At 45.4% G+C, this 57,671-nt stretch carries 42 protein-coding genes (2 of these 42 cut by a window edge); 17 read left to right on the top strand and 25 right to left on the bottom strand.

Annotation, left to right across the window (positions count from 1 at the left end):
- From aceE to lpdA, 3 genes are all read left to right on the top strand, one after another.
- On the top strand, positions 1-104 hold the 3' portion of the coding sequence (gene aceE / locus AB4583_RS09460) for a pyruvate dehydrogenase (acetyl-transferring), homodimeric type (RefSeq protein ID WP_017059442.1). 2,560 nt of this gene lie to the left of the window's left edge; only the last 104 of its 2,664 coding nucleotides appear in the window; its start codon lies off the left edge, out of view; the stop codon is at positions 102-104.
- 26 nt (positions 105-130) lie between these two features.
- Positions 131-2,059 carry a pyruvate dehydrogenase complex dihydrolipoyllysine-residue acetyltransferase gene (gene aceF / locus AB4583_RS09455; protein WP_372117130.1) on the top strand — a complete coding sequence of 643 codons (1,929 nt, stop codon included), beginning with the start codon at positions 131-133 and terminating at the stop codon, positions 2,057-2,059.
- Between the two features lie 242 nt (positions 2,060-2,301).
- A complete protein-coding gene (lpdA, locus tag AB4583_RS09450) occupies positions 2,302-3,732 on the top strand; it encodes a dihydrolipoyl dehydrogenase (RefSeq protein WP_017059440.1) in 1,431 nt (476 codons plus the stop codon).
- Between the two features lie 203 nt (positions 3,733-3,935).
- On the opposite strand, the gene AB4583_RS09445 is transcribed toward lpdA, so the two are convergent.
- Positions 3,936-4,541, bottom strand: a complete 606-nt coding sequence (locus AB4583_RS09445; protein ID WP_019824386.1) for a LuxR/HapR/OpaR family quorum-sensing transcriptional regulator — start codon at positions 4,539-4,541, stop codon at positions 3,936-3,938.
- Positions 4,542-4,877: 336 nt separating this feature from the next.
- On the opposite strand from AB4583_RS09445, the gene hpt reads away from it, so the two are divergent.
- Positions 4,878-5,408 (top strand): hypoxanthine phosphoribosyltransferase, encoded by a 531-nt coding sequence (hpt, locus tag AB4583_RS09440; protein WP_372117127.1) that lies wholly within the window; start codon positions 4,878-4,880, stop codon positions 5,406-5,408.
- A gap of 74 nt (positions 5,409-5,482) precedes the next feature.
- Here hpt and can read toward each other — a convergent pair whose 3' ends face one another.
- Positions 5,483-6,151, bottom strand: a complete 669-nt coding sequence (can, locus tag AB4583_RS09435; protein WP_017063246.1) for a carbonate dehydratase — start codon at positions 6,149-6,151, stop codon at positions 5,483-5,485.
- Between the two features lie 286 nt (positions 6,152-6,437).
- Here can and AB4583_RS09430 point away from each other — a divergent pair, with 286 nt between their 5' ends.
- From AB4583_RS09430 to AB4583_RS09420, 3 genes are all read left to right on the top strand, one after another.
- Positions 6,438-8,069, top strand: a complete 1,632-nt coding sequence (locus AB4583_RS09430; RefSeq protein WP_017063247.1) for a SulP family inorganic anion transporter — start codon at positions 6,438-6,440, stop codon at positions 8,067-8,069.
- A gap of 336 nt (positions 8,070-8,405) precedes the next feature.
- Entirely contained in the window at positions 8,406-9,323 is a 918-nt protein-coding gene (locus tag AB4583_RS09425) for an ABC transporter ATP-binding protein (RefSeq protein ID WP_017059435.1), read from the top strand.
- A gap of 1 nt (position 9,324) precedes the next feature.
- Positions 9,325-10,095, top strand: a complete 771-nt coding sequence (locus AB4583_RS09420) for an ABC transporter permease (RefSeq protein ID WP_010435987.1) — start codon at positions 9,325-9,327, stop codon at positions 10,093-10,095.
- A gap of 86 nt (positions 10,096-10,181) precedes the next feature.
- Here the strand turns inward: AB4583_RS09420 and panC are convergent, their stop codons facing one another.
- From panC to sfsA, 7 genes are all read right to left on the bottom strand, one after another.
- A complete protein-coding gene (panC, locus tag AB4583_RS09415; protein ID WP_017059434.1) occupies positions 10,182-11,072 on the bottom strand; it encodes a pantoate--beta-alanine ligase in 891 nt (296 codons plus the stop codon).
- Between the two features lie 8 nt (positions 11,073-11,080).
- Positions 11,081-11,875 carry a 3-methyl-2-oxobutanoate hydroxymethyltransferase gene (panB, locus tag AB4583_RS09410; protein ID WP_017059433.1) on the bottom strand — a complete coding sequence of 265 codons (795 nt, stop codon included), beginning with the start codon at positions 11,873-11,875 and terminating at the stop codon, positions 11,081-11,083.
- Positions 11,876-11,897: 22 nt separating this feature from the next.
- Positions 11,898-12,383 carry a 2-amino-4-hydroxy-6-hydroxymethyldihydropteridine diphosphokinase gene (gene folK, locus AB4583_RS09405; protein WP_004735459.1) on the bottom strand — a complete coding sequence of 162 codons (486 nt, stop codon included), beginning with the start codon at positions 12,381-12,383 and terminating at the stop codon, positions 11,898-11,900.
- Complete coding sequence (gene pcnB / locus AB4583_RS09400; RefSeq protein ID WP_017059432.1) at positions 12,380-13,735, bottom strand: polynucleotide adenylyltransferase PcnB; 1,356 nt, start codon at positions 13,733-13,735, stop codon at positions 12,380-12,382. Before pcnB ends, folK begins: the two co-directional genes overlap by 4 nt.
- Positions 13,736-13,918: 183 nt before the next feature.
- Positions 13,919-14,794: a tRNA glutamyl-Q(34) synthetase GluQRS gene (gene gluQRS / locus AB4583_RS09395; RefSeq protein ID WP_017068882.1), complete on the bottom strand. Its 876-nt coding sequence runs from the start codon at positions 14,792-14,794 to the stop codon at positions 13,919-13,921.
- A gap of 218 nt (positions 14,795-15,012) precedes the next feature.
- A complete protein-coding gene (gene dksA / locus AB4583_RS09390; protein ID WP_372117125.1) occupies positions 15,013-15,459 on the bottom strand; it encodes an RNA polymerase-binding protein DksA in 447 nt (148 codons plus the stop codon).
- A 135-nt stretch (positions 15,460-15,594) separates the two neighbouring features.
- Complete coding sequence (gene sfsA, locus AB4583_RS09385) at positions 15,595-16,320, bottom strand: DNA/RNA nuclease SfsA (protein WP_102394608.1); 726 nt, start codon at positions 16,318-16,320, stop codon at positions 15,595-15,597.
- A gap of 34 nt (positions 16,321-16,354) precedes the next feature.
- Here sfsA and hrpB point away from each other — a divergent pair, with 34 nt between their 5' ends.
- The 4 genes from hrpB to acnB all read left to right on the top strand — a co-directional run bounded on the left by hrpB (position 16,355) and on the right by acnB (position 26,482).
- The gene (gene hrpB / locus AB4583_RS09380) at positions 16,355-18,853 is read left to right on the top strand and encodes an ATP-dependent helicase HrpB (RefSeq protein ID WP_372117122.1); all 2,499 of its coding nucleotides are present in this window, start codon (positions 16,355-16,357) and stop codon (positions 18,851-18,853) included.
- A complete protein-coding gene (gene mrcB, locus AB4583_RS09375) occupies positions 18,850-21,249 on the top strand; it encodes a penicillin-binding protein 1B (RefSeq protein ID WP_372117121.1) in 2,400 nt (799 codons plus the stop codon). Before hrpB ends, mrcB begins: the two co-directional genes overlap by 4 nt.
- A gap of 38 nt (positions 21,250-21,287) precedes the next feature.
- Positions 21,288-23,621 carry a patatin-like phospholipase family protein gene (locus AB4583_RS09370; protein ID WP_372117119.1) on the top strand — a complete coding sequence of 778 codons (2,334 nt, stop codon included), beginning with the start codon at positions 21,288-21,290 and terminating at the stop codon, positions 23,619-23,621.
- A 272-nt stretch (positions 23,622-23,893) separates the two neighbouring features.
- Positions 23,894-26,482 (top strand): bifunctional aconitate hydratase 2/2-methylisocitrate dehydratase, encoded by a 2,589-nt coding sequence (acnB, locus tag AB4583_RS09365; protein ID WP_017072021.1) that lies wholly within the window; start codon positions 23,894-23,896, stop codon positions 26,480-26,482.
- 101 nt (positions 26,483-26,583) lie between these two features.
- On the opposite strand, the gene AB4583_RS09360 is transcribed toward acnB, so the two are convergent.
- The 3 genes from AB4583_RS09360 to AB4583_RS09350 form a co-directional block, all read right to left on the bottom strand.
- Positions 26,584-27,717, bottom strand: coding sequence for a glycerate kinase (locus AB4583_RS09360; RefSeq protein WP_017059424.1), 1,134 nt, complete (start codon positions 27,715-27,717; stop codon positions 26,584-26,586).
- 16 nt (positions 27,718-27,733) lie between these two features.
- The gene (locus AB4583_RS09355; protein WP_017059423.1) at positions 27,734-28,999 is read right to left on the bottom strand and encodes a GntP family permease; all 1,266 of its coding nucleotides are present in this window, start codon (positions 28,997-28,999) and stop codon (positions 27,734-27,736) included.
- A gap of 127 nt (positions 29,000-29,126) precedes the next feature.
- Entirely contained in the window at positions 29,127-30,281 is a 1,155-nt protein-coding gene (locus tag AB4583_RS09350; RefSeq protein WP_372117118.1) for a sugar diacid recognition domain-containing protein, read from the bottom strand.
- A gap of 131 nt (positions 30,282-30,412) precedes the next feature.
- On the opposite strand from AB4583_RS09350, the gene AB4583_RS09345 reads away from it, so the two are divergent.
- The 6 genes from AB4583_RS09345 (at position 30,413) to AB4583_RS09320 (ending at position 36,822) form a co-directional block, all read left to right on the top strand.
- Positions 30,413-30,781 carry a YacL family protein gene (locus tag AB4583_RS09345; RefSeq protein WP_372117116.1) on the top strand — a complete coding sequence of 123 codons (369 nt, stop codon included), beginning with the start codon at positions 30,413-30,415 and terminating at the stop codon, positions 30,779-30,781.
- 238 nt (positions 30,782-31,019) lie between these two features.
- The gene (gene glnK / locus AB4583_RS09340; protein WP_004738200.1) at positions 31,020-31,358 is read left to right on the top strand and encodes a P-II family nitrogen regulator; all 339 of its coding nucleotides are present in this window, start codon (positions 31,020-31,022) and stop codon (positions 31,356-31,358) included.
- A gap of 27 nt (positions 31,359-31,385) precedes the next feature.
- A complete protein-coding gene (locus tag AB4583_RS09335; protein ID WP_017059420.1) occupies positions 31,386-32,615 on the top strand; it encodes an ammonium transporter in 1,230 nt (409 codons plus the stop codon).
- Between the two features lie 295 nt (positions 32,616-32,910).
- Positions 32,911-33,924, top strand: a complete 1,014-nt coding sequence (locus AB4583_RS09330; protein WP_017068889.1) for a Fe(3+) ABC transporter substrate-binding protein — start codon at positions 32,911-32,913, stop codon at positions 33,922-33,924.
- Between the two features lie 244 nt (positions 33,925-34,168).
- Positions 34,169-35,794: an iron ABC transporter permease gene (locus AB4583_RS09325; RefSeq protein WP_017068890.1), complete on the top strand. Its 1,626-nt coding sequence runs from the start codon at positions 34,169-34,171 to the stop codon at positions 35,792-35,794.
- On the top strand, positions 35,794-36,822 hold the full coding sequence (locus AB4583_RS09320) for an ABC transporter ATP-binding protein (RefSeq protein WP_017068891.1): 1,029 nt from the start codon (positions 35,794-35,796) through the stop codon (positions 36,820-36,822). The genes AB4583_RS09325 and AB4583_RS09320 overlap by 1 nt, the downstream gene beginning before the upstream one ends.
- 173 nt (positions 36,823-36,995) lie before the next feature.
- On the opposite strand, the gene AB4583_RS09315 is transcribed toward AB4583_RS09320, so the two are convergent.
- The 13 genes from AB4583_RS09315 to AB4583_RS09255 all read right to left on the bottom strand — a co-directional run.
- Entirely contained in the window at positions 36,996-38,408 is a 1,413-nt protein-coding gene (locus tag AB4583_RS09315; RefSeq protein ID WP_017068892.1) for a phosphoglucomutase/phosphomannomutase family protein, read from the bottom strand.
- 74 nt (positions 38,409-38,482) lie between these two features.
- Positions 38,483-40,888 carry a GH36-type glycosyl hydrolase domain-containing protein gene (locus tag AB4583_RS09310; RefSeq protein ID WP_372050859.1) on the bottom strand — a complete coding sequence of 802 codons (2,406 nt, stop codon included), beginning with the start codon at positions 40,886-40,888 and terminating at the stop codon, positions 38,483-38,485.
- A gap of 128 nt (positions 40,889-41,016) precedes the next feature.
- On the bottom strand, positions 41,017-42,951 hold the full coding sequence (locus AB4583_RS09305) for a beta-N-acetylhexosaminidase (protein WP_372117113.1): 1,935 nt from the start codon (positions 42,949-42,951) through the stop codon (positions 41,017-41,019).
- A gap of 12 nt (positions 42,952-42,963) precedes the next feature.
- Entirely contained in the window at positions 42,964-43,848 is an 885-nt protein-coding gene (locus tag AB4583_RS09300; protein WP_372111964.1) for a BadF/BadG/BcrA/BcrD ATPase family protein, read from the bottom strand.
- Between the two features lie 2 nt (positions 43,849-43,850).
- Positions 43,851-45,572 (bottom strand): glycoside hydrolase family 9 protein, encoded by a 1,722-nt coding sequence (locus tag AB4583_RS09295; RefSeq protein ID WP_372117110.1) that lies wholly within the window; start codon positions 45,570-45,572, stop codon positions 43,851-43,853.
- 98 nt (positions 45,573-45,670) lie between these two features.
- Positions 45,671-46,666 carry an ABC transporter ATP-binding protein gene (locus AB4583_RS09290; protein WP_060982642.1) on the bottom strand — a complete coding sequence of 332 codons (996 nt, stop codon included), beginning with the start codon at positions 46,664-46,666 and terminating at the stop codon, positions 45,671-45,673.
- 87 nt (positions 46,667-46,753) lie between these two features.
- Positions 46,754-47,737: an ABC transporter ATP-binding protein gene (locus AB4583_RS09285; protein ID WP_372117108.1), complete on the bottom strand. Its 984-nt coding sequence runs from the start codon at positions 47,735-47,737 to the stop codon at positions 46,754-46,756.
- 2 nt (positions 47,738-47,739) lie between these two features.
- On the bottom strand, positions 47,740-48,765 hold the full coding sequence (locus AB4583_RS09280; RefSeq protein WP_017056648.1) for an ABC transporter permease: 1,026 nt from the start codon (positions 48,763-48,765) through the stop codon (positions 47,740-47,742).
- Between the two features lie 2 nt (positions 48,766-48,767).
- Entirely contained in the window at positions 48,768-49,754 is a 987-nt protein-coding gene (locus AB4583_RS09275) for an ABC transporter permease (protein ID WP_017059409.1), read from the bottom strand.
- 169 nt (positions 49,755-49,923) lie between these two features.
- On the bottom strand, positions 49,924-51,606 hold the full coding sequence (locus AB4583_RS09270; RefSeq protein WP_372117106.1) for an ABC transporter substrate-binding protein: 1,683 nt from the start codon (positions 51,604-51,606) through the stop codon (positions 49,924-49,926).
- 710 nt (positions 51,607-52,316) lie between these two features.
- Positions 52,317-55,706 (bottom strand): response regulator, encoded by a 3,390-nt coding sequence (locus tag AB4583_RS09265; RefSeq protein ID WP_017063266.1) that lies wholly within the window; start codon positions 55,704-55,706, stop codon positions 52,317-52,319.
- Positions 55,707-55,922: 216 nt separating this feature from the next.
- Positions 55,923-56,945, bottom strand: coding sequence for a 16S rRNA (guanine(1207)-N(2))-methyltransferase RsmC (rsmC, locus tag AB4583_RS09260; protein WP_372117105.1), 1,023 nt, complete (start codon positions 56,943-56,945; stop codon positions 55,923-55,925).
- A gap of 110 nt (positions 56,946-57,055) precedes the next feature.
- Positions 57,056-57,671: the 3' portion of an AI-2E family transporter gene (locus AB4583_RS09255; protein ID WP_372117103.1), read on the bottom strand. Its footprint extends 470 nt past the window's final position; 616 of the gene's 1,086 nt are visible here — the last part of the coding sequence; its start codon lies beyond the right edge, outside the window; the stop codon is at positions 57,056-57,058.

Here is a 57,671-nt window from a genome sequence, read left to right as displayed (position 1 = left end):
TAACTGAACTGGCTAAACGTGGTGACATCGAGAAATCAGTAGTTGTTGAAGCAATTGCTAAGTTCGATATCGACACTGAAAAAACTAACCCGCAATACGCATAAGACTGGCATTAAGGTAGGTAAATACAATGACAATCGAAATTAATGTACCAGACATCGGTGCTGACGAGGTTGAAGTAACTGAGATTCTTGTAAACGTTGGTGACAAGGTTGAAGAAGAGCAGTCACTGATCACTGTTGAAGGCGACAAAGCTTCAATGGAAGTTCCAGCGTCTCAAGCGGGTATCGTTAAAGAAATCAAAGTAGCTGAAGGCGATTCAGTTTCTACTGGTTCTCTTATCATGATCTTTGAAGAGGCAGGCTCTCCTGCGGAAGGTGCTGCTGCAGCACCGGCTGCGCCAGCAGTTGAAGCGGCGGCACCAGTTGCTGCAGCTCCTGCAGCGGCGGCTGAGCTTAAAGAAGTTCACGTACCAGACATCGGCGGTGATGAAGTTGAAGTAACTGAAATCATGGTTGCTATCGGTGACGCAGTAGAAGAAGAGCAATCTCTTCTTACTGTTGAAGGCGATAAGGCTTCTATGGAAGTTCCTGCACCATTCGCTGGTATCGTTAAAGAAATCAAGATCGCTTCTGGTGATTCAGTTTCTACTGGTTCTCTAGTAATGGTATTCGAAGTGGCTGGTTCAGCACCTGCAGCAGCTCCGGCTCCTGCGGCGGCAGCACCAGTTGCAGCGGCTCCAGCAGCATCTGGAGCGCCGGCCGCAGCTGAGAAAGAAGTAAACGTTCCTGATATCGGTGGTGACGAAGTAGAAGTTACTGAAATCATGGTAGCGGTTGGCGATACAGTAGAAGAAGAGCAATCTCTAATTACTGTTGAAGGCGACAAAGCTTCAATGGAAGTTCCTGCACCATTCGCTGGTACAGTAAAAGAGATCAAGATTGCAGCTGGCGACAAAGTGTCAACTGGCTCTCTAATCATGACTTTCGTCGTGGCCGGCACTCCGGTTGAAGGCGCAGCTCCTGCTCCTGTTGCAGCACCTGCACAAGCAGCAGCTCCAGCGGCGGCACCTGCTCCTAAAGCAGAAGCACCTGCAGCAGCAGCTGGCGACTTCCAAGAGAACGGTGACTACGCGCACGCTTCTCCAGTAGTTCGTCGTCTAGCTCGTGAATTTGGCGTTAACCTTTCTAAGGTTAAAGGTACTGGTCGTAAGAGCCGTATCCTTAAAGAAGACGTTCAGTCTTACGTTAAAGATGCACTTAAGCGTCTTGAGTCTGGTGCAGCTGCATCTGGCAAAGGCGGCGACGGTTCTGCTCTTGGTCTACTACCATGGCCAAAAGTTGACTTCAGCAAGTTCGGCGAAACTGAAGTTCAGAAGCTTTCTAAGATTAAGAAGATCTCTGGCGCTAACCTACACCGTAACTGGGTAATGATTCCTCACGTTACACAGTGGGATAACGCAGACATCACTGAGCTAGAAGCATTCCGTAAAGAACAGAACGCAATCGAAGCGAAGAAAGACACTGGCATGAAGATCACTCCACTTGTGTTCATCATGAAAGCTGTCGCTAAAGCGCTAGAAGCATTCCCAGCGTTTAACTCTTCTCTTTCTGAAGATGGCGAAAGCATCATTCTTAAGAAGTACGTAAACGTGGGTATCGCTGTTGATACACCAAACGGTCTAGTTGTTCCTGTATTCAAAGACGTGAACAAGAAAGGCATTTACGAGCTATCTGAAGAGCTAATGGCTGTTTCTAAGAAAGCACGTTCTGGTAAGCTAACAGCGGCAGACATGCAAGGTGGTTGTTTCACAATCTCTAGCCTTGGTGGTATTGGCGGTACTGCATTTACTCCAATCGTAAATGCTCCAGAAGTAGGTATCCTAGGTGTATCTAAGTCTGAAATTAAGCCAGTTTGGAATGGTAAAGAGTTCCAACCACGTCTACAGCTTCCACTGTCTCTATCATACGACCACCGTGTGATCGATGGTGCTGAAGGTGCACGCTTCATTACTTTCCTAAACAGCGCACTATCTGACATTCGTCGTCTAGTACTGTAATTGAGAAAGTAATTATTAAGGTGACTTTCGGGTCACCTTAATTCTTTATATAAAGACTATTTTTAGACAACAGTTTCCTGCATTTCTCATAATCTGATGGGGAATTGTTGTCTAGCTCACAGGCTAACTTAAAGCTACTTTCACACTGTTAACATCTCTGTAAAATGTTTCCTGTTTGAAAGCCCAATAATTTTAAGAACATCTACTCAGCCTGTTAGGGATAATGACTACAAGAGGTCACAATGAGCAAAGAAATTAAAGCCCAAGTTGTTGTACTTGGTTCAGGTCCTGCTGGTTACTCAGCGGCATTCCGTTGTGCGGATTTAGGTCTAGAAACAGTACTAGTTGAACGTTACAGCACTCTTGGTGGTGTATGTCTAAACGTTGGTTGTATTCCATCAAAAGCACTTCTTCACGTTTCTAAAGTAATCGAAGAAGCTAAAGCGATGGCAGAGCACGGCGTTGTATTCGGCGAGCCACAAACGGACATCAACAAGATCCGTATCTGGAAAGAAAAAGTAGTTGATCAACTAACTGGCGGTCTTGGCGGTATGGCTAAGATGCGTAACGTTACTGTTGTTAACGGTTTCGGTAAGTTCACTGGTCCTAACAGCATTCTTGTTGAAGGCGAAGGCGAAGCAACAACTGTTAACTTCGACAACGCAATCATTGCTGCGGGTTCTCGCCCAATCAAACTTCCTTTCATCCCACATGAAGACCCACGTATTTGGGATTCTACGGATGCACTAGAACTAAACGAAGTACCTGAAAAACTGCTTATCATGGGCGGCGGTATCATCGGTCTTGAGATGGGTACGGTTTACCACTCTCTAGGTTCTAAAGTTGAAGTTGTAGAGATGTTCGATCAAGTTATCCCTGCTGCGGATAAAGACATCGTTAAAGTTTTCACTAAGCGCATTAAGAACAAGTTCAAGCTAATGCTTGAAACTAAAGTGACTGCTGTTGAAGCAAAAGAAGACGGTATCTACGTTTCAATGGAAGGCAAAAAAGCACCAGCTGAAGCTGAACGCTACGATGCTGTTCTTGTTGCTATCGGTCGTGTTCCAAACGGTGCACTTATCGACGCTGAAAAAGCGGGTATCGAAGTTGATGAGCGTGGTTTCATCAATGTTGATAAGCAAATGCGTACTAACGTTCCTCACATCCACGCGATCGGTGATGTTGTTGGTCAACCAATGCTTGCTCACAAAGGTGTGCATGAAGGTCACGTAGCTGCTGAAGTTATCTCTGGTAAGAAGCACTACTTCGACCCTAAAGTAATCCCATCAATTGCGTACACTGAGCCAGAAGTTGCTTGGGTAGGTAAGACTGAGAAAGAAGCGAAAGCTGAAGGCATCAATTACGAAGTTGCTACTTTCCCTTGGGCTGCTTCTGGTCGTGCAATCGCTTCTGACTGTGCAGACGGCGTGACTAAGATGATCTTCGATAAAGATACTCATCGCGTAATCGGTGGTGCTGTTGTTGGTACTAACGGTGGTGAACTTCTTGGCGAAATCGGCCTAGCAATCGAAATGGGTTGTGATGCAGAAGATATCGCACTTACTATCCACGCTCACCCAACTCTACACGAGTCTGTTGGTCTAGCTGCGGAAGTATTCGAAGGTTCAATCACTGACCTTCCAAACAAGAAAGCAGTGAAAAAGAAGAAGTAATTCTCCTTTAGCCACTCGCTAATGTTTTTAAAAACCGCTGATTCGTCAGCGGTTTTTTTATGTCTGAGGTAAAGAGCAGTAACGTTTCACTTCGAGATGCGAGTACGCTGCGCTCCGGGATACGAAGAGCGAGTGCTAAAAACAAAAAAGGATTGACGCAATACGCCAATCCCTAAGTTTTTTTCGAAGACCGAATTTCAAATCTATTTATAAATGCACAGCATGTTCAAATAGCTATCCGTTAAGCTTGAAAGCTCTTCTGGCGTTTCTACACGTTTCGCTTGGATGAATAGCGAGTAGCAAATGCCGTGGAATAGATTCGCTAGATGTTTAGGGTCGTGATCGTCACAGACTTCGCCGCGTTCAATCGCTTTGCTAAACATGTTTTGTACTAACATTTGGTTAGTGCGGTTCGTTGTTACGAATAGCGGCCATACTTCATCACGAGTCGAAGCGCTCCATTCGAACCATACATTTAACCAATGGCTATCTTGAGCCACTAACGTCACCATTTCAGTCGCAATATTATGTAGGTTTTGTTTTGCGTGAATATCCAGATCGATATTGTCTGAAAGGAAGTTAGAGAATTGGCGTACAACGTGATTTAGTACTTCATCAACCAGATCTTCACGGGTTGGGAAGTAGTTAAATACGGTTGCCACAGACACCTGAGCAATATCTGCAATGTCAGCGTGACCACCACGGCCAATGCCGCGACGAGAGAACACTTCAAGTGCGATTTCCATCAATTGAAGTTTTCTTTTTAGGGGTGAAAGCCTAGTTCTAGGTCTCTTAGAGATTGAGTCCATTTTGTTTTCCTTGCCAACGAATTTCTTATATTAATGATTTTATTATTATTTAAGCCAAGATGAGTGTAATGGTGCATATGCGAATGGTCAATCCTTTGAGCTTATTTAATAGACAGTTACATCAAACTTGATACATAAAGCGTGATCCACATTGATGTGAAAGGAGGCGACTATCAGACAAGGCACAAGTGCACATTTCATTGATAATCTCACAGTAAATTGGAACCATAAGGTGGTGTGGGTATTTGAGCAGTGCTAGACTTACGCACAAATTGAGCGGCACCCATGGCATAACTGTCTACACTTGTCGCAATCACCAAACAAAATGAGAGCAGTATGAAGCATACAGTTGAAGTCATGATCTCTGAGCAAGAAGTTCAGGATCGAGTGAACGAACTAGGCAAACAGATCACGGAACACTACAAGGGTAGTGAAGATCTAGTTTTAGTTGGCTTATTACGTGGATCTTTTGTCTTTATGGCGGATCTTGCTCGTGCTATCGATTTAATTCACCAAGTTGATTTCATGACTGCGTCTAGCTACGGCAACGGCATGGAAAGTTCACGTGATGTTCGTATTTTGAAAGATCTAGATGATGATATCCAAGGTAAAGACGTTCTGCTTGTTGAAGACATTATCGATACAGGTAACACACTGACTAAAGTGAAAGAGATTCTGAGCCTACGTGGTCCTAAATCTATCGAAATCTGTACGCTACTAGACAAGCCTTCTCGTCGTGAAGTGACGGTAGATACTAAGTGGATTGGTTTTGAAATCCCTGACGAATTCGTTGTTGGTGTTGGTATCGACTACGCACAAAAATATCGTCACCTACCGTACATCGGTAAAGTTGTACCTCAAGAGTAATCATTACGCTTGTGGTTTAGAAGTCATTAAAAAGCCCGCTTGATGCGGGCTTTTTGTATATATGACGGAATGGGTTAGCTTTGTTGACTAAGAAGAGGCGTCGTTAAGATCTTGTTTAATGCATCTAAGTGACTGTTCTCTAAAGTATCGTTACTTGAGCAACGTACGCCAAGGTCCTGTAGCTTGCCATCGCCAATACCATAAACCACACCATGGATTTCAACGTCTTGGCCACGCTCCCACGCATTTTGCATAATGGTTGAGTTACCTAGGTTATAAACCTGTTCTGCGACGTTAATTTCGCATAACTTGTCACCCCATTGCTCACGAGGAAGCCCCTCGATTTGCTTGCGGTATTTTAGGTAATTGTCACGGATGTGCAGTAACCAGTTGTTGATAAGACCAAGTTTAGGGTTATCAATCGCCGCGTTAACACCGCCACAACCGTAGTGACCACAGACAATAATGTGTTTCACTTTAAGCACATCTACTGCGTACTGAACAACAGATAGACAGTTTAGGTCTGTATGAACCACTTGGTTGGCCACGTTTCGGTGAACAAACAGTTCTCCAGAATATAAGCCAGTCAGGCGCTCGGCTGGAACTCGGCTATCTGAACAACCTATCCATAGAAAACCAGGGCTTTGACCCTCTTCAAGCGTAGTAAAATACTCAGGTCTTTCAGAGCGAATTTCTTCAGACCATTTGGAATTGTTCTCAAAAAGCTGTTTTATTTCTGGCATCTTGCTTCTTACATCCCTCAATTAAGATGCTTAACTATACACAATGTTACAAATTCAATCTCGTAAAAACTGCGTCAAAATGTACTCATCTGACGTGTTCTAGTACGGAAAATCATAAACTTAGCCCACTATCAATAATCCGGTTATAAGACATGAATAATGTGATTGAATTAACACTTTCTGAACACTTGATACATTTGCTAAAGTGATAAGGTTTGTCATTTCATCATCAGGAAGGTGTGTTTTGTTTGGAAGTCGTTTTACGGATATCAATCTCAAAGGGGATATGTTTGGCGGTGTAACTACAGCCATCATCTCGTTACCTTTAGCATTGGCATTTGGTGTTGCTTCTGGCGCGGGAGCTGAAGCTGGCTTGTGGGGCGCCATTATGGTTGGCCTATTTGCAGCATTGTTTGGCGGTTCGAGTAGTTTGATTTCTGAACCTACCGGCCCGATGACGGTGATCATGACTGCCGTAATGACGAGTATGGTTGCTAAATATCCTGAAACGGGTATGGCAATGACCTTTACTGTCGTGATGATGGCCGGTGCATTCCAGATATTACTTGGTACGTTAAAGCTAGGAAAATACGTCACTTTGATGCCATATAGCGTGATCTCCGGATTCATGTCGGGCATTGGCGTTATTCTGATTATCTTGCAGCTGTCTCCATTGTTAGGGCATGCCGCTCCATCCGGTGGTGTAATGGGCACGCTCTCTGCTTTACCTGATACGCTAGCAAACTTAAAAGTGAGTGAGCTATTTCTAGGTGCTCTGACACTCGGTATTCTTTTTGGCTTCCCCGCTAAGTATCGTAAGTATGTGCCTGCTCAACTGGTCGCGTTAGTGGCTGTAACGCTCTTGTCCGTCATTATTTTTGATACCGACTCTATTCGCCGTATTGGTGAAATCCCAGCTGGTTTACCTTCCCTCGTTATCCCTACGATCAGCGCTGAACAGTTTACTACTATGGTTATCGATGCCTTGGTGCTTGGTACATTAGGTTGTATTGATACGCTTTTGACCGCGGTTATCGGAGATTCATTGACTCGTAAAGAGCATGACTCAGACAAAGAGCTTCGTGGTCAAGGCATTGCCAATATGATCTCTGGCCTGTTTGGTGCACTACCTGGCGCGGGTGCTACTATGGGGACTGTAACCAATATTCAGGTGGGAGCGCGTTCTCCGCTTTCAGGTGTTATTCGAGCTTTAGTACTTGCGCTCGTGGTATTGGTTGCAGGTGGTTTAACAGAACCGATTCCTATGGCAGTGCTGGCTGGTATCGCGATGTATGTTGGTTTCAATATCCTAGATTGGAGCTTTATCCAGCGCGCGCACAAGGTTAGCTATGCCGGCATGGGCGTGATGTACGGCGTGATGCTATTGACTGTGTTTGTTGACTTGATTATTGCCGTTGGACTGGGTGTGTTTATCTCGAATATTCTGATTATTGAAAGATTAAGCCGAGAGCAAGCCAGACAAGTTAAGGCGATCAGTGATGGTGATGATGAAGACGATATCCCATTGACTGATAGCGAACGTCAGTTACTCGATAGTGCCAATGGTAAGGTGCTATTCTTCTACCTATCAGGGCCGATGATATTCAGCGTTTCAAAGGCGATTTCACGTCAGCACTCAAGTATCTCTGACTATGAAGCGATGATTCTAGACCTGACAGATGTACCTATGATTGATGTCACTGTTGGCCTAGCGCTAGAGAATGCGATTAAAGATGCATTGGATGCGCAGTGTGAGGTGTATCTGCTGTGTCCTAATGAGAATACTCGTCAACAACTAGAGAAGTTCCACGTGATTGACCTAGTACCTGAATCCAACACTTATCGATTCAGATATGAAGCCCTGACGGCAGCAACAAGCTATGTCGACAGAGATGAGCATCAATTTGAGTCAGTTTAATTTTTCAGTAATAAGCTGATATGAATGACCTGATATGAATAAGCCATAGACGCTCACTTCAAGACTGATCATTAATGCCGTTAAGTGAATCACTTAGCGGCATTTTTATATTTATTGAACGTTGATTTAGTCTTCACCTAGCCAAGACGCTTATTTGTTTTCGAAAGAAACTCTCACACGATATTTGTATTAATCGTCAATCAACGATAAACTTGTTTGCAAAATGGCCGAGTTAACAAGTTTGGGTTAGTTTTCTGCTAGCTCGTTTTAAGTATTACTCTCTTCCTCAAGCTCGGTCGTCTACATCTTATCTATAGCAAATGGCAGTCTATCTCTATGTATGCATTAGAAATTGAGCAATTAAGAAAAACTTATGCTGGGGGCTTCGAGGCTCTTAAGGGCGTTAGTTTACAAGTAGAAAAAGGCGACTTTTACGCACTACTTGGTCCCAATGGTGCGGGTAAATCAACCACCATTGGTGTTATCTCTTCACTGGTAAATAAAACGTCAGGCAAGGTTAAAGTGTTCGGCTACGACATTGATACCGATCTGGAATTGGCGAAGCAGAACTTAGGCCTTGTGCCTCAAGAGTTTAACTTTAACCCGTTTGAAACCGTTGAACAGATCGTGCTGCAACAAGCGGGTTATTACGGCGTGCCTAAAGCATTAGCGAAAGAGCGAGCGAAAAAGTACCTATCTCAACTCGATCTGTGGGAAAAGCGTGGCGAACGCGCGCGTAACTTGTCTGGTGGTATGAAGCGTCGTTTGATGATCGCGCGTGCATTGATGCATGAACCTCATTTGTTGATCCTTGATGAACCGACAGCAGGCGTTGATATTGAACTACGTCGTTCAATGTGGGAATTCCTAAAAGAGATCAATGAGAAGCAGGGCATTACCATTATCTTGACCACGCACTACCTAGAAGAAGCAGAAATGCTGTGTCGCAACATTGGTATCATCAATCGCGGTGAGCTGATTGAGAACACAACAATGAAAGCGCTGTTGGGCAAATTGAGTGCTGAGACCTTTATTCTGGATCTGGAAGAGGGCACGACTGAACCTAAGCTTGAAGGCGTGAATAGCCAAGTGATGGTCAATGGCTCGCTAGAAATCGAAATCGACAAGAACCTAGGTTTGAATACCATCTTTGCTCAATTGAGCGAGCAACAGGTTAAAGTCCTCTCTATGCGTAACAAAGCAAACCGTCTAGAAGAGCTATTTGTGAGTATCGTCCGTGAGGGGAGTAAATAATATGTACAGCCTATATTGGACCGCTTTCTGCAGTTTGTTGACCAAAGAGATCAATCGCTTTACTCGTATCTGGGTGCAGACTCTGGTGCCGCCAGCGATTACCATGACGCTTTACTTCATCATCTTCGGTAACCTGATTGGTGCGCGTATTGGTGAAATGAACGGCTTTAGCTACATGGAATACATTGTTCCCGGTCTGATCATGATGTCGGTGATCACCAACTCATATTCCAACGTTGCTTCATCGTTCTTTAGTGCCAAGTTCCAGAAGAACATTGAAGAGCTGCTTGTAGCGCCTGTTCCTAACTACGTGATTATCGCCGGCTTCGTAATGGGTGGTGTGGTTCGTGGCTTGTTAGTGGGTACCATAGTAACCTTCGTGTCGTTGTTCTTTGTCGACTTACAAGTTGACCATTGGGGCGTGATCATTGCGACGGTATTTTTAACGTCGGTAGTATTCGCTTTGGGTGGCTTGATTAACGCGGTATTCGCACGCACGTTTGATGATATCTCTATTATCCCAACCTTTATCTTAACGCCGCTGACGTACCTTGGTGGTGTGTTCTACTCGATCAGTCTATTGCCTGAATTCTGGCAAGGTGTATCGAAGTTGAACCCTATCGTGTACATGGTTAACGCGTTCAGATATGGCTTCTTGGGTGTGTCTGATGTGGGGATCGTGACGTCGTTTGGCGTACTAGGTGTGTTTATCGTGCTGTTGTATGGCATTGCACACTACCTAGTGACAAAGGGTATTGGCTTACGTAGCTAACCTTTGGTTCATCTAAGTAACAGGTAAAGAAAAAGGTCGATATAACATCGACCTTTTTTTTGTTTTGCGTTAAGAGCAGAAGCCGACTATTCAGTCGTTTCTTCTTTCACTTCTTCTTTGGTTTCCGTTACCAAATCGAGAACTTGGTTATCGATAAGACGCGTCTTACCTAGGAAAGCCGACATTAGAATTACTGCTTGAGTTGATTCTGAAGTGATCGCTTGCAGAGTTTTAGCATCACAAATGAAGATTTCGTCAGGTTGAAGATCTGCAGCGCGTAGCTGGTCAGTAGCATCTTCAATCACTGATGCGTAATCATCGCGACCACCACGAATAGCGCTGCTGATCCAGCGCATAGTACGCGCTAAAACGGGCGCTCGTTGGCGCTCGTCAATCGTTAGGTTGCTATTGCGAGAGCTCATTGCCAAACCATCCATTTCACGAACGGTCGCAACGCCGACAACTTCAATGTCTAATGCTAAATCAGTGGTCATCTGGCGAATAACAGCAAGTTGCTGAAAGTCTTTCTCGCCGAAGCATGCAAAGTCTGGCTGAACGATATTAAACAGTTTAGTGACAATGGTTGATACACCACGGAAGTGACCTGGACGAGAGGCACCTTCAAGCATGTGAGATATGCCAGGGACCTCAACAAACGTCTGCTTGTCTAATCCATCTGGGTACATCACCTCTGGCGTTGGTGTAAATACTAGCTCAACCCCTTCACCTGTTAGTTTGCTTAAATCTGCTTCTAACGTTCGAGGGTAGTTGTTTAGGTCGTCTGCACGGTCAAACTGCATTGGGTTTACAAAGATGCTTACCACAACGATGTCGGCCAGTTCACGAGCTTTCTTTACCAGAGTCAGGTGGCCTTCATGCAGGTTTCCCATTGTCGGTACAAAAGCAACCGTACGTCCATCACGCTTAAACTGTTTAATCTGCTCACGAAGAGCTGCTATTTCAGCAAAAGTTTGCATACTTACTCCTAAGCGATTGTATGAGCTTCATCAGGGAAGCGCGCGCTCTCTACTTCTTCTTTGTATAGAGCTACTGCCTTACGCATATCACCTGTTTCTGCTAGGAAGTTCTTAGAGAACTTCGGCATGTAGTTCGCAGAAATACCGAACATGTCATGCATAACCAAGATCTGACCATCGGTAACATTACCTGCGCCGATACCGATAACCGGTACGTCACAAGCTTCTGTAATTCGTTTTGCCAATGAAGCTGGCACACATTCAAGTAGAACGATTTGAGCGCCTGCGTTTTGCAGTGCTAACGCGTCAGCAACCATTTTGTCGGCTTGCTCGTCGTCACGACCTTGAATCTTGTAACCACCAAAGATGTTCACAGATTGAGGCGTTAAGCCTAAGTGCGCACATACTGGTACTGCGCGTTCTGTTAGCATTTTCACAGTATCAACCAACCAGCTTCCGCCTTCGATTTTTACCATGTTCGCGCCAGCACGCATCAAGGTAGCTGCGCTCTCACAAGCTTGTTCTGGCGTTGCGTAGCTCATGAAAGGCATGTCAGCCATAAGAAGACAGTTCGGGCTACCAGCACGCACTGAGCGAGTATGGTAAGCAATGTCTTCAACAGTTACTGGTAATGTATCGTTATGGCCTTGTAAAACCATACCCAGTGAATCACCGACAAGCAGAACTGGCATTTCTTGGCTTTCGAATAATTGAGCAAAGCTCGCATCATAAGCTGTCGAAGTCGCAAATTTACGGCCTTCACGTTTGCATTTGATCAGGTCGTTAATGGTTACTTTTTTCATTGGTTTTCCTTAATGCGCTTGGCTATTGTTGCCAAACATTGAGCCCGTTCTTATCTACTATTTTCAGTAGTTCTGTCAGCTCAGTCCCATCAGGGAGTTGTAAACTTGGTGCGATTTCAGCAAGCGGGTAGAGTACAAACTCTCGTTCTTTCATTCCATAATGAGGAACGATTAAGCGCTCTGAATCGATCACCTCATTGCCGTATAGCACAATGTCGAGATCCAAGGTTCTTGGTCCCCAACGTTCGTCTTTACGGACGCGCCCTTGCTCTAGTTCGATCTTTTGAGTGCAATCAAGCAGTTCAATTGGCGTTAATTCGGTTTGGATAGCGACTACCGCGTTGATGTAGTCTGGTTGATTTTGCGGTCCCATTGGAGTGCTACTATATAGCTGAGAGGTCGCAATAAACGTTGATCGCGGTAGGCTTTTTAGCGTTTCGATAGCCAAATTTGCTTGGCTAACTGGGTCGGCAAGGTTGCTGCCGACCGCAATGTAAGCAGTTATCATTCTGATTGCTTACTCTTTTTGTTTCGGTAAGTCTTACGGCGACGATGGCCTGACTTTGATGGTGCTGCAACGTCGTTAGCCATTGCTTGACGCATGTTACGACCTGCAGTCTGATAACGCTCCCACCATTTTGCTAACTCTTTGGTTTCGCCACCTTCAATCTCACCACGCATTTCTAGGAAATCGTAGCCTGCACGGAATTTGTTTAATTCCATTAGACGAACAGCGCGTTTACCGTTGCGACGAGGCAGTCGAAGTTGCAGTTGCCAAACTTCGCGAATGGTTGCTGTGTGACGACGAGGAATCGCAATAGACTTTACTTGCTGATCTAGAATGATGTTACTCGCTTCCATGATCGCATCGTAGTGTGCCATACCCTGTTCAGCGACAAGTTTGTCTGCCAGCTTGTTCATTGGGTACCAAAGCATCGCTGCGAACATGAATGCTGGGTTTACTCGCTTACCATCTTCGATGCGAAGGTCGGTTGAATCGAGAACCAAATCAAGCATCTGCTCTGTGTGAGAGTCGTAATCTTCGGTGAAGTGCTCCGCTACCGCTGGGAACATCTGTTGGAATAGATTGTACTCGCGCATCAAGTGGTAGGTTTCTAAACCGTGACCTGATTGCAGTAATTTCAGAGACTCTTCGTAAAGGCGCGCTGCTGGGATATCTCTTAGAAGGTGAGCTAACTCTTCAATCGGGTCAGCCGTGTCTTCTTCGATGTCGAAATCCAGTTTAGCGGCGAAGCGCATTGCACGTAGCATACGTACTGGGTCTTCGCGGTAACGCGTTTCTGGATCGCCAATCAGGCGGATCAGTTTATCTTCTAAATCTTCTACACCACCCGCGTAATCGTGGATGCTGTAGTCTGCAATGTTGTAGTACATCGCGTTGATTGTGAAATCACGACGCTCTGCATCTTCATCAACACTGCCGTACACGTTATCGCGAAGTAGCATGCCTTCTTTCGATTGTGCAGAAACGTTCTTCGATGGTTCTTGGTGGTGACCACGGAAAGTTGCCACTTCAATGATGTCGCGACCAAACATGATATGTGCCAAGCGGAAACGGCGACCGATAAGACGACAGTTTCTGAAGAGGTGTTTGATTTGCTCTGGCGTTGCGTTGGTCGCAATATCAAAATCTTTTGGCTGAGAGCCTAATAAGATATCGCGCACACCACCACCGACTAGAAATGCGTCAAAACCCGCACCATTCAGGCGATATAGCACTTTTAGTGCGTTGTCGCTGATCTGCTTGCGTGAAATATTGTGCTCTTGACGAGTATAAATATTCAGAGCTAATTCGTGGAATCCGCGTTGTTCGCTTGGGGTATTGTCGTTTGTATTCATTAGTTTAGAACAAAGTAGGTATCGCCAACTTTGTTTTTCTCTTAGTCCAAAGTGGTAGTGCAGAGTTTAATTGCGGCTAATAATAGCTTAGCGCGAGCCATTTGAGAACATCGTCTGCTTAACCACAGTGGTTGGTTATGGCATTTTTATGTGTCGTTTTTGCTATTTGCCGTGAGTTTCGAGCTAATTACAGTGCTCTTTTTGTAAACTATCAGGTAACTGACTGACGTTCCATTGCTGGCAGCCCCACAATAAAATCTCATCCATTGAAGCCTCACAAAGAGCCGTCGGGATATCAAAACCTAAGAATCGCATCGCGTTGAGCAGCGTTGGTTTTGGGTTGTCGAGATCTATCGCGGTGGCATGGTTCTGTTTTGACAGTTTATTCCCCAAGCCATCGGTTGCCAATGGTAAGTGCAAGTAGCTCACTGTTTTTTGCTTGAGCGTCTTATACAAACTGATTTGTCGACCGGTGGGTTCTATCAGATCTGCGCCTCTTACGACTTCTGTTACTCCTTGTTCGATGTCATCAAGGACAACGGCCAAGTTATAGGCAAACAATCCATCTCTGCGTTTAATAATAAAATCTTCTACAGCTAGTGCTTTAGGGATTTGAATGGTGCCGTGGCGAACATCATCAAAGGACTCTACTGGAAAGTCCATGCACAAGCGCACCGCCTGTTCACCTGAATCGATTAGGCCTACATCTCGACAGTGACCATTGTAAAAGCCGCCCAAAGCCTTTATCTGCTTGCGGGTGCATTGGCAGTAGTAGGCTTGATTGTCAGCAACCCATTGATCGATTTGAGCTTGATACAAGTCATGACGTTGGCTTTGATAGACGACTTCACCATCCCAAAATAGATGGTAAGCCTCAAGCGTCTTAAGAATGAGGTCTGCAGCGCCGGCCATTTCTCTTGGCGGGTCGAGGTCTTCCATACGAACTAACCATTTTCCTTGGTTAGATTTCGCTTGAAAGTAGCTACCAAGAGCAGCAACAAGTGAGCCAAAATGAAGAGGACCTGACGGTGATGGTGCAAAGCGCCCGATATAATTCATGAGTGAACAACCTAATCTAAATGGTACCGCAGTAGCCGATTCTTAAGACGTTTGACAAGAGCTTTAATGCCTAGAACTAAGCTTCAATCTATAGAACAAGGTTTGATGTATAGAACTAAGGCTTAAAGCTGCTATTTACTATCAAGCGTGTGAAATACTTCGCTTGGATAACAAACAAAAAAGGGAGCCAAGGCTCCCTTTCTTTACATCTGCAAGAATTAACCTTGCATCTGTTTTTCTTTGATCTCTGCAAGTGTTTTACAGTCAATACAAAGATCAGCAGTTGGACGAGCTTCAAGGCGACGAATGCCAATCTCGATACCGCAAGAATCACAGAAGCCGAAATCGTCTTCTTTGATCTTGTCTAATGTCTTCTCAATTTTTTTGATAAGACGACGCTCACGGTCACGGTTACGTAACTCTAAGCTGAATTCTTCTTCTTGAGAAGCACGGTCAACTGGGTCTGGGAAATTCGCTGCTTCGTCCTGCATGTGGTGCACAGTACGATCAACTTCTTCCCTGAGCTGGTTGCGCCAAGCTGCTAAAATTTTTGTAAAATGTTCCGTTTGCTCAAGTGACATGTACTCTTCACCTGGCTTCTCTTGGTACGGTTCAACACCTGCGATGGCTAGGATGCCTAGCGCTTTTTTCTTAGATTCTGGCATACAGCATCTCCTATTTACACCTAGTCAACTGCAAAGCAGCTAATTTTAAGGCGGGTATCTATAGCAGAAAGAACGAATGGTGGCAAATACTCTTATTCAAACTTGCAATCAATGTGATTAGTTCAGCATCTTTGCCTAGCTATTGATAAATTCAACAGCTTGTTTTAGTTGTATTTGAGTACTGCTGAGCTCTGCTTTATAGCAAAGCACTTGAACTCCAGCGTCTTGTGCTTGTTTTAGTAATAACGAATATTTGGCGTCTATATGGTGTGCCGCAGACACTTTTTCAATACCTGAATGTAAAACAGTGAATAAAAGTACGGCTCTATTTCCAGATTCGACCATTTCTGTGAGTTCACGCAGATGTTTTTGGCCTCTGGTTGTGACCGCATCAGGGAAAAAACCTTGCCCTTTAGTTGACGTTTCTAGCTCGTCGAGCAAAGTGACGCTTTTCACTTCGATATAGCAAGGCGGCTTTTCGTTATCTTCAAGCAGAATATCAATGCGACTATTCTCACTGCCATATTTCACTTCGGTTCGTAACGCGTTATAACCTAAGAGTTCAACTATAGTCCCATTTTCAATTGCTTCCACTGCTAGCTGGTTTGCCCGCGCAGTATTTACACAAATACGATGACCTTTGTCTGTTTCTGAGATCTCCCAGCTGTTTGGGTACTTTCTCTTTGCATTATCGGAGGTTGAGTACCACACCGTATTGCCAGGAGTCGCACATCCTGTCATCGCTCCAGTGTTAGCGCAGTGAATAGTACGCTCGCTACCGTCAGGAAGTTGGATGTCAGTGAGAAAGCGTTTATAGCGTTTAATAAGAGTCGCTGGCTCTAATGGAGGATTGAAGTGCATATTACTTATTTAGACAGGTAGGTTTTTATGTACAATGTTGCCAACATTACACCACAAGGTTCTCCCATTGCCACAACTGCCCATAGAAGCTGTGATGCCAGATCTGCTCGCTGGCGTAGAAACACACACTCAACTTATTCTAAAGGCCGCTCCCGGTGCGGGTAAGTCAACATTCTTCCCTTTACAGTTAGTTAAGACCAACGCCGTTCAAGGCAAAATCATCATGCTTGAACCGAGGCGTTTGGCTGCAAGGAATATTGCTACTTACTTAGCGAGCCAATTGGGAGAAAAGGTGGGAGAGAGCATTGGCTTTAGAGTTCGTGGTGAATCTAAAAGCAGCAGTACGACTCGCTTAGAGATTGTTACTGAAGGGATCATGACAAGAATGATCCAAACCGACCCTGAATTAACTGGGGTTGATATGGTGATCTTTGATGAATTTCACGAGCGCAGTATTCACGCCGATACCGCATTGGCGTTTAGCTTAGAGATCCAAGAGGCGTTGCGTGACGATCTGAAAGTGGTAGTGATGTCGGCAACTTTAGATCAACAAGCTCTGCAAACTTTGCTGCCGAATGCCAAATACGTTGAATCACAAGGTCGCACCTTTCCGGTCGATTTCCGTTATCAGCCTCTTAGTGCAAATGAATATCTAGCCCCTAAAATGGCTAACGTGATTCGTTCGCTGATGGAGAAAGAGTTAGGCTCACTTCTGGCCTTTTTGCCGGGCGTTTCTGCGATTAAACAGGTGGAATCTCAACTAGAACAATTCGCCAATGATATCGATGTGTGTCCTCTGTATGGGCAACTCAGCTTTTCTCAACAGCAGAAAGCGATCGCGCCATCAGAGAAAGGGCGTCGAAAGGTGGTGTTAGCGACCAATATTGCTGAGACTTCTTTGACGATTGAAGGCATTCGATTGGTGGTTGATTCCGGGCTTGAACGTGTGGCGAAGTTCGATCTGAAAACCGGTATTACTAAGCTTGAGCAAGTTAAGATCTCGCAATCTTCTGCTGAACAACGAGCAGGTCGTGCGGGACGAATTGAAGAGGGCTTGTGCGTTCGTTTGTACAGCGAAACGCAGCTGATGCAGCAACCAGCTATACCAGAACCTGAAATTCTTCATTCTGATTTGTCTTCGCTGGTGTCTGAATTGACGCAATGGGGCGCTGCGAGTGCTGATGAACTGCAATGGTTAGACGTTCCACCCAAAGCTTCTATCGGGCAAGCCAAGCAACTCTTACAGACTCTTGAATTGTTAGACGATAATGGTCAATTTACGGCATTAGGAAAACAGGTCCAACGTTTAGGTCTAGAGCCTCGTATTGCCAGCATGTTGGTTAAAGCGCAGCAAGGTAGTCCTGCTCTGTTGAATGTCGCGATTGTTGCTGCTGCTTTGCTGGAAGAGCCGGAGCGCAATGTGACGGATATTCAACACTCTTTGCATCGACTTAAGCAAAGAAAACATTCCAAAAATAGCGTTGTGATGCAGCGAGCGAAAAGTCTCGCGAGCAAACTCAATCATCACTTAGATTTGTCACAAGCTGACGAATCATTGCTACCATTAGTGCTTTGTTTTGCCTTCCCAGACCGGATTGCACAAGTGAGAAGCGCGACCAGCAGTGCTTTCCTTTTGGCGAATGGCCACGGTGCTGAGGTTCGTGATGATGATCCACTGGCGAACAATAACTATATCGTAGTGATTGATTTGATGCGCAGCACAGGGCGAGCCAGTCAGATTTTCTTAGCCACCGCGGTTGATATCGCACAGTTAGAAGCTGAATTTCCAAAACTGTTTGTGCGTTCCGATTACGCCGATTGGGATGAGAAACGTGGCCGTTTAGTTGCTGAGCAGCGTGTATCTCTGGGCAAGTTGATTATCAGCACCAAAGCTTTACCTGATCCCGATGCGAATCAGGCGAGCCAAGCGCTGCTCAATTATGTCGCTCGATGCGGGCTGGATCGCTTAAATTGGACACCTTCGGCTAAACAGCTGGTTGAGCGTGTACGCTGCGCTCAGCTTTGGATGCCTGAACATGATTGGCCAGCGATGGATGACGCGAGTTTGATTGAACACCTTGATGAGTGGCTATCTCCCTATCTGAATGGCATTAAGTCGGCAAAAGGGCTGGCTAGTGTTTCGATTGAGCAAGCATTGTCGGCTTATCTTGGCTGGCCTTTGAATCAAGAAATCGACCAATGGCTGCCAACACACTATCTGATGCCAACAGGCAGCAAGAAGGCCATTCGTTATCAATATCAATCTGAACCAGTGATCTCAGTGCGAATGCAGGAAGTCTTTGGCGAACAAGACTCGCCATTGATCGCGCAAGGGCGTAAAAAAGTAGTGCTTGAGCTACTTTCTCCAGCACAGCGACCACTGCAAATTACTCAAGATTTAGCCGGCTTTTGGGCTGGTGCGTACAAAGAAGTACAAAAAGAGATGAAAGGCCGTTACCCAAAACATCCTTGGCCGGATGACCCTGCTAACCATGTAGCAACCACTAAAACCAAACGACAGTTGAATCGATGATGACCAAAATGTTAACGCCAAAAAAGGCACCACCTAAAAAAGCGCCAGCAAAGAAGTCACCAGCGACCAAAGCCAAGCCAAGAAAACCAAGAGCGGCTGCGAAAAAGACCAAACCTAAGGCTAAGAAATCTGGCAAAAGAGGTTGGTTGAAGATCCTATGGGGCATTTCTTGGAAAGCGGGCTTAGCGCTTGCGGCATTGCTGTTGTTCGTCGGTATTTATCTTGATTCTGTGGTCAAACAGCGCTTTGAAGGTCAGCTGTTTGATTTGCCAACCGTGGTTTATGCGCGAGTGCTAGACCTGTCTCCGGGAACTCCGGTGAGTTTGGTTCAGGTTAAGAATGAGCTCGATGTACTTAATTACCGTAAGGTGAACGCGCCTCGTCACCCAGGCGAATACTCTTCTTCTTCGACCAAGATTGAAATGATTCGTCGTCCGTTCGAGTTTGTTGATGGACCGGAAGCGGATCGTCATGTGATGCTGCACTTCAATGGTAACGAATTAACTCGCATTCAGTCGCTGGAGAAGAAAGGCGACATGGGCTACCTGCGTGTTGAACCGAAAATGCTTGGCATGCTTGAGAAAAGTAACGATGAGCAGCGCCTGTTCTTAAAACGCAATCAGTTCCCAGAAGTGATGGTTGATGCCTTACTGGCAACCGAAGACCGAAACTTCTATCAACACGATGGTGTGTCGCCACTGGCCATCGCTCGTGCAATGGTCGTTAACGTCAAAGCTGGGCGAACGGTACAAGGTGGTAGTACGCTGACACAACAGTTGGCAAAAAACCTGTTCCTGTCCAGTGAACGTACATTGTGGCGTAAGGTTCGTGAAGCCTACATTGCACTTATCTTAGACCATCGTTACAGCAAAGACCGTATCCTAGAGGCTTACTTAAATGAGGTTTATCTTGGACAGAATGGTGGGCAAGCGATTCATGGCTTCGGTTTAGCGTCTCGTTTGTATTTTGGTCAACCTATTCAAGAGCTGCGCATCGATCAGCTAGCACTGCTGGTGGGTATGGTGAAAGGACCGTCGTATTACAATCCGGTTCGCTATCCTGAGCGTGCTAAGACTCGACGCGATCTGGTTCTTCGCTTATTGATGCAACAAGACATCTTAACTCCGCGACAATACGAAGAGGCGGCGAATCGTGATTTGGATATTCAAGACAACCCACGCATTGCTAGCCGTCAGCCCGCTTATTTCCAACAAGTAAACATTGAGCTTAAGAAGTATGTCGGCGATCGATTTGAGGCGAAAAAAGGGATTCGAGTCTTTACCTCTCTGGATCCGGTATCTCAAGACAAGTTAGAGAAGTCGATTGCTCGTAAGGTGCCTGATTTATCGAAAACCGCAGGTAATAAGCTGGAAGCAGCAGCTATTGCCGTGGATAGAAATACCGGTGAAATCCGGGCGATGGTCGGTGGTAAGCGTACTGGCTACGATGGCTTTAACCGTGCCTTGAACGCGAGTCGCCCAATTGGTTCTTTGGTCAAGCCTGCAATTTACTTAACCGCACTAGAGCAGCCTCAGAAGTACACGTTGGCGACAACATTGAAAGACACGCCACTGAGCTTGAAAGGCAGTAAAGGTAGCGTGTGGAGCCCGAGAAACTTCGATCGTAAGTTCCGTGGCGATGTGCCTTTGTATGTGGCGCTTTCTAAGTCTTACAACGTACCTACTGTTCGTTTAGGCATGCAATTAGGCATTGATAGTGTCTCGGATACGATTGGAAAACTGGGGGTCGATAAAAATGAGATTCGCCCAGTGCCGTCGATGTTTTTGGGTTCGTTCTCACTGACTCCGTTCCAAGTTGCGCAGATGTATCAAACCATTACCAATTCTGGGCGTATAGCACCTTTGTCTGCGCTTCGCTCAGTTGTTGATAACGATGGCGAGGTTCTGTATCAGTCGATCCCTCGTGTATCACAAAGCGTTGACCAGCAAGCCGCTTGGCTTACAACCTATGCAATGAAACGTGGCGTGTCGGAAGGCACGGGCCGTTTCCTACAAGGTCAGTTTGCATGGGCAGGGTTAGCTGGTAAAACTGGCACTAGTAATGACAGCCGAGACAGTTGGTTCGTGGGCGTAGATGGCCGTGAAGTGACGACCATCTGGCTAGGACGTGATGATAATAAGCCGACTAAGCTTACTGGTTCGAGTGGTGCGTTACGTGTTTATGCCGATTATCTCAAACAGAGAACACCCGAGCAGTTATTACTGCCTTGGCCGACAGGAATTGTCACCGCTAACTTTACTCGAACTTCTGAAGGGGCTTTAGAGTTTGATTGTGATGGTGCAGTTAAACTGCCACTTTGGGATGAGGGTGGAAACATTAAAAAGGGCTGTGAAAGTCAACCAAAACAGTGGCTAAAGAAGCTTTTTCAGTGGTAAAGTCGTAACAAGAAAGAATGACAAGGACAGTTAACATAATGATTTCTCGTTGGTTAGTGAGTGGCTTAGGTGTTGTCGGTACTGTGATCAGTTTTCAGCTGTTTGCATCCACCGCGACACAGATTGATCAATCTCAGCAGGCTGAACAAGCTCATAAAAGGCCAACCGTTGCTGTCGTTCTTGCTGGTGGTGGGGCAAAAGGTGCAGCTCACATTGGTGTGCTTAAAGCTCTAGAAGAGATGCAAATCCCGGTTGATTACATTACCGGTACCAGTATGGGCTCATACGTTGGTGGTCTTTATGCGACAGGGATGAGCGCAGACGAGATCGAGAGCTTTATTTATACGGTTGATTGGAATCGCGGTTATCGTGATCGCGTTAACCGTAGTGATCGCCGCGTACGTGACAAAGAATATGAAGACCGCTACCAACTGAACACCGATCTCGGCTTAGGTTGGGGCGAAATCAAAGCAAGGAAAGGGGTGGTGCAAGGCCAGAATATGTTGCGTATTCTGCGTGAGACCACGGGTAATCTATCCTCATTCGATTCTTTCGACCATCTTGCTATCCCATACCGTTCAGTCGCAACTGACATTATCGAACTTGAAGAGGTGGTCATCGATCATGGCCACCTTGTTGATGCCATGATGGCGAGTATGTCAGTTCCCGGCGCGCTTCCCCCTTATGACCTCGATGGTCGAATGCTGGTTGATGGTGGTGTCACCAATAACATGCCCGTCGACGTAGCCAGAGCGATGGGTGCAGACATCGTCATTGCGGTGGATATCAGTACCAACTACAAAGGCAAAGATGATTTCACGAATTTTCTAGCCGCAGCTGACCAACTCTCTAATTATCTTGTTCAACGCAGCACCCAAGAGCAAGCTGAAACTTTAACAGACGATGATGTCTTCCTGCGCCCAGATGTTGGGGAAATGGAGACGACAGAATTTGATAAAATGCCATCGGCTTTCCTCGCGGGCTATGAAGCTGCTAAGCAGCATACTGATGAACTTTCTAAGCTATCGCTCTCAAATGCCGATTATCAGCATTATATCGAGGACAAACAAAAAGCGCGCAGACAGCTAAAACACGGCGATAAGACCGTCGTTGACCGAGTTGTTATCAATAACAATACCCACTATTCCGATAAGCTGATCGAAAACCGTTTAAACCTTGATTCAGGTGAGATTCTGAAGACCAGTGAAATTGAATCTAAAGTACAAGACCTCTATGCGCTAGATAGATTCGAGTTGGTGACTTATGAATTTGACACGGTAGATGGCGAGGAGCAACTGCTGGTCGATGTGAACGAAAAATCTTGGGGGCCAAACTACCTCAACTTTCGATTCTTTCTTGAAGATGATTTCTCTACTACAAGCCAATACTCGCTCGGTGTCTCAGCCAACTTTACTGATATTAATAAGCATGGTGCAGAGCTAAGAACCAATATCGAGATGGGAACGGACAAGCGAATTGAAGCGGAACTTTACTCGCCATTCTTTTCGAGTCAAAAGCTGTTTACTTCGGCATCGGTTGTTTACAGCAAAGAGAACAGAAACCTACCCGCAGATATTGATGATATTGAAGAACCGACACTGGACGTAACGAAAGATTATCTCCCTATGACGTATAGTGAATATGTCGGTGAATTGGCATTAGGCTATCAACCAACCTTGTGGCAGGAGCTGACATTTGGTGTTCGTTATACAGATGGGGATGTTGAGGTTTCTTCGTTACCTTCATTGGGCAGTGGTGGCTACAAGCGTATTGGTGGCTTCATGGGTTACCGACTGGATACTTTGGATAATTTCAGCTTACCGACCAAGGGTTACTTTGTCGATTTAGAGTACCTCGTTTCTCATGATGATTTTGATAATGACAGCTCTCTTGGTGAATCGGATTTAACGTCTGAGAGTGATACGGTTTATGAGTTTTCGGCCAATTTCATGGCAGCAAAGAGTATTGAGAAGCATACTTTAGTCGCAAAGCTGGATTACGGTATTGTAGAGAGCAAAAATTCGATTTTCCCTATTGATCCCAAAGAGCTTGGTGGCTTCTTAAACCTGTCAGGTATTCCAAGGAACAGTATGATTGGTCAGAACTTGGCTTATACCAGTCTTACTTATCGTTATAAGTGGTTTGAAAATGACTTCGGCCTCTTTGAATCACCATTCTACGTGGGTGCATCCATTGAGCATGGTGGTGTTTGGTCGAACAATGATTTGAGTATTGATGAAGCGCCAATGTACACCGCGGGTTCTGTTTTCGCAGGTGTCGATTCACCAATCGGGCCGATCATTTTAGCTTATGGCCGAACCGAAGATAATTTCGATTCGGTGTATCTGATTGTAGGTACGTCCTACAAATAATCATGCGCAGAGTCGCCATTTAAGTGCGTAATTAGGCAAAAATAGTGGGACTTTCGTCTTAACTTGCTATGTTGGTCAAAATGATAAGATTTTAATTTAACGTTAAATTTGCTATTCTACCGCCCACAGTTTGGCCTCTATGACGCCGCTCATCAATACAAATTGAATGACAAAAATGGCAATGGAGAGCCAAGTTTCCAAGGATGTTCACTTCTTTATTTTACTAACAATTATGAAGGGAAGAAGTGAACCGCAATGAGAGGAAAAAAGTCGTGCTTGAAGCCTACCGTAAACACGTCGAAGAACGTGCTGCCGAAGGAGTTGTTCCAAAACCACTAGATGCTGAGCAGGTAGCTGGCCTAGTTGAACTTCTGAAGAATCCACCTCAAGGTGAAGAAGAAATCATTCTTGACCTACTAGAAAATCGCATTCCACCGGGTGTAGATGAAGCTGCTTACGTAAAAGCTGGCTTCCTTACGGCTATCACTAAAGGTGAAGTAGCTTCGCCACTAGTAAGCAAAGCAAAAGCTGCAGAACTGCTTGGTACCATGCAAGGCGGTTACAACATCGAATCTCTAGTATCTCTACTAGACGATGCTGAGCTTGCTCCAATCGCTGTTAAAGCGCTATCTCATACTCTACTGATGTTCGATGCGTTCTATGACGTAGAAGAGAAAGCGAAAGCTGGCAATGCTGCTGCACAACAAGTACTTCAATCTTGGGCTGATGCTGAATGGTTTACAGCGAAAGATAAAGTAGCAGAAAAAATCACAGTAAAAGTATTTAAAGTCACTGGTGAAACGAACACCGATGACCTATCTCCAGCGCCTGATGCATGGTCACGTCCTGACATCCCAGTACACGCGAAAGCGATGCTGAAGATGGAACGTGATGGCATTACTCCTGATGAACAGGGTAGCGTTGGTCCAATCAAACAAATTGAAGAAATGCAAAAAGATGGCATTCCACTGGCTTACGTTGGTGATGTTGTTGGTACAGGTTCTTCACGTAAATCGGCAACAAACTCAGTACTTTGGTTCATGGGTGAAGATATCCCATTCGTACCAAACAAGCGTACTGGCGGTGTTTGTCTTGGTGGTAAAATTGCACCAATCTTCTACAACACAATGGAAGATTCAGGCGCACTACCCATTGAACTGAACGTACAAGACATGAACATGGGCGATATCATTGATATCTACCCGTACGAAGGTGTTGTTCACAAGAACGGTTCTGTGATTTCAAACTTTGAGCTAAGCAAAGTACTTCTTGATGAAGTGCGTGCTGGTGGCCGTATTCCACTGATCATCGGTCGTGGTCTAACGGGTCGTGCTCGTGACGCTCTAGGTCTAGCTGAAACGGATCTGTTTGCTAAACCAATCGATCCATCTGCATCTGATAAAGGCTACACGCTAGCTCAGAAGATGGTTGGTAAAGCATGTGGCGTTGAAGGTGTTCGTGCTGGTCAGTACTGTGAACCTAAAATGACGACAGTCGGTTCTCAAGATACGACCGGTCCTATGACTCGTGATGAGCTTAAAGATCTGGCGTGTCTTGGTTTCTCTGCAGACCTTGTAATGCAGTCTTTCTGTCACACATCGGCATACCCTAAACCAGTCGATGTAAACACTCACCATACGCTACCTGATTTCATCATGAATCGTGCGGGTGTTTCACTTCGTCCGGGTGATGGCGTTATCCACTCATGGCTAAACCGTATGCTTCTTCCTGATACTGTAGGTACAGGTGGTGACTCGCATACTCGTTTCCCTCTAGGTATTTCATTCCCTGCGGGTTCTGGCTTGGTAGCATTTGCTGCAGCAACAGGCGTTATGCCTCTTGATATGCCTGAATCTATCTTGGTTCGCTTTAAAGGTGAAATGCAACCGGGTATCACGCTACGTGACCTAGTACATGCCATTCCTCTTTACGGCATCAAGCAAGGCCTACTAACGGTAGAGAAAGCCGGTAAGATCAACGAATTCTCTGGTCGTGTACTAGAAATTGAAGGTGTTGAGCACTTATCTGTTGAGCAAGCATTTGAGCTTTCTGATGCATCTGCTGAGCGTTCTGCTGCAGGTTGTACCGTTAAGCTTTCTGAAGAGTCTATCTCTGAGTACTTGAACTCGAACATCGTGATGCTGAAGTGGATGATCGCTGAAGGTTACGGTGATGTTCGTACGATTGAGCGTCGTATTACAGCAATGGAAGAGTGGCTAGAGAACCCTGAGTTGCTATCTGCTGATTCAGATGCGGAATACGCGCACGTTATCGAGATTGATCTTGCTGACATCGATCAACCAATCCTATGTGCACCAAACGATCCAGATGATGCTCGTCTTCTTTCGGACGTTCAAGGTACTGAGATTCAAGAAGTGTTCATCGGTTCTTGTATGACGAACATAGGTCACTTCCGTGCTGCAGGTAAGATGCTAGAAGAGTTTAACGGCTCGCTAAATACTCGCCTATGGGTGGCTCCGCCAACGAAGATGGATAAAGACCAACTGACAGAAGAAGGCTACTACGGCATCTTCGGTCGTGCTGGGGTACGTATCGAAACTCCTGGCTGTTCACTATGTATGGGTAACCAAGCTCGTGTTGCTGATGCTTCGACGGTTATGTCGACGTCAACGCGTAACTTCCCGAACCGCTTAGGTAATGGCGCGAACGTTTATCTGGCTTCTGCTGAGCTTTCTGCTGTTGGCGCGATTCTAGGTCGCATCCCAACGAAAGAAGAGTACTTAGAGTACGCTGAGAAGATTAATGCAACCGCTGCTGATACATACCGTTACCTGAACTTCCATAAAATGGGTCAGTACACGGAAAAAGCAGACACGGTTATCTTCCAAGAGCCTGCGTAACGTCTGATTTTGTTGTAAATATAATTAAGGCCGCTGTGAATAGCGGCCTTAATTGCTTTTAGCATACAGCGAAAATTGCTTTTAGCTTACAGAGAGCTCGATTAGTGCTTAATCGTATACATTGCTGCAACATTGCGAGCAGTAAGTTCAATATTTTCAGCCGCTTCAGCCAAAGCTGTCGGCAAGTCTACTGAACGGTTCACTACCGCAAATACCGCGTCGATACCATGCTCATGAACCACACCACAATCACTGGCTAGACAGCCGGCAATACCGATGACAGGCAGTTTATGTTTTTTGGCTGTGCGAGCGACACCAATCGGTGTTTTGCCATGAATGGTTTGGCTATCAATGCGCCCCTCTCCTGTAATCACAAGATCAGCATCTGAGACTATTTCATCTAAATTGACGGCGTCCATTACGATGTTAATACCAGGGCGAAGCTCCGCATTTAACAGGCCAACAAGTGCCGCGCCTAGACCGCCTGCCGCGCCAGCACCAGGGAGATCAATGACATCGACGCCTAACTGGTTTTTCATGATACTGGCATAATGAGCAAGGTTAGCATCTAACAGCTCAACCATTTCTGGTGTTGCGCCTTTTTGCGGACCGAATACCTGTGATGCCCCTTTTGGTCCGCATAATGGATTATCGACATCACAAGCGACCTCTAAGCGTACGTTTTGTAGGCGTGGGTCGAGGTTGGTGAGATCAATGGTTGTCAGTTTTGACAGTTCACCACCACCAAACACCAGCTCGTGACCCTCTGCATCTAGCATACGAATGCCTAGCGCTTGAGCCATTCCTAAGCCACCATCATTGGTCGCACTACCACCAATGCCAATAATAATATGCTCAACACCTTTATCTAATACGGCTTTGATCAACTCACCCGTACCATAGGTAGTGGTTTTTAGTGGATTACGTTGTTCTGGAGAGACTAAATCTAGGCCGGAAGCGGCCGCCATTTCAATAATGGCAGTTTTACCGTCACCGAACATACCGTAGAAGCCTTCGACAATTTCACCTAATGGACCAATCACTGGATGTTGGATGATAGAGCCATTGGTCGCATCCACCAGAGATTGTACTGTGCCTTCACCACCATCAGCCATTGGTAATTTTACGTATTCGGCGTTTGGTATTAGCTGTTTAAAGCCATCTTCAATCGCTTGAGCAACGCCCATTGCTGATAGGCTTTCTTTATATGAGTCAGGAGCAATTACAATTTTCATTTTGATACCTTTAAACTTAAACAAACAGACCAAATACACCGAAGATCATTACTGAGACGAAGGCGATAACAAGACCGACCGCTGACTCATAAGGGATGAGTTTTAGACGTTCATGAATACTCATATGTACCGCACCACCCGTGGCATGGAAGAAGCTACCATGTGGCATATGGTCAAGTACTGTCGCACCAGAGTGGATCATTGCTGCGCCTGCGAGAGCTGGAACACCTAGCTCAAGAATGGTGCTGGCAAATACATTCGATGCCACTACTGTTCCGGCAGTTGTCGATGCGGTTGATAGTGCCATCAGTGCGCCAGAAAACGGAGCAAGTAAGTAAGAAGGCAGCCCAGACATCGTCAGCACTTCAATCAGATCAGCTTTTAGTCCTGAGTTAGCAATGATGCCTGCAATGGTTCCTGTGCCCAGTAGCATTACAGCAACCGGTGCCATACGTGACAAGCCTGAAACCGCAAAGCTATTGGCTTGTTTGAAGCGACCCATAGCCAGTGCACCCAGCAATCCACCCAAGGGTAATGCAATTAGAGGATCAACATTGATATCAGCGAGTGGTCGCAGCGCGAGTAGGGCAATAGCCACTAACGGTGCAACGATTGAAGAAGAAAAGCTTGGCAGTGAACTTTGATCCGCTTTGACCACTTCACTTTCCGCTACTTTTGAACCTTTATTGACGAGGCGCTTTGCCAAGAAGTAGGCGAAAAGCAGCCCAAATAGACCCGGAATCACGCCTGCAGCCATCACAGAGGTTAACGGAACATTGAACGCATCAGCCGCCGCAATGGCATTTGGGTTAGGCGACATGACATTACCTGCTTTACCGCCGCCCACCATCGCCAAAAGGATCGCGGTTTTAGAAAGGTCTGCGCGGCGAGCAATAGCCAGTGCAATAGGAGAAACCGTGATAACGGCCACATCAACGAAAACGCCAACAGCGGTTAAAATCATGGTCGCAATGGCAAGAGCAAGTAAGGCGCGAGTTTCGCCTACTTTTTTGATGATGGATTCTGCAATCGAGGTAGCCGCCCCTGATTCAATTAGTACGCCGGCCAACACACCAGCGGCGAGAATTCGCATCACTGAAGTGACGATCCCTTGGGCACCACCTATCATTAACTCAACGGTTTCGGTGAGAGAAACGCCGCCAACCACGCCGCCAACCAAAGCACCGATGATCATGCCGTAGGTGGGTGGCACTTTTTTAAGAATGAGCGCGATAGCAACAATCAATGCTGAAAGTGCGCCAAGAGTTGAAACTTCAATCATGTTCTATTTCCCAGATAACGATGTGTCATTTTCGGCAAATATAAAGATATAGGGTTGGTAAGTCTTTGTCATTCTCTACAAATAAGTGCTCAAATCGGTCCTTTTAAATTGTGCAGTTGCACTTTTTTTAGCTCGACCAGTGGAATAGATTTATTGCAATGTAGAGTTGAAATAGATCGTCTATATTGTTGATATTTAATGATGTTATTTGGTTTATCTTGTCTGTTCGATAGCGTAGCGTATTGCGATGGATATGTAGTTCGTTACAGGTGAGAGCTGAATCACAGTTCTGCTTTAAATATGTCTTCAAAGTTTTGATCAGTATCCCTTTACTGTCCTGTTGTTGAAGATGTAGGTAAGACTGCTCCAGTTGCTCACGAATCCATGGATCTTGTAACAGGCTACTCATAATGGCCGGCAGTCGATAGTCTTGATAGAAAAACATGTCTCCGGGGCGGTTACCGACACTGCGCATAGTGAGCTCAGCGGTATCATATGAGCGTGCTAAACCAGAAAGTCCGGTAAAGTAATCCCCAAGCGCAATCTTGATTTGAAACTTAGCTTCTTTCTTTATTCTTTTGAGTAGCAATTTCACGCGCTTGGCTTCTGCATCCTTGGACCAGCTGTTCCCTATCAGGGTTATAGGCTTGAGTACCACCACTTCGTTTTGTGAAACAGACAAGATACCGACTAAATTATCGCGCTCGGGATATTCAAGTAAATGTACTAATTGCTGTAAGTTTTCCAATGAAGGCGCAGTGTCTCCTATCGGTAACACCTTGACGATGGCGGCAATCCGCGGTTGTGCAAGGTCGAGATCCAGACGCTGTGCGATGGATTGCAGTTGCATGTCATTAAGCGTGCTACCTCGGATTAATTGCAATACCAATTCTTCACGATGCCTCTTATTCCATTCTACTTGAGACATAAGTACAGCTTGTTCAACAATAAGCTCAGCGGTCATCTTCACCAGCTCACCAAAATGATGAACTTGCTGCAGTGTCCCAGAAACCCCAATCGCCCCAATGACATTATCCTGAAATAGAATCGGTAAATTAACTCCAGGCTTAACCCCTTTTAGGTTTTCGGCAGTGGCTTCGTCAATATTAACGACTCGTGATTCGGTGATGGCAAGTACCGCTCCTTCATGTTTTTGGTATAAGCGAGTAGGATCACTGGATCCAATAATGCGACCTTTATTATCCATCACATTAATCGAGTGTGGGATGATCTTCATGGTTCGTTCGACAATTTGTTTGGCAATCATTTCGTTCAACTGCATAGAGCCCTCCTCTTCATTGACTGTGTAGGTTGGATCGTAACGATAAATTCGTCAATACGCTCGTTTCTGACAAGACAATGGTATACTCAGAAATAGTATCGCTTGAGTATTAATGCAGTATAGGTTGAGTTATGGAGTTTGAATTTACTAGAAACACTCTAATGGGTGAATACTATGTGAAATGCAGCATGGGCCATGAGATTGTTGGCCGTTGGCTTCAAGAAGAGATCGGTAAAGATAAGCAAAAATTAGATCATGTGATGGCGTTGATTGAGCAATCTCGACAGAACTTGAGCAATGAAGTGACGTTGCTTGGCAAAGAGATTAGCCTTGCGATTAATGAAGACGAAGTAACGATTCAAGAAAACGTGTTAGCGCATGAGCAAGAGATGGAAGAGGGCAGTGAGTTCGACTTCTATAACTGTGAAAGCCAAGCAAGCTGTGGAATCGACGATTTCGAACTGCTCATCGAACGCTGGATGGATTTTTTAGGTTACTAGTCCTAAGACCTATTTGTTAGTCATTCAGAGCTTTGAAGGCTCCGTTGCCCAAAACTGGAGCAATAAGAGCATCGCGCATTAAGATAGTGAAAAGGCTGCACCATGTTGGTGCGGCCTTTTTCGTTATTACGACCTTATTATCTTCATCTTATTTAAAATCAAGCACTTAACTTTTTGGCACGCTACTTGGATTGTAATAAGAGAATTAACGGATTAAGTAAGAATTTAAGGAACGAATATGAAATTAATAAATGCCATTGTTAAGCCATTCAAATTAGACGATGTACGCGAAGCGCTCTCTGATGTGGGTATTGAAGGTATGACTGTTTCTGAAGTGAAAGGCTTTGGTCGTCAGAAGGGACATACTGAATTGTATCGTGGTGCAGAGTACCAAGTGGATTTCCTACCAAAGGTGAAGCTAGAGATTGCTACCCAAGCTGAGAATGTTGACCGAGTTGTTGAAGCGATTAGCCAAGCGGCACACACCGGAAAAATCGGCGACGGCAAAATTTTTGTGTATGACCTAAGCCAAGCCGTACGAATTCGTACTGGTGAAATGGATGCTGAAGCACTTTAAAGAATTACAAGGACTGGAGACTTTAATATGGAACTTACAACAACAGTAACGGAACTACGTTACGCACTAGACACTTTTTTCTTCCTCATTTCAGGTGCGTTGGTAATGTGGATGGCAGCAGGCTTCGCGATGTTAGAAGCTGGCCTAGTTCGTTCAAAGAACACCACAGAAATTTTAACTAAGAACATCTGTTTGTACGCAATTGCTTGTACTGCTTTCTTAGTGGTTGGTTACAACATCATGTATGTCGACAACGGTGAAGGCGGTTGGTTGCCATCATTTGGTACTCTAATTGGTACACAAGGTGAAGGCGCAGACCACTCTCTAGAATCAGACTTCTTCTTCCAGGTAGTATTCGTTGCAACAGCAATGTCTGTAGTATCTGGTGCGGTTGCTGAGCGTATGAAGCTTTGGTCATTCCTAATCTTCTCTGTAGTACTAACAGCGTTCATTTACCCTGTTGAAGGTTATTGGACTTGGGGCGGTGGTTTCCTATCAGAAGCGGGTTTCAGTGACTTCGCAGGTTCAGGTATCGTACACATGGCTGGTGCAGCAGCAGCGTTAGCTGGTGTTCTACTACTCGGTGCTCGTAAAGGTAAATACGGTAAGAACGGTGAAATCTACCCGATTCCTGGTTCAAACATGCCACTTGCAACGCTAGGTACATTTATCCTTTGGTTCGGTTGGTTCGGTTTCAACGGCGGTTCTCAACTGATGGTTTCGGATTTTGAGAACGCAACAGCAGTAGGTCAAATCTTCCTTAACACCAACGCAGCAGCAGCAGCAGGCGCAATTGCAGCACTACTAGTATGTAAAACAACTTGGGGTAAAGCAGACCTAACAATGATTCTTAACGGCGCGTTAGCTGGCCTAGTAGCAATCACTGCAGACCCTCTATCACCATCACCTCTATTTGCTGTAGCGATTGGTTCGGTATCTGGTGCATTGGTTGTATTCAGCATCATCGCTCTAGATAAAGCTAAGATTGATGATCCAGTAGGTGCTATCTCTGTACACGGTGTATGTGGTTTCTTCGGTCTAATGGCTGTGCCACTAAGCAACGCTGATGCAACGTTTGGTGCTCAGCTAATGGGTGCAGCAGTCATCTTTGCATGGGTATTCGGTGCTAGCCTAGCAGTATGGGCGGTGCTTAAAGCAACAATCGGTATCCGAGTAACGGAAGATGAAGAACTTGAAGGTATGGACATGCACGATTGTGGTGTCGGCGCTTACCCTGAGTTTGTATCAGTAAAATAATCAACAGTCGTCGCCTAATCTGAATGGGTTAGGTTGGACAAAGAAAGCCCCGCACCTCTTGTTGCGGGGCTTTGTTGTATTTACGGTTGCACAATATATAAACACGAACGTTGAAGTTAGGCTCATTGTTTAAGAGGAACGACAAGACACAAAGTTGAAATGGTTTGTTACAAAAGTGAGAGTTTGAATGGTCTGAGTAGACGGATTTTTTGTTGGTCGTCATTGTAATTATGTTAATGATGAATATAATAACGCAACTGATAGACATTATCATTTCGATATAAAGGATTTTACAATGAAGAAACTGCTAACACTTTCAGCTCTAGCGTGTGGTGTAATTGCCCCGACAGCAATGGCTGCGGAAGAAGTAAACGTATACTCTTACCGTCAACCTTTCCTAGTTGAACCAATGTTCAAGGAATTCACAAAAGAGACTGGCATTAAAGTAAACGTTAAGTTTGCTAAAAAAGGTTTAGCAGAAAAGTTAGCTCAAGAAGGCGAATACAGCCCTGCAGACGTAGTGTTAACTGTAGACATCAGTCGTCTATCTGAGCTAACTAAACAAGGTTTAGTTCAGTCTGTTGAAAGCGAAGTTCTTGAAAAGAATATTCCTGCTCAATACCAAGATACAAACAATGAGTGGTTCGCTCTAACAACACGTACACGTAGCGTTTACTCTTCTCGTGACCGTGTTGGTCGTCTAGGTGAGGAGTTTACTTACGAAGATCTAACTAAGCCTGAATTTAAAGGTAAGATCTGTACGCGTAGCGGTAAGCACCCATACAATGTTTCTCTAGTATCTTCGATGATCGCTCACAAAGGTGAAGCTGAAACGAAAGAGTGGCTAGAAGGCGTAAAAGCTAACCTAGCACGCAAGCCTCAAGGTAACGATCGTGCACAAGTTAAAGCGATTAAAGAAGGCCTATGTGATGTTGCTCTTGGTAACAGCTACTACCTAGGCAAGATGGTTAACGATAAAGAGCAAAAAGCTTGGGCTGACGCTGTTTACATTAACTTCCCTAACCAAGAGACAACGGGTACACACGTGAATATCTCTGGTATGGCAATGGCTAAATACTCTCCAAACGAAGAGAATGCCGTTAAGCTAATGGAATTCCTATCGGGTAACACAGCACAAAGCATGTATGCAGAAGTGAACTATGAATACCCAGTGAAAGCTGATGTTAAACCTTCTGAGCTTGTTGCTTCATGGGGTGAATTCAAAGCAGATACAATTTCTCTAGACCAAATTGCTGACCACCACGCAGCAGCAATTAAACTATTAGACGAAGTTAAGTTCGATCTTTAATTTATTACTGTAGGCTTCGGCCCAAGTAAAATGACAACCTCAAGTCGCCATTTTCGGTCACTTGGGGTTGTTTGTTTTGGAAAATCACTTTTTGATACAAAGCTCGCCGTCGATCCCTTGAGTTATTAGCATCTCACCTTGAAGTCATTACAGTATATGGGTATAAATAACCCCACCATTAAAAGGACATGAGATGTATTTGCAAATGCATTTGTGTTTCATTAAGCCTCTTTGTAGTTAGGCGATGAAAGAAAAGAATTATTTATGGAACACCAGTAGCGGCATTATTGCTGTATTACTGGTTTTACCGATCTTAGCGATTTTTACGACGGCTGTTGGAGAAACAGATGAGCTATTTTCTCATCTGATGTCCACAGTAATGCCCACCTATGCTTACAATACGGTGGTTTTAGTCATGGGAACCTTATTCCTGTCTTTGGTTTTTGGTATTCCGTCTGCTTGGATTATGGCAATGTGCCGTGTTCCGGGAGAGCGGGTTTTGCAATGGGCGCTAGTACTGCCATTAGCAATGCCAGGCTATATTGTTGGGTATATATTCACCGATTGGTTCGACTTTGCTGGGCCTGTTCAAGTTCTACTGCGAGATCTTACTGGGTGGGGACCCGGTGAGTATTGGTTCCCGGATATTAGAACCTTATCTGGTGCTATTATTGTTCTGTCTCTCGTTCTCTATCCTTATGTTTACTTGCTGTGCCGCGCCGCATTTATGGAGCAAAACGTCTCCTTACTGCAATCCGCTCGGTTGCTAAAATGCTCACCTTGGGAAAGCTTTCGTCGTATCTCGTTGCCACTTGTTCGCCCATCAATGGCGGTAGGTCTATCGCTTGTTGCGATGGAAACTATCGGTGATTTTGGTACCGTGAGTTACTTTGCAGTCAACACTTTAACGACAGCGGTTTACGATACCTGGTTAGGTTATTCAAGTTTAACGGCTGCTGCGAAAATATCGGCAATTATGCTAGTTATCGTGATCTTGCTGTTGAGTTCAGAGCGCTACAGTCGTCGTAAACAGAAACTGTTCCAGAATCAATTCAGCAGTCGTGAAGACTTTCGTTACGACCTATCCGGTTGGAAGAAGTGGTTGGCACTGTTTTGGTGCTGGGGATTAGTGTGCGTTGCATTCTTATTCCCTCTGGGTCAGTTGATGATCTATGCCTACAAATACTTTGCACAAAGTTGGACGCCTGAATTCAGAGAGTATGCTGTTAACAGTCTTTATGTGTCAGTAATCGCGGCGATTATTGGCGTTATCATTGCGATGATTGTGAACTTTAATCAACGTGTCAGCCCGAGTAAGAAAAATCAGGCTTACATGCGTATTGCTTCGATGGGCTATGCTGTTCCAGGCACTGTGTTGGCGATTGGTGTGATGGTGCCTGTGTTGTTCATGGATCACTTAGTCAATGATATTGCCAAAGTGATGGAGTGGGGACGTCCGGGGCTGATTTTCTCTGGTTCCATGTTTGCGCTTATCTTTGCAATGGTGGTGCGTTTTTCTGCAGTGGCGATTGGCAGTATTGAAAGTAGCTTGAGTAAAGTATCTCCTTCATTGGATATGGCTTCTAAAACCATGGGTTGCAATACCAACCAGATGTTACGTCGTGTTCATTTACCTTTGATTAAACGCGGCGCGCTGATCGCCGGTTTACTGGTGTTTATCGAATCAATGAAAGAGCTAAATGCGGCATTGCTGCTGCGTCCTTTCAACTTCGAAACATTAGCGACCTATGTTTATAACTATGCCTCAGATGAGCACCTCGAATTGGCGGCGATGCCTGCTGTATTACTGGTGTTAGTAGGTTTAATTCCTCTGATCATCGTAAACCGTTCTTTGGAGCAGAAACACTAATGAGTTGTGCATTATCAATTAAAGATCTGACTTGTAAGTATGAGTCGCAAACCATCTTGGAAGCGCTCTCGTTAGAAGTTGAGCATGGTGAAATTGTTTGTCTTCTTGGTGCAAGTGGTTGCGGGAAAACCACCTTACTGAAGGCGATTGCTGGCCTGCTTCCATTGAGTAGTGGCGTAATGAGTTTAAACTGTCAAACCATCGATGATGGCGATAATTGGTTGCCACCGGAGCAACGAAATATCGGTATGATTTTCCAAGACTACGCTCTGTTCCCGCACTTGACGGTCAACCAGAACGTTGGCTTTGGACTAAAAGAACTCTCAGAGCAGCAAAAGAAAGACAAAGTTCAAGAGATGCTGGAGCTGGTTCACTTAGGTGAGTTCGGTGACCGCTACCCACATCAACTTTCAGGTGGTCAACAGCAGCGTGTCGCTATTGCTCGTTCTTTGGCGTACAAGCCAGACTTGCTACTGTTAGATGAACCATTCTCAAACATCGATACTCAGGTTCGTCATGAGCTGATTTCTCAGATTCGCAAGATTTTTAAGAAGCAGGGTGTTACAGCTATCTTCGTAACTCACAGTCGCGAAGAGGCATTTGCTTTTGCAGATAAGATGGCTGTGATGAACCATGGTGTGATTGAACAGTATGGTTCGGCATCTGAGTTGTATTTCCACCCTTCGAGTAAGTTCGTTGCTGATTTCTTGGGTGGCGGTAGCTACTTAAAGGCACAGCGTATTTCGGAGCATGAATTTGAAACCAGTTTGGGTATGGTTGAAGCCAAACCGCAAACGGAGATTGAGTTCGGCAATACATGTGAGCTTCTGCTAAGGCCCCAGCATATCCAAGCAAGTTACGAGCAAGATAGTGCTATTTCGGTGCTAGAACAGCAATTTATGGGTGATCACTGTCGTTATGTAATCGAAGCGCATGGTCAGAAGTTATTATCGACCTCTTCTGAAGCGCTTGAAGTCGGTATGCCAGTAACTGTGAAAGTAGACACCAAAGGCGTGCTTGCGTTCTAACTCAGTTTAGTCGCTAGCTAGACTCAGTAAATCTTACTCGGCTAAGTAATAGAAGTTCGCTATAAAAAAGCCCAGCACTTTAATTAAAGTACTGGGCAAGAGTTCTTCACCTATAGGCTTTAACAAGGCAGTGATTTGTTAAACCCCATCCAAAACTGCTGCACTCTATAGGCCTATAGAGAGAGGAAGTCTTTCACTTTCTGAAGAACACGTTCTGCTGTCTCTTTATCTTCCATTTCTGCGAAGATTCGTAGTAACGGCTCTGTTCCTGAGAAGCGAGCAATCACCCAGCCGCCATTCTTGAAGTACACCTTAGCACCATCTTCATAGTTGACTTTTTCAATTTCGTACTCAAATTCAGGCAGTTGTTTCTCTACGTAGATCTTAGTGTAGAGTGCTTCTTTCTCTGAAGGCTTAAACTTGCAGTCGCCTTCAGCGGTGTAGGCATAGCCGTATTTGGAATAGATCTCATCAAGCAGTTCAGACAGCTTTTTGCCCGTCACGCTGATCATTTCAACCAGCAAGCTAGAAGCAAATACGCCGTCTTTACCTTTGATGTGACCACGAATGGTTAAACCACCTGAGCTTTCTCCACCAATCAGTGAGTCATCGGCTTCCATTTGCGAGCTGATATGTTTAAAGCCTACCGGAACCTCAAAGCTCTTCTCGCCGTGATCAGCCGCCACTTTATCTAGCAGGTGTGTGGTTGCGATGTTACGCACGACAGAGCCCTTCCAACCTTTGTATTCCAGTAAGTAGTAGTAAAGCAGCAATAACACTTCGTTAGGATGAATGAAGTGACCTTTCTCATCTATAATGCCTAAGCGGTCGGCATCGCCATCGGTACCGATACCGATGTCATAACCTTCAGCGGCTACTAAGTGCTTCAAGCGATACAGCGTTGCGGCATTTGGCGATGGCATCAAGCCACCAAAATCTGGGTTTTTACCATCGTTGATTACGTCGACATCACAGCGACCGTTGATCAGAACCGTTTGTAGAGCATTTTTTGCTACACCAAACATAGGATCAATCAGTACGCGTAGGTTGGCTTTCTTGATCGAATCGATATCAATAAAGTTGATGATCGAATCCACAAAGTCGTTCATCGGATTGATGATCTCGATCTCTTTGTCATTTAACGCTTGTTCGAAATCGACACGGATAACGTCTTCGTTAGTTAGGGTTGCGATTTGCTGTTCGATCTTCTCGGTGATGATCTCGTCAGCATCACGACCACCTTCAATGAACACCTTGATACCGTTGTAGTCTGCTGGGTTGTGAGAAGCGGTAATACACGCTGAGTAGGTACACCCCATCTCTTTTGCTTGGAACATCACGATAGGTGTTGGAACGAATTTATCAATGAAGCTTACTTTGATGTTATTCGCTGCAAGTACTTCTGCAAACCAACATGCCGCTTTATCTGAAAGGAAACGACGGTCATAACCGATCACAAAACCATTCTTGGCTGCATCTTCGTTGTTAATGATGTTAGCGAGCGCTTGCGCTACTAAGCGAACGTTCTCTCTGGTGAACTCTTCACCAATGAAAGCGCGCCAGCCACCTGTACCAAATTTAATCATTAGAAAATCCTTTTAGTCTCATTGTCTCAAGCCTGTAAAGACTTGAGACAAGAGCTGTTCGTTAAATTGAGTGACTAGCCTAGAACAACGACAACGTCGTTCACGCTGCCTTCTGCTTGTACTGGGATTGCACCTTCAACTGACTCACCATTGATAGTGATAGAAGCAACGCCTTTGCTTACTGCATTCGGGTTTTGCACCGTGATGTTGTAAGTTGCGCCACGCCATTGGCGAGTAACCTCGAACTCTGGCCAATCAGTCGGGATACATGGATCAACCGTTAGGCCTTCAAAGCCGGTACGAACACCAAGAATGAAGTTAGTTACCGCGAAGTAAGCCCAACCAGAAGTACCCGTTAACCAAGGGTGGTTTGCACGGCCGTGGTCTTGGTGGTCTTTACCCATGATGAACTGCACGTACGAGTATGGTTCTGCGTAACGTGTTTCAATCATGTCGTTTTGGTTGTACGGGTTCAGTGCGTCGTAGAATTTCATAGCACGGTCACCACGACCTAGTTTCGCTTCTGCTACCCAAGCCCATGGGTTAGGGTGAGAGAAGATTGCACCGTTCTCTTTTACACCTTGGTAAACGCGAGTTACGAAGCCGATATCATCGTTTGGTGTTGCGAATGAAGGAGAGTTTAGGTGTAGGCCGTATTCAGAGAAAAGGTTCTCATCAACAGCGTCCATCGCTTTCTCGCCACGTTCTTGAGAAACAGCACCAGATAAAACCGCGAGCGTGTTTGACTCAAGGTGCACACGACCTTCAGCTTGTTGAGCGGTACCGATCTTGTCGCCATTTTTAGTCAGACCACGGATGTACCAGCCACCCTCGTCATCCCAAAGGTGCGTTTCACACGCCTCGCGAACGTTAGCAGCCATTTCAGTGTATTTCGCAACATCAGCATCGTTATTACGGAACTTAGCAAGATCTAGGAATTCTTGTAGCGCCCAGAAGTGTAGGAATGAAACCATTGAAGATTCACCACCACCTAGGTTCAAACAGTCATTCCAGTCAGCTCGAAGACCTTTACAGATACCCGTTTGACCCACGTATTCAGCAGAGAAGTTCAGTGCCGCTTTCATGTGTTCATAAACTGTCGCCTCGCCACCGTCTGCGTATGGAATCACTTCATCGAAGAAGTCGTGCTCACCGGTTTCCATTACGTATTTGATAATGGTCGGAACGATCCATAGGTGGTCATCAGAACATGTGTCTTCAATGCCGTGGATCTTGTCGTCATCTGACGGTGTTGGAACAACAGTTGGTGATTTTGAAGGCTCAACGTCGGCTTTCTCTGGATCGAACCAGTCAGGATCGAACAAGTGTAGACCGTAGCCCGCTTTCACTTGGCCGCGAAGCAGGTCGATAATACGTTTCTTGGTCATTTGTGGGTTGGCATGGGGTACTGAAATAGCATCTTGAGCCGTATCACGGTAACCAAGACCAGTACGACCGCCAACTTCGATGAATGATGCAAAGCGTGACCAAACCACACAGGTTTCCGCTTGGTATAGCGTCCACGTGTTGATCATTGTGTCTAAGCCTTCGTTTGGCGACTTAACTTGGAATTTGTTGCAACGCTCGTCCCAGTGATCTTTGATGCCTTGGAAAGCGGCGTCTACGTTTGCTGTGTCTTGGTACTTCTCACGTAGGCGTTCACCGTTGCCTTTACCGATACCGAGTACATACGCAAAGCGAACTTCTTCACCGGGTTGAATCGTAAATTGCTTGTGCAGAGAACCACAATGGTTGTAACAAGTTTGAGCGCTGTTAGAACACTTACCGTTTTCAACCGCAATTGGATTTGCTTCATCACGGTACATACCAAGGAAGTTATCACGTTGGCCATCGTAGCTGTCTGGTGAGAAAGTTGAAGCTAGGTAGTAGAAGCCTTCAAAGTCGTTAGTGTTGTAGTACAGGTCGTATTCCAGAACACCTTCTTGGTAAGACGTGCCCGCAGAGTACAAAGACATCTGATGGTTTTGATTGTCTGATTGAATATGGCTGAAAGAGAACTCAACAAACGAGAAAGTGCTGATAGTACGTGGCTTGTCAGTGTTGTTCTTTAATATAACGTCCCAAACTTCTGCATCTTCACCCTTAGGTACGAATAGCGTCTTGGTTGCGGTAATGCCGCTGTATTCACATTTGAATTTTGAGTATGACAGGCCGTGACGAACTTCGTAGTTCGCTTCATCTAGGCTCTTTGCCACTGGTTGCCAAGAGATAGACCAGTAATCACCCGTCTCATCATCACGCAGGTAAACATAGTGTCCTGGGCGGTCAAAGGTGCCGTTTGGACGGAACTTAGTAACACGGTTGTATTCCGGAGAATTGTAGAACGAGTAACCGCCCGCATTGTGCGAAATCACGGTACAAAACTTTTCAGTACCTAGGTAGTTTGTCCAAGGTGCTGGTACATCAGGGCGAGTGATGACGTATTCGCGATTGTCGTTATCGAAATAGCCGTATTTCATTGTCATTTCCTTTTTAACAAACTGCATCTATGCAGCTAATTTTTAAATAGTGATGCTGAGTCTTATCTGACTGAGCACCTTAATTTGAGTTAGCAAGCGCTCGATGTGAGTGTTGCTTTGGTTTTGTTTTATTGAGCTTTCCAAGGGTTGCGATAGTCAACATTGAGTCTGTCGAGTAGCGGCAAGTGACCCTTTAGGCGAGACAGGTAATCTAGCCAGTTTCGGTTGTTTTTATGTGTCCAACATCCTTCAGCTAAAGCGCTAATTCTTGGAAATACCATGTAATCCATACGCTTTTGGTTGGTGACGATCTCACACCATAGAGCACACTGAATTCCGCGGATCCGCTTACGAATTGGGTCGGTGTCGGATATCTCAGCAAGCGCTTCGTAGGTATAAGCTTGTTCTAATGGGATAACGGCAGCCCAATCTACGCCCGGCTCTTCCGGTGCATAATCTTGGGTCATGTCGAGATAGGTAAATTGTGCAGGTTGCAATACCACATCAAAGCCTTGGCGAGCGCAGTTCACAGCCGCTTCTTCACTGAGCCATGAATAGATGATGGTCTCTTTGCTCACCTTGTCGCCGTGCTGAGCTTCTTCCCAGCCCACCATGCGTTTGCCGAGTTGCTTAAGCTTATTCTCGGCATAGCGGAATAGGTGACCTTGCAAATCTTTGCTGTCTTGGTATTGATGTTCTTTCATCAGCGCTTGAGCTGCAGGGCTGTTAGTCCATACGCCCGGTGGTACTTCGTCTGCGCCCATGTGAATCAATTCGCTAGGGAATAGCTCTGCGACTTCTTCAATAACCGCATCTAAGAACTGGTAAGTGCCCGGTAAACCTGGATTTAACACATTGTCGTTGTAGTGCTGAATGCTCTTGTATTGAGTAGTGTCTGCTTGCTCTACCAACATATCAGGCAGTGATTTGATTGCTGCACGGCAGTGTCCCGGGATATCGATCTCAGGGATAACCGTGATGCTGCGTTGTTCTGCGTATTCAATCACTTCGCGAATCTGTTGCTGGGTGTAGAAGCCGCCGTAGTTTTCAGCAATATGGGTATATTGTGGCTCTAATGCATGGTCAGGACCTCGCCAAGCACCGATTTCAGTGAGTTGAGGTAGGCTCTTTATCTCGATCCTCCAACCTTCATCATCGGTTAGGTGCCAATGAAAAACGTTGAATTTGTAGTGCGCCAACTGGTTGATTAAACGTTTCACTTGCTCCACCGAGTGGAAGTGACGTGCACAGTCCAACATCATGCCGCGGTATTTGAAACGAGGTTGGTCGGCGATTTTGCAACATGGCACAGAGAAGCGTTCAGCATTTTGTTGTTGAACTAATTGGATTAAGCTAGCTACTGCATGAGTGAAGCCTGATTGACTGCCTGATTCTACGACCACTTGTTGAGTTGTGATTGTTAGCTTGTACTCGGCTTCATCTAAAGTTGGGTTGCTACGAAGTAGAATGTCTCCGCTCGCTTCTGGTGAGAGTTCTGTTGAAATCGCTAGCTCGAACGTAATCAGTAACTCTTGTTGTAACCAAGCGCTGGCCTTCTCTGCAAGGTGAGATTGAACCTCAATTTTGCATTTACTATTTAACGCGAAGCTACCTTGCTTAAGTTCGAACTGATTCGGCTGAGGAATTAATGCCACCTCAGCAGCGTTCACTTCAGGTATCTGATTGCGTTCACGGTATGGTGACGCCAGAACAATAGGTGATATCGCGACTGGCAGCACCGAGGTTTCGCCTTGGTGATGCGTTTGGATAAAGGCATCGTTTAGACCGTCAGAATAAAAACGGAATGGGGCGCTTTGAATGCTGAATTCAAGGTAGTAATGGTTGTTCGCCTTTAACACTGACGAACTTGGTTTGAACGAACAAAAGCTTCCAACTTGAGTCAGTTCACCTTGCGATAAACTTTCTGGAAGGATGAATCGATCAAATGCAAAGTGCAGAGACCAATCTTTTACGTCGAGGTCACTTAAGTTATGTACCGTAAGGCCAAATCGGCAGTTATTTTTTTGTTCAGAAAGAACAGCTAAGTCGATGCGATAATTCATATAACTTCCCTGCTAAGCCTGTTGATACAAGTTGTGTTGTGGTTTTCCGGCAAACATCAATGCGCCTTCAATAGCGTCGAATTGAGGTTTAACGATCCATTGTTGTACTGGTGGTGATAGCCAGTTGAGAATACGCTCAGCGATACTTCCCATTAAGCACACCTTGTCAGCGCCATTTCGATGCAGTGCTAAGACAAACATTTCGATATCAGCCGCGGTTTGCTTGAGCATATCGATAGCCAGTTCGTCACCTTCGTTAGCGAGTTGAAAAATAACTGGTGAGAATTGACCGTAATCCTTTGGAATAGCACCTTTTGACCATTCGACAATGGCATCCACATCATTATTAAAGTGATTCATCACATGTAGAGTCAGCGGGGTTTTGTTGCGAATACCGTCTTCTGCAAGCAAGACTTGTTGAATCAAACGTAAGCCCATGACTGCGCCGCCGCCTTGATCTGAAATCGGAAATTCACGACCGCCAACCACATATTGCTCACCGTCTTTTAGGAAGATACCGCAAGAACCCGTACCACCGATCATGATTGCGCCGTCTTGGCCATTGTGAGCACCAATGCAAGCGCCATAAGCGTCGGTATTTAGTGTCATGCTTGCGAAAGGGTGTGGTTGAGCCATGAAGTCGAACCATGCTGATTTTTGCTCAGCGCCAGCCAGCGCTAGGCCAACATGCATATTTGAAAAATGGTCTGAGTTGAGTTGCCCTTGTTGTGCCGCTTTTGTGATGGCATCAATAATTGAGCTCATCGCAACATCAACACCCAAAAGGATGTTGCCACTGCCACTTTTCGCTTCACCAATCAGTTTGCCTTGAGCGTCACGAATACGAGCACGACAAGAAGTACCACCACCATCAATACCGACGTAGTAAAGAGTCATTATTATTTCTCCTTACGCTGAGCTAAGAAGTTGAACTGTGCAGCGGTTGCTAATAAGAACCACGCACCATGAGGGATCCATTGCTCACCCCAGCGCCAGTTTTGAAGCATGTCATCTTTTTGTGCTGGTGGATTGAACGCAATGTCTTGTTCATCTTCAAAACCAGCTGTGATGCCATTACAGATACCGCCTTTCGCATTGAAGAACCCAAGCTGAGGTAGGTAGTCTGGGTTGTTATGGCCATGACCATCGAGCATGCACATGTGGTATGGGTTGAGGCCCAAGATCCAATCAAGGCTATTTTGTGAAAGCTGGATTAAGCGATCTTGAAGTTCGCTATCTTTAATGTGCGGTTGAACTAGGTAAGCCATGGTTGCGAGTGAGCCAAGGCGTGCGTTCTCGCCTTGCCACCAGTAACCGGTTTCGTTCTGTTGAGCGACGAAGAAGGCATCACGTTTATCACCATCGACAGATTTAACGTATTGTCTTGGATAGCCAAATGGGTTGGTGACTTTGTCGGTGATGTTGATTTCGAACTGACAAGCTTGTTCAACAACTGTGCGCGCCTGTTCTTTTAATTCAGCATCGGTTTCATTGTCGATGTATTCACATAGTGCAATCACAGGAAGACCGGCTTCAGCTGCGTGAAAGTATGGACGAGAGCCATCAGAGTTTGCCGACCAGAAGTGCTCAAATGAATCATCGGATTGCTGACGAGAGATTAAACGAGTCGCCCAAGTTCTTGCTTCTGATAGGTATTGCTGGTCTTGTGTTACGCGATACAGCTCATTGGCTGCGAGTAGGGCGCAATACTCATCGATGATGTTCTCTTCACCATCGTTTAGATACTGGAGGTTGTACTCTTTTAGATGCCAGTAACCCTTAACCGCCATTTCAAGGTATGTGTGGCTCGAGTAGCTGCCAGAGATTTCAAGCTCAGAAGCTGCGGCTAATGCTGCGATAGCAACACCTGCACCTTGTCGGTAGCCCGCTTGTAAGTCCGTTGATTTATGACCTTCTTGAGTCGCATAAGCGCAGATATCGCGTTGGTTGATATCTTTGCTCCATTTGTCGAATACCGTCATATAGAAGTATCCGTCAGCGTCTTGCATACGCACTAAGAAGTCGGCACCGAACAGAGCCTCTTCCGTTAGACGAGTCATGGAGAATTTCGGGAAGTCTGGGTTATGGCCAGTCAAGCGTACGCTTTTTAGCATGTTCCAAACGACCATCGGAATTTGTTGTGGGTTTAGGTAGTTACCATAAGACAGGTGGCTAAAATATTTACTGACATCACCTGATGCGTCATACCATCCACCGTGGACATCGACGTATCGGTCGGTACCTAGAATTTGTGCTTGTCGATCTTTTTTGTCGAAAATACCGCCACAGCGTTGTGACTTAAAGTAATGAAGCACATCAGAAAACGTGTGGTTCATTAATAGGTTGCTACCAATCTCAAATACTTCTGAACGCAGGTTGTCAAAACGTAGGTAGTAGCGACCAGATTCAGTGACTGAACTGAAATCAATAGTGAAGAATTGCCCTTGATGCCAATTTGCTACGCGGCCTTGTTTAACCACATCAAAATTTCCGACAGTCATATGGTTGTCAGCACAGACGAGTAGAGCCGTAGTGCTTGATAGGCGAGCTTTCTTAGTTTGTAGGATAGCTTGCTTCGGGCCTGTGGACTCATAGCCAATATGGTTGGTCAATAACAGCATCAATATTCTCCGACAGTCCTAGTTTCTATTGGCTAGGTACTTGAATGTTTTGGATATAAATAGTTAGGGTCCGAAGACCCTAACTTGGGTTTTATTGCTTAGCTTTCGTGTAGGTAACAGCGCACAAAGTGGTTATCAGCGAGCTGCGTAACCCCTGGTAGCTGCTCTTTGCACTTATCCATTGCGTGAGTACATCGGCCTGCAAATGGGCAGCCTGCTGATACTGGTGTCCACAGAGGAATCTCACCTTTGTTGCCTGCAAGTTGTTCATGGATCGATTTCTTAGGATCTGGAACCGCTGAAACCAGTAGCTGGGTATAAGGGTGCTGAGGGTTAGCAATAACGTCATCGGTATCCCCCCATTCCACCATGTGTCCCACGTACATTACCGATAGGTCTTCCGCGATATAACGAGCGGTTGCGATATCGTGCGTGATGTAAAGCAGAGACATTTGCTTCTCAAACTTCATCTCTTCCATTAGGTTCAAAACACCTGCACGGATTGATACATCTAACATTGAGGTTGGTTCGTCCGCTAGAACGACCTCTGCACCTACCGCGATGTTACGAGCTAGGTTGACACGTTGACGCTGACCACCAGAGAGTTGGTGAGGGTATTTTTGCGCCGTCTCTTTTGGTGGGATTAAGCCCACTTGCTCCAAAAGATCGTAAACGCGTTCTTCTAACTCTTTCTTGTTACCCGGAGATACTTTCTTGTGGATCAACAGCGGTCGAGCAATGTGGTGGAAGATATTGTGCGTTGGGTTCAAAGAACCAAACGGGTCTTGCCATACCATCTGCACGCCTTCACGGTAGTGCATAAGATCTTTTCTGCTTGAGATCTCTTGGATATCACGACCTTTGTATTCGATCGTGCCGCCTGAAGGTGCGTACATTTTTGCGATCATTTTTGCGGTTGTTGACTTGCCTGAACCAGACTCACCAACCACTGCTAGGCCGCGGCTTTTGTACATTTTGAATGACACGTCGTTAATCGCACGCATCATTGGGGTTTGAATTGTGGTACTGCTTATTGGGAAGTCTTTTACGACATTCTTGCCTTCAACCAATAATTGACCGAAATCTTTGCTCATAATTGTCTCCAGAATCCTTATTCGCTTTGCTTGTTTTTAGGTGGTCGAGCCGCCTTGTTCGTTATTCACGCTGAGTTAGCGTGCAAGCTATAGCTTCCTTTGTACTATTGGGTCACCGTACAGGTGGCAGTTAGACAAATGTCCCGGGTCGATAGAACGCAGCTTGGTTGGTACCTTGGTACAGGTTTCATGTACACGGTCACAACGAGCTTGGAAACGACACCCTTCAGGGATCTCTAACAGGTTCAGAGGGTTACCCGGAATACCTGCTAACTTTGTCTTTGGCCCTGTCAGTGGAGGGAAAGAATTTCCCAGCCCTTTGGTGTAAGGGTGGTAAGGGTTTTCTAGAATATCTTGAGAGTTAGCCACTTCGATTAGCTCACCTGAGTACATGATGCCGATGCGGTCAGAGAACTCGACCATCAATGACAAGTCATGGGTGATGAACAGAATTGAGAAGCCAAATTCTTCTTTTAGTGCATAGATCTTTTGTAGGATTTCGCGTTGCACAACCACATCAAGTGCGGTTGTCGGCTCATCCATAATGATCAGCTTTGGATTCAGTGCTAACGCGATAGCAATAACCAAGCGCTGACGCATGCCGCCAGAGAATTGGTGAGGATAGTCACTCAATCGGCTCGGGTGAATATCGACGATTTCAAGTAGACCTTCAGCACGCTGCTTAGCTTGCTCGCGAGTCATGTTGGTGTGACGCATGATTACGTCACAGAACTGCTCTTCCATCGGTAGTACTGGGTTGAGTGCGTTCATCGCGCTCTGGAATACCATCGACATCTCACTCCAACGGAACGACTGCATACGGTCATCACTGTATTCAAGGATGTTCTCACCGTTGAAGATAACCTCACCACCACTGATGTAAGCGGGCGGCTTATGAAGACGCATAAGAGAGAAAGCGACCGTTGATTTACCACAGCCAGATTCACCAGCTAGGCCGAAGACTTCACCTGGAGCGATGTCGAAACTTACGTTGTTACACGCACGAACATCGCCAGACTCTGTGATGTAATCCACGCATAAGTTGCGGATAGAAATTAGTGGTTCAGACATGATTATTTATCTCCGCTCCAAAGTGCATTTTGTGGTGGTAGTTCTGGTTCACGTTCTTCTTTGTCTTGAGCTGCTAGTTTCTTCCAACGCTTCATGCCTTTGTGAGAACGCAGTTGCGGGTTAGCAATTTCATCGACCGCGAAGTTAAGTAGAGCAAGGCCAGTTACAAGTAGTGTCAGTGCGATACAAGGAGCCAGCAGTTCCCACCAAGCGCCAATCAGCATTGATGAAGAGGTTTGAACGTTGTAAAGCATGATGCCCCAGCTGATTGTGTTCGGGTCACCAAGACCTAGGAACGAGATGGTTGCTTCCATCATGATTGCGTACATCACCGAACCGATGAAGCTTGCGCCAACGATAGAGATAAGGTTTGGCAGAATCTCTACGAAGATGATGCGGAATGAAGATTCACCCAAAACTTCAGCGGCTTTTACAAACTCTTTTTCACGCAGTGCTAAGGTTTGGGAGCGAACAACACGGGCACCCCAAGCCCAAGACATAAAGCCGATAACCAAGGTTATGGTGAGTGGCCCTGCCTCACCGATAAAGGCTGCTACTACGAACAGTAATGGGTATTGAGGGATTACCAGCATGATGTTCATTGCGGCTGTTAGAACGTCATCGACACGGCCACCGAAGTAACCTGCAGAAACACCAATAACAGTTGCGAGTAAACATACGGTTAGACCCGCACCAAAACCTACAGCAAGAGATACGCGTGCGCCGTATACCACTTGAGACCAAACGTCACGACCCATACGAGTTGTACCTAGTACGTGGTCTGCCTTTTTAGACATGATCAATGTACGACGGTCGTCTGCTAGATTTTGAGCAACCCAGCCATCAGGGTTAGTTTGTGCAGACTTCACCACGAAACCAGGATATTCGTGTGGGTTACCTGTACGCTTGTCTGGTACATGTTTGGTGATTAATGGAGCTGCAATCGCGCCAAGAATAAAAATACTTAGGATGATGACGCCTGTTAGGGCCATCGGGTTACGCCAAATGAGTTTTAGAAAGTCTTTCATGATTATTTACCACCCTTACGAAGACGAGGGTCAAGAACAACGTAAAGCATGTCTGCAACTAGGTTAAAGAACAGCATGAATAGCGTCATGATAAGCAGCTGACCTTGCAGTACTTGGTAGTCACGAGCGTTAATTGCGTTGAAAAGTACGCTGCCAAGACCCGGGTAGTTAAAGATGATTTCGATAATTAACTGACCACCGATTGCCATACCTAGCGACATTGAAAGGGCTGTCACACTAGGTAGCATCGCGTTACGAGCTGCGTAGTTGAATACCACTCGGTTTTCGCTCAGGCCTTTGCCTTTCGCCATGGTGATGTAGTCTTCGGCTAGTAGGTTGATCATGTTGTTACGCATGTTTACTAGGAAGCCACCAATTTGAACAACAGAAGCACAGAACAGTGGTAAGAAGGCGTGGTAAGCGACATCTTTAATGAATGCCCAGCTTGTCCAATCAGGTATAGTACCAGCGGTGTAGGCATACCCTGTTGGGAACCACTTCAAGCCAATTGCAAAGGTAAATAGTGCAATCATCGCGATAACAACTTGAGGAACGGCTTGTAGAATCAGCATCCCTGGCGTTACGAAGGCATCGTACTTACTGCCGCGTTTCCACGCTGCGAAAATACCTAGGATTGAACCAATCGAGAAAGAAAGAATAACTGCGGTGCCGGCTAAGAAAAGCGACCAACCGAATGCTCCACCCAACAGTGTGTTTACAGAAAGTGGGTAGAATTGAATTGATGTACCAAGTTCCCAGCTAAGAATGTTCTTCATGTACGCCACGTATTGAACTAAGTAGCCACCATCAACGAAGCCTAATAGTTCTTTCATTGCAGCAATACGCTCTGGAGTAACTTGTACAGAAGCGTTCGCAAACATCATGGTAACTGGGTCACCAGGCATTGCTCTTGGAATAATAAAGTTTAACGTCGCAGCAACTAATAGCGCGACAAAATAAAATGACAAACGTCTTAAAAAATAACCCATAACTCACACCTTACTCACCCAGATTGTTTCCCTGTTTCTGGATTCAGGTCGCTCCTAGCGAAATTTGGAACGAAAAATCCCCTGACGACTAGCGCCATACTTTCAATTGAGAGTGTGGGGATTTTTATAAGCGGCGTAAGAGGTTACGCCGCAAGGATTGAACGATTACTTATTGAACTGGTTTTAGGTCCAGTACATGAAGTAGACGCTCTGGAATACCAGCCCAAATGTTTGGACGGCCTTTTGGATTTTCTTCGTTCCACCAACCAGTGAAGCGAGTTGTGTTGTATTGGTACATGTAAGCACCAGACATCACAGGGATTGTCACTTGGTCTGCAGCGATGATTTGCTGGATACCGTGTGCAATATCTAGCTGTTCGTTCTTATCAGCTGTTTTGTAGAAGCTGTTTAGAAGACCATCTAGCTTGTCGTTTTTGTAGAAGTGCATTGCGAAACGAGGCATACCATCACCAGATTGTAGTGATGAGTTGTAAGCACTGTTCCAGTACGTGTATGGATCCGCACCGTGGAAGTAGTTTGTGTATGCTACGTCGTATGTACCTTCAAGCATTGCTTGGTTGTAAACAGAGAAGTCAGGTGTACGAGCTTTTGCTTTAATACCGATTTCGTTTAGCTGTTCTACCGCTAGTTGAACTGTGTTGTTGAAGTCAGTCCAGCCGTTTGGCGATTGAATCATTAGTTCGAAAGACTTGCCTGATGGAGTGTCAACAAAACCATCTTTGTTTACATCTTTGAAGCCAGCGTCAGCAAGAAGCTTCTTCGCGCCTTCAGCGTTGTAAGTGTTGAAGCCTTTGTACTTGTCATGAGTTTTTTCATCAGACCAAGCTTCAAACGCGTAGCCAAGACCAGATGCGAAGTCGTTCACTGTACCGCCACCGTAGAATGCGATGTCGATGATAGTTTGACGGTCAAGCGCCATAGAGAAGGCACGACGGAATTCAACGTTGCTCAATGCTTCATGCTTCGCAGCATCTGGGTGCTTGAAGTTAACAACGAATGCTTGCGTACCTGCCGGCGGGTACCAGTAGTGGTGTTTAGGGCTAGCTGCCGCGTACGTACGGTCGATATCTGGAACGAAAGAAGACGTCCAGTCCATTTCACTGTTTACAACTTTACCTAGGAATTGGTCGTTGTTAGCAATTTGTGGAACACGTAGACAGTCAACGTCTAGGTTGCCTGCATCCCAGTAGTTCGGGTTTGCACACTGGATGTATAGTTGCGCTGTAAACGTATCGATTTCTGTAAATGGACCAGAACCTACCGGGTTTTCATTGGTAAACGTTGATGGATCTTTAACGTCTTTCCAGATGTGCTTAGGTACTACAGGTACTTTAGCAATCTCGTAAGGTACGTTTGAGTTTGCTTCTGTTAGGTTGAACTTAACTTGGTTGTCGTTTAGTTTTTCTACAGAAGTTACCCAAGAGTTGATACCAGATTGGTCAAGCTCTGGCTTCTCTTTTACAAGGTTGAAAGAAAAAACAACATCATCAGCAGAGAAAGTTTCTCCGTCTGACCATTTAACACCCTTACGAATGTCGAAAACAACGCTCATCAGATCATCTGACATTTTGAAGTTTTCAGCTAGACGGAACACAGGAGTGTTACCGTGCATTTCGTTAAATACTACTAGCGGCTCGTATAGGAAGTCAGTTGTAGTATGAAGGTTAGTAGCACCAAGGTACGGGTTAAAGTTACGTACGAAGGTAGTGTACTCTTTCGGGTGAATAGTCAGTTCGCTGCGTTCTGCAGCTGTTGCTACTGATGCAAAACCTGTCGTAGCAGTTGCAATAATTGCTGTTGCTAGTGCTGTTTTTTTTATATTGGCAAGCATAGCTGTTCCTTACTATTTGCTTTCATTTCACTAATGGATTGAATGTTATCTATCGCTAATTGGTTAGTAGATACACACTCTGGTTAAAGGCCTACCTCTTCTTCGTTGCTCCAGATTCATCGCTGTTTCTGAGAAGTGGTAAGAGTGGCCTGTAGGCCTTTGGCAGGAGTAAGAAAACACCTTATCGATGAATTAATCAAACTCGTTTCCCGTCAAAAACGTTAAAAACAGATAACCTCACGTCATTAACGTCAAAATAGGGCGCTCTGGTGGTTTTTTGTACGCAATTGTTAAAGTGATGTGACTCGCATTTGGTTTTGAGGTTCTTGCAGGTTGTAAGTGACCACTAACTTTAAAGGCTTTTTATTATAATGCCTGACCCTACGTTGGTATAATTGTAGATCTCGGTCACTTGCCAGTTTTACGTTAAATTTCCCTAGAAAATTAAATCTGCCGTTCTGTTGTGACTCGCTTCTCAAACTGCAACAAAGAGTCAGATAACGGTCAGATATGATTGAGAATAGAACGAAAAGTACTGACGGTTACGAGCTCACACTGTACGTGATTGGCGTGAATTCTTCCTTGTTTAAGGGCGTAAAAAAAGTGCGTTGCAAGCGATGGGATTCTACTTTTTGTGATTATAAGGCGTACAAAAAAGCCCACGCTAGGTGGGCTCCATTATTCAAAGTATCGTGATGTTGGTTCAGGGATTAACTGGTCAGTAGTTTCTGAAGTTTATCTCTTAGCATCTCAATATGGGTTCTTTCTGGCGTCTGTTCTTTACAGTGTTCCAGTATGAATTCGATTGAGCTCAGTACCGTTCGCCAGCGAGGGGTTTTCGGTAGGGTTTCTACGCGTAGGTATTTGTCTAGCGTTCGAGTTTGCAGCGTACTGCGGTCTAAGTAGACGCGCCACAAGCCACTCTTCTCGGCGAAAGCGAACTTGGTTTCACCAGTCACCGATTCCCAGTAGATGATGGCATTAGTCATCGCATCGACCAGTACCTCACGCATTAACTCTTGCTTGTTTTTACCTTCACCGGTTGCCTTGTCAGCAAGACGAGTAAATTCTCCGCCAAGCTCTTTCAGCTGTTGTAACTTATCTTTGTCGCCTTCAAAGGCATAACTAGAGAGAGCCTCAACCGCCGTTTCAAGGTTATTGATTCGGTTTGAGTTAACACCACCACCGACATTAAAGATATACATGGTGTCGAGCCCTGAGCCTTCAGGTAGCTTAAGGATGTCACTCGGTATGCGCTGACGTGTGTCATCTATATAGATATCAATGTCACCGCAGTAGTGGGCTTGCTCCACTTTAAGGTATTTAGGCGCAATGATTTCGTCAGCCATTGAGCGTTTAAGTTGTTCTTGTCCGCGTCTGAATAGCTTCGCCGCCGCTTCGTTAGCAAAGCGAATACGTTGGTCATCACGAATACAGATAATGGCTTCAGGTGCCGATTCTAGTTGCTCTAATAAGCGGCCTTGAGTTTCTAACAAGTTAGCCTCAACCATCGCTCTATGTTTGAGCTCGAGTTGCAGTTGGTCGTTTTCAAGGCGTCTCTGTTCAGCTTTACTTGCTGATAGATGCGCTGTTATTCGAGCCGCTAATTCTTGTTTGTTGAACGGTTTAGACAAGTAGTCATTGGCACCCGCTTCGAAACCTCGAACACGGTCTTCTGCTTGGTTGAGGGCTGTTAGCATGATGATTGGCAACTGAGCATGGTCATACTGTTTACGCAGTGCTTCACAAACCTGATAGCCGCTCATTCCTGGCATCATGATGTCGAGTAGAAGCAGCTCTGGCTTCTCTTTCTCAATCAGTTCAATGGTTTCAGGGCCATCACATGCAGTACGTACTCGATAACCTTCTAACTTCAAGAAGCTGTCTAATACTCGCAGGTTAACCGGCTCATCATCGGCGATAACCAATAACGGGCCATCTGGGTTTTCACTGATAACACTATTTTCTTGTTGGCTGTTATCAATTAAATCAGGCGCTTGGAAGTGCGAGTAGTGACCTGATTCGTTGTAACTGTCTAACTCATCTTGAGTAGCTAGGGGCAGGGTAAAGCTAAACGTAGTGCCGAGCATTGGTTGGCTACTAACGTACAGTGAACCGCCCATTAGCTCGATCAACTGACGACTGATCGATAATCCAAGCCCTGCACCTTGGCGGTAGTTACTCGCATCTTGGCCTGCTTGAATCAATGGCTCAAAGATGTGCTCAAGGTACTCGGCCGGTATACCTTGGCCAGTATCGACAACTTGTACACGAATGTTGTCATCGATAACGCTGGCAGAGATAACAATTTTACCTTCTGAGGTGTACTTGATGGCATTGCCGACCAAGTTATACATCACTTGCTCAAGTCGTTGAGGATCCGATGAAACCAGACCTAAATCACTTGGGACTTGGTTAATAATACGGATTGGCTTATTGCCCAATAGGTGATGAGACAACTCTAGGACCAAGCTGGTGGCTGCCGACAAATCAACGGCTGATTTCTTAATATCTAAGCTGCCATAGCGCATCTTGTGATAATCAAGCAGATCATCAACCAAGGTCGCCAATCTCTGACCGCTATTGATGATGATATCCAACTGATATTTCTGATTAGCAGGAATAGGGCCGTTAGCTCCAGATATCAACGCTTCAGCGATACCCACCATGCCATGCAGTGGTGTTCTCAATTCATGTGAAGTAGTCGCTAAGAACTCATCTTTGAGTTTATTTGCCAGTTGTAACTCTTCGTTTTGCTTTTGAATGGTCTTAAGGTTGTCCTCAAGCTCATCGTTTTGGCTTTTGATGAGCTGCATTTTTTCACGAATAGATCGCTGCATTCTTTCGAAGCTCACCGCGAGTCGGCCTATCTCATCTTTGCGCTCGGTATTAATCATGGTTTCATCGAGATCACCCGCCGATACTTTTTCGGCAGCCCACGTCAGTTTAAGCAGTGGGGATGTGATGAAGTTAGACAGATAGTGCGATGCAACGACTACCAGAATGATCGCCGTTAGCATCACGATCACGAAGATCTTTTCTAACTGATGAATACGGGCAAACGCCTCTTTCTCTGGCAGCTCTACGACAAGAGCCCATGTTGCGTATTTCAGCTCAATTGGCGTATATGCCGCGATGATCGCTTGATCTAGGGTGTTGTCGAAGGTGCCAACCGCTGTTTCGCCAGCCAATGCTTTATCGACAACATCTAGGCTCAAGTTGATAGATTCTTGTGAATGAGCAAGGCTACGCGGCAGGTGATCATCACCTACAAGCAGCGTTTGAATATTCGAACTCTTGTTGAGATCCGCAATCAACTTAGTAATGCCGTTGATTGGTAGCCTAAACATCGCGTAACTGTGTAGGTAGCCTTGTTGAACGATAGGTGCGCCTAGCCATGCGGTCTGTTTGCCATTCTCGTCTTTAAAGTCAGAAACGATAACCGGCGTGTAATCTTCGTTAGATTTGCGTCGGTCGGTTACGTCTTTGGCTAGTCGTTGAAAGGTAATACCTAGGTTGGAGTCCTTGTATTTTCCTGTCAGCAGATTGGTGCCGTAATCGTCATTTTTAAAGACGGAATAAGCGACGTTACCGTTGATATCAACTAAGAGAATATCGTCAAAATCAGAGCGTTTAAGCAGTTCTAGGTAAGCATTATGGTAGCGCTTGTGGAGCAGGCGATAACGCTCGCTGCCAATAAAGCTGCTGGATTCAGGGAGGATCGACGTTTTGATTTGATCGCCAGAGCCTTGAATATAGCGCTGCTGTGCATTACTGCGTGCCTCGTCAATATCTAACCCCAATCGTTGAAATGCATTGATCAAACCATAAAATCGCCCGCCACTGGCATTGGCCAATTCTGAGCGAACAAAGCCCATCACTTGGGATTCTTGAGCTTGTAGGTAATCGACAATTTGCTGCTGCTTAGTATCACGAACCGAAACAAGGTGTGAGGTGCTTTGTTCCTGGAGATCCTGACTGTGCGATTGGAGGAAAAATATCGCGATAAGTGTCACAGGGGTAATACTGAGGACAAGAAATGCCAGCATTAGGGTATTTTGAAGGCGCTTAAACTTCTGCTTACGATAGAATCTAAACATAAATTGGGTACTACTTTCCTTTGATGTACTGCTAAAAGGGGCGAAAACAAGTACAGAGAATAGAATTAACGGGTTCCAATTTAACGAAATTAACGAGTTTTTTTACTTTGACAAGTAAGTGGTATTTAAAGCGTGTGCAAAAGCTCATTTTTATAGAGTTTTGACAAAAATATGAACAGACAGCGCAGATAATGACCCTGCGCTGTGCTAGAGAGGTTATTTGTTTGCGTGATAGATCGCGAATTTAGTGGTCTTATTTAGAGTCGAGCATTTTCCAAACGCTTGTTCAATAATTGGAATGTATTTTAAGAAACTATTCGCAACAATAATCATCTCACCAGAACGCTTCAAATGCTTAGGAGCCTGAGAAAGTAAGGTCTCAGTCGCGCTGTAGCTAGTGTCTAAACCTGAATGGAATGGTGGGTTACTGATGATGAACTGATAGTCTTCTGCAGTATCAGAATAGACATCGGATGCGAAGACTTTACCCGTTAAACCATTCGCTTCTAGCGTTGCTTGGCTTGATGCCACGGCAAATGCACTGATGTCGCACATTTCTAGCTCGATATCTGGGTTACGAGATACCATCACCGCGCCCAATACGCCTGCACCACAGCCAAAATCCAGTACCTTGCCTTTTAGTTTTGGCAGAGTATCCAACAGAAGTTGGCTACCGACATCGAATTGACCGTGACTGAAGACGCCAGGAAGGCTTTTTACCGTAAGTGATTGCTCACCAATGTTAACCGTGTAGGTCTTAAACCAGTCTTGCAGGTTGAACGCTTGTGGTTGCTCGAAGCATTGACCCCAGTAGAAAGAGCAACGACGCGCTGAATCGTATTTAACAACTTTGCCGTAAGGAGCAAACATCTTCTCGATGCTTTTCACGCCTGAACGGTTTTCACCAACCACGACGATCTCGGTATCTTTGCCTAGCTTGGCAAATAGCATCGCCAACAAAAATTCCGCTTCCGCTTTGGCTTTTGGCCAGTACAACATCACTAAGTCGGCTTTGGTCTCTTCGGTAAACTCCGCACCATAAAAACGTTGGATGGTGTTGTAGCCTTCTAATTGACGGTAGTAGCTGTAATTAGAAGTAAACACAGAGACAGATTCACAATGCTTCGCTAACTCAACAGGGAACAAGTCTTCTGCCTCACCGGCAACTAAAACATGTTTGCCTTCAAAGTAGGCGAGTTGGCGTTGAGCAATCTGGCTTGGTGCAATATAAGCTGACATAGGACACTCTGTTGAATCGTTAGCAAAAAATGAGGGCGGATTTTCGCATAATCCGCCCAAAGCTTGAAGTGTTTAATACGGGTTCGCCAATCAAGTTGACGTCAAGTTCGTTAACTCTTGTCTTGCTGGTTTAAAAAGTCCTTAAACTCTTCATCGTAGATGTTGAATAGGACAATGGTAATCGCAAAAATCAATGGTCCGTAGATAAGACCAATTAGGCCAAACAGTTGAATACCACCCAATAGTGAGAAGAAGATCATCAGGGTATTCATGCCTGCACTGCCTTGCATTAGCAGCGGACGCAGAAGGTTATCAATTGAACCAACAATCGCTACACAGTAAACCGTTAGGAAAATCGCCCACGTGGTATCACCAGTTAGGAACAAGTAGGTTGCTGCTGGAATCCAGATTAATGCGGTACCCACAACTGGGATGAAAGAGGCAAAGCCCATCATAGTACCCCAGAATAGACCTGGGAAACCGGCAATCCACATACCTAAACCGCCGGCAAAACCTTGCGCTATTGCGGTTAAGAATGAGCCCATTACTGCTGATTTAGATACTTGTTCTATCTCTGTTAGAAGTTTGTCTTCTTGGCTACGAGACAGCGGCAGAATATGACGAACCACACTGATGATTTTGTCATGATCTCTTAATAAGAAGAACAAAACGAACAGCATCAAGAAGAAATCCATCAAGAAATTGGTCGCGTCACCTAAGATTTTG

Source organism: Vibrio sp. 10N.222.49.C12, assembly GCF_041475025.1.
In the GTDB taxonomy this organism is placed as follows: domain Bacteria; phylum Pseudomonadota; class Gammaproteobacteria; order Enterobacterales; family Vibrionaceae; genus Vibrio; species Vibrio crassostreae_C.
Note: the sequence above shows the minus strand (reverse complement) of the source record. Positions and strands in the feature narration are given on the sequence as shown.

Coding starts and splice junctions, on each gene's coding strand:
- aceF (WP_372117130.1), top strand. CDS start 131: ATGACAATCGAAATTAATGTACCAGACATCGGTGCTGACGAGGTTGAA.
- lpdA (WP_017059440.1), top strand. CDS start 2,302: ATGAGCAAAGAAATTAAAGCCCAAGTTGTTGTACTTGGTTCAGGTCCT.
- AB4583_RS09445 (WP_019824386.1), bottom strand. CDS start 4,541: ATGGACTCAATCTCTAAGAGACCTAGAACTAGGCTTTCACCCCTAAAA.
- hpt (WP_372117127.1), top strand. CDS start 4,878: ATGAAGCATACAGTTGAAGTCATGATCTCTGAGCAAGAAGTTCAGGAT.
- can (WP_017063246.1), bottom strand. CDS start 6,151: ATGCCAGAAATAAAACAGCTTTTTGAGAACAATTCCAAATGGTCTGAA.
- AB4583_RS09430 (WP_017063247.1), top strand. CDS start 6,438: ATGTTTGGCGGTGTAACTACAGCCATCATCTCGTTACCTTTAGCATTG.
- AB4583_RS09425 (WP_017059435.1), top strand. CDS start 8,406: ATGTATGCATTAGAAATTGAGCAATTAAGAAAAACTTATGCTGGGGGC.
- AB4583_RS09420 (WP_010435987.1), top strand. CDS start 9,325: ATGTACAGCCTATATTGGACCGCTTTCTGCAGTTTGTTGACCAAAGAG.
- panC (WP_017059434.1), bottom strand. CDS start 11,072: ATGCAAACTTTTGCTGAAATAGCAGCTCTTCGTGAGCAGATTAAACAG.
- panB (WP_017059433.1), bottom strand. CDS start 11,875: ATGAAAAAAGTAACCATTAACGACCTGATCAAATGCAAACGTGAAGGC.
- folK (WP_004735459.1), bottom strand. CDS start 12,383: ATGATAACTGCTTACATTGCGGTCGGCAGCAACCTTGCCGACCCAGTT.
- pcnB (WP_017059432.1), bottom strand. CDS start 13,735: ATGAATACAAACGACAATACCCCAAGCGAACAACGCGGATTCCACGAA.
- gluQRS (WP_017068882.1), bottom strand. CDS start 14,794: ATGAATTATATCGGGCGCTTTGCACCATCACCGTCAGGTCCTCTTCAT.
- dksA (WP_372117125.1), bottom strand. CDS start 15,459: ATGCCAGAATCTAAGAAAAAAGCGCTAGGCATCCTAGCCATCGCAGGT.
- sfsA (WP_102394608.1), bottom strand. CDS start 16,320: ATGCACTTCAATCCTCCATTAGAGCCAGCGACTCTTATTAAACGCTAT.
- hrpB (WP_372117122.1), top strand. CDS start 16,355: ATGTTGCCAACATTACACCACAAGGTTCTCCCATTGCCACAACTGCCC.
- mrcB (WP_372117121.1), top strand. CDS start 18,850: ATGATGACCAAAATGTTAACGCCAAAAAAGGCACCACCTAAAAAAGCG.
- AB4583_RS09370 (WP_372117119.1), top strand. CDS start 21,288: ATGATTTCTCGTTGGTTAGTGAGTGGCTTAGGTGTTGTCGGTACTGTG.
- AB4583_RS09360 (WP_017059424.1), bottom strand. CDS start 27,717: ATGAAAATTGTAATTGCTCCTGACTCATATAAAGAAAGCCTATCAGCA.
- AB4583_RS09355 (WP_017059423.1), bottom strand. CDS start 28,999: ATGATTGAAGTTTCAACTCTTGGCGCACTTTCAGCATTGATTGTTGCT.
- AB4583_RS09350 (WP_372117118.1), bottom strand. CDS start 30,281: ATGCAGTTGAACGAAATGATTGCCAAACAAATTGTCGAACGAACCATG.
- AB4583_RS09345 (WP_372117116.1), top strand. CDS start 30,413: ATGGAGTTTGAATTTACTAGAAACACTCTAATGGGTGAATACTATGTG.
- glnK (WP_004738200.1), top strand. CDS start 31,020: ATGAAATTAATAAATGCCATTGTTAAGCCATTCAAATTAGACGATGTA.
- AB4583_RS09335 (WP_017059420.1), top strand. CDS start 31,386: ATGGAACTTACAACAACAGTAACGGAACTACGTTACGCACTAGACACT.
- AB4583_RS09330 (WP_017068889.1), top strand. CDS start 32,911: ATGAAGAAACTGCTAACACTTTCAGCTCTAGCGTGTGGTGTAATTGCC.
- AB4583_RS09325 (WP_017068890.1), top strand. CDS start 34,169: ATGAAAGAAAAGAATTATTTATGGAACACCAGTAGCGGCATTATTGCT.
- AB4583_RS09320 (WP_017068891.1), top strand. CDS start 35,794: ATGAGTTGTGCATTATCAATTAAAGATCTGACTTGTAAGTATGAGTCG.
- AB4583_RS09315 (WP_017068892.1), bottom strand. CDS start 38,408: ATGATTAAATTTGGTACAGGTGGCTGGCGCGCTTTCATTGGTGAAGAG.
- AB4583_RS09310 (WP_372050859.1), bottom strand. CDS start 40,888: ATGAAATACGGCTATTTCGATAACGACAATCGCGAATACGTCATCACT.
- AB4583_RS09305 (WP_372117113.1), bottom strand. CDS start 42,951: ATGAATTATCGCATCGACTTAGCTGTTCTTTCTGAACAAAAAAATAAC.
- AB4583_RS09300 (WP_372111964.1), bottom strand. CDS start 43,848: ATGACTCTTTACTACGTCGGTATTGATGGTGGTGGTACTTCTTGTCGT.
- AB4583_RS09295 (WP_372117110.1), bottom strand. CDS start 45,572: ATGCTGTTATTGACCAACCATATTGGCTATGAGTCCACAGGCCCGAAG.
- AB4583_RS09290 (WP_060982642.1), bottom strand. CDS start 46,666: ATGAGCAAAGATTTCGGTCAATTATTGGTTGAAGGCAAGAATGTCGTA.
- AB4583_RS09285 (WP_372117108.1), bottom strand. CDS start 47,737: ATGTCTGAACCACTAATTTCTATCCGCAACTTATGCGTGGATTACATC.
- AB4583_RS09280 (WP_017056648.1), bottom strand. CDS start 48,765: ATGAAAGACTTTCTAAAACTCATTTGGCGTAACCCGATGGCCCTAACA.
- AB4583_RS09275 (WP_017059409.1), bottom strand. CDS start 49,754: ATGGGTTATTTTTTAAGACGTTTGTCATTTTATTTTGTCGCGCTATTA.
- AB4583_RS09270 (WP_372117106.1), bottom strand. CDS start 51,606: ATGCTTGCCAATATAAAAAAAACAGCACTAGCAACAGCAATTATTGCA.
- AB4583_RS09265 (WP_017063266.1), bottom strand. CDS start 55,706: ATGTTTAGATTCTATCGTAAGCAGAAGTTTAAGCGCCTTCAAAATACC.
- rsmC (WP_372117105.1), bottom strand. CDS start 56,945: ATGTCAGCTTATATTGCACCAAGCCAGATTGCTCAACGCCAACTCGCC.